The organism is Oceanobacillus sp. NCCP-135 (assembly GCF_059698015.1).
Genome location: NZ_BAAKSZ010000001.1, coordinates 288,357 through 346,027, shown reverse-complemented (window position 1 = coordinate 346,027; position 57,671 = coordinate 288,357). Strand labels below are relative to the sequence as shown.

Genomic DNA, 57,671 nt, shown 5'->3' with positions numbered 1-57,671 from the left:
TTAAGTGCGTCAGAAACACAGGCATTTATTGATGAGTTACGGTCTGTGAGGAAAGCACAATAAATATGTTGCAAAATAGAGGATAAAATACTTTTTTCTCAATTTTGCATGAGCTTTTAACTTAAAAATTCCTCTTAACACAGACTGAACTAGGCTCTTATTAAAAAATATTTATTTCTAAATAACTCAACTTTCGCAGCGTAAAATGAACACATAAGTCTTGAAGGAATAAGGAAGGCTGAAAATACACTACTCGAGTTGACTTTGGTTTAACGGTTCGTATTTGCTATAAGATGTGTAACAAGTTAGAAGGCAGAAATGTGCTATAATGCCGCTGCGGAAATACATGTCGCTTTCCGTGGGCGGCTTGATGAGCCTCCTCGAGCTAACGCTCTGTGGGGTCTCATCAAGGCCTCTGCTCCCACAGGAGTCTCCATGTATTTCCTCCGCTGATTTTTAATTTTTTCTTTTGTATTCACTGTAATGCAATGCTTAACAATCAATGTTGCACTGTACCAGCATTTGATTGGAGCGGAGGGCAGTTGACTCCTGCGGGAAAAGCACGAGTCTGAAGACCCCGCAGGAAGTGGTTTTCTTCCGAGGAGGCTGAGGCCGTGCCCGCGGAAAGCAACTGCCCGCTGCGGAAATCAAATGCGGCAGTAATTGCACATTTTATACTTGTGTGTACAACGATCTTTTATGTTTATCAAGGTTGTCAAGCCAACAATTAGAAACATTTTGGGTTGATCAAAGTTAACTGTTTGAGCTAATTTTATTAGTGCGAAAGTTGAGTAAAGAATAATTATTTCCTGCTTTGATTCATTTTTGCAATATCTAAAAGCATTGAACAATAAGGAGAACAACATGATTCTTACATGATATTTGTGGAATTGACAGCAAATGCTTTAGGCTAATCATTCATACTAGAATAAAAAGGCTGCAATCGAAGCACAGCCTTTTTATTATGTTCATTTAATCATTAAACGTATCCAATGCTTGCTTTGCAGCTCGTTGTTCTGCTTCCTTCTTTGTTCGACCTACTCCAATACCTTTTGTATCATCTTTAATAATCACATGGGCTACAAATTCCTTATCGTGAGAAGGTCCTTTTTCTTCTACAATTTTATACTCAACCGTTTGATCTTTATATTGTTGAACTAATTCCTGCAGTTGACTTTTATAATCCATCGCATGAGAAAAAGCACCTGTTGTTATTTTCGGAAAAACTTGCTGTTCTAGAAACTGGAGAGCCGTATCATAGCCTTGATCTAAATATAATGCTCCAAGAAATGCTTCAAAAACATCTGCCAAAAGTGCCGGCCGATCACGTCCCCCTGTTAGTTCTTCACCTTTTCCCAGTAGAATATGATCTCCAAAATTAAGATCCTGGGCAAAATTAACCAGTGAAGGCTCACAAACGATGGAAGCACGCAATTTAGTCATTTCTCCTTCAGGCATTGTAGTGTTTTTTCGATATAAATATTGAGAAACGCCCAATTCCAATACGGCATCACCTAGAAATTCCAATCGTTCATTATCCGAAAATACTTCTTTTCGATGCTCATTCACATAGGATGAATGTGTAAACGCCTGTTTTAATAGTGTATAGTTGTTAAATTTAATATCAAGCTGATTTTCCAATTGTGTCACATTCATGCACAATGCCACCTCTACTTCAAAGTATATATGGAAAGCCTCGCTGGATGCGAGACTTTTTTTTTACACTATTCCTGAGTACTGTTTATGTAATTAACAGCATCACCAACAGTATTTATTTTTTCTGCTTCTTCATCAGCAATTTCCATATCAAATTCATCCTCAAGCTCCATAACAAGCTCAACAACGTCTAGGGAATCAGCTTCAAGATCATCTTTAAAAGATGCTTCCATAGTAACTTTCGATTCCTCTACATCAAGACGTTCAACGATAATAGCTTTCACACGATCAAACACATCTGCCATCATACCTCACCTCCCTTCAAGTAGTATAGAGGATTCCTATTAAAAATCCTATTAAAAAGCAATCGCATTCACTTTTCTGTCTAGTATCGCATGAGCTAGCGACTACTGTCATAGGCAATAGACACTCCGAGCGTGGACTTACAGGATGTAGGTCAGTTCGACGTTGCCACAAGACGTGGCAGTCTTAGTCGAACTTCCTTAATCATGAGCTATACAGTCTCTTACCTATGCCCTACGTCGCTGGACAAACCCGCCATACTTTTTTACTACATTACCATTCCACCATCGATGTGAATGGTTTGACCTGTTATGTAATTTGCATCTTCTGAAGCGAGGAAGCGTACTACTTTTGCTACATCCTCGGCTTCACCTAGTTTAGCCAGTGGAATTAATTCAAGTATGCCTTTTCTTTGTTCATCAGTTAATTGATCTGTCATATCTGTTGAAATAAAGCCAGGTGCTACAGCGTTAACCAGAATATTTCGTGACGCCAACTCTTTTGCTGTCGATTTGGTTAATCCAATCACTCCTGCTTTTGCTGCAACATAATTTGCCTGTCCTGGATTGCCACTAACTCCAACAATAGATGCCACATTTACGATTCTTCCCGACTTCTGCTTCATCATTTGTCTTGTAACAGCTTTTGTACAGACAAAAACACCTTTTAGATTTGTGTTAATAACCTGATCAAATTCCTCTTCTTTCATCCGCATTAACAGGTTGTCCCGTGTTACACCAGCATTGTTTACAAGGATATCCAGACTGCCAAACCTGCTGATTACTTGCTTCACCATTTCCTTTACATTCGACTCATTGGCAACGTCTGCCTGTACTTTAAACGCCTTTACACCCAGTTGTTCAATCTCCTCAACAACCATTTGTGCCTTGTTTTCATTTCCAGCATAATTAACCACTACATTCACACCTTGCTTTGCTAACTCCAATGCAATTGATCGTCCGATTCCACGTGATGCACCTGTTACCAAAGCATTTTTACCTTTTAACATTAGGAGTCCTCCTTAAACCATGAAATAAATTCATTCATTGAGTCTTTATCCTGAACCGCAAACGTCTCTACATTACGATCAATTTTTTTCAATAAGCCTGATAATACTTTTCCATTTCCTACTTCCACAAAAGCATCAACACCTTCATCAATCATATGTCGAATTGATTGTTCAAATCGAACCGGTGAATATAATTGTTTAAGCAGTAGGTCTTTGATCTCCTCACTTTCACTTACTGGCAAAGCGGAGACATTTGCATAGACTGGGATACTCGCATTTTTAATATCAACTTTATTTAGATATTCAGCAAATTGCTCATTTGCGGATTTCATTAATCTGGAATGAAATGGGCCACTAACATTTAGTGGTAGAACACGTTTAGCACCATGCTCTTTTAATAAAGATGCGGCCTGTTCAATTCCTTCAACAGAACCAGAAATAACAATTTGACCTGGACAATTTAAATTAGCAATATCAACAATTTTACCTGATACCTCTTGCAATGCTTTATCTATTTCTTCCTCACTTAAACCTAAAACAGCTGCCATTGTACCCTGACCTTTAGGAAATGCTTCTTCCATTAATTTTCCGCGAGTTGCAACTAGTGGTAATGCTTTATCCAAAGATATGGACCCTGCTGCAACCAACGCACTATATTCACCAAGACTATGTCCTACCGTCATTATTGGCTGAATTTCTTCTTTTAAAAGTAATGTTTGTATTGCTATGCTTGAAAGTAATAATGCAGGCTGTGCGTTTTCGGTTTCTGTTAACTCTTCTTTTGGTCCCTCAAACATGATCTTGGTTATATCTTTATTCAAGGCTAAATTCGCCTCTTGAAAAAGCTCTTTAATATCTGAATAATTATCATAAAATTCCTTACCCATACCAACAGCTTGAGAGCCTTGCCCTGGAAACATAAAGGCTACTTTTTTCATCTTCGTTCACTCCTTTTCAAATTGAATCGATTCAACTGTAGCTTTGATTGTATCTGTTACGTTATGTTCAACCATATGACAAGCTTGTTTAATTGCATTATAAACAGCCCTTCGATTGGAGGAACCATGTGCTTTGATCACAGGGGCAGCCAGTCCAAATAAACCCGCCCCTCCATATTCAGAGTAGTCTAATTTACCCTTCAAACCCTTTAAATCATTTTTCACCATTCCTGCTGCAAACTTCGTTTTCATTGAGGCCATAAATGTTTCTTTTAGCATCGAAAACATTGTCATTGCCGTTCCTTCGATAGTTTTTAATGCAATATTTCCACTAAAACCATCTGTAACTACAACGTCAGCTACACCACTTAGAATATTGCGTGCTTCTACATTCCCAATAAAATTAATTGGCGCCTTTTTCATTTGCAAAAATGCCTTTTTCGTAAGATCATTTCCTTTACCATCTTCTGTACCAACATTCAGTAATCCCACCGTAGGATTTTTGATGGATCGAACCTTTTCTACATAAATGGATCCCATAACCCCGTATTGAACTAAATGATTCGGTTTTGCATCCACATTTGCGCCAACATCCAAAAATAAAAAGCCGTTACCGTCTATTGTTGGCAGTGTAGGGCTTAGTGCGGGACGGTCGATTCCTGGAATTCTTCCAATAACAAATAATCCGGCACCCATTAATGCCCCCGTATTTCCAGCTGAGATACAAGCATCTGCCTTGTTATCTTTTACTTCCTGTGCCATTAACACAAGTGATGCATTCTTTTTACGGCGCACAGCACGGACGGGTTCATCATCACTGGTAATTACCACATCTGTATGGATAATATCAATATTACTTTCATCCGTTAAATATTCTTTTATTTTAGTTTCATCACCAATTAATGTAATATGTAAATTTTCTATTTGGGAAATAGCATCCATTGCACCAAGCACAATTTCTTTTGGCGCATGATCGCCTCCCATGGCATCTATTGCTAATCTCATGTGATTTTTCCACCTTTATTTTCGTTTGATTGGTACATATGAAATAATCCTGTAAAGACAAGCTCATTCTCTACAAAACTATCCACCTCTACAACCGTCAGACCTTTATCATTTTTTCCCTTAACAGATGCTTTTGCAACAACACGTTCCCCTTCAATTACCTGTCTTGTAAACTTAAGCTCTGTTTTCGCTGTTAAGGCGAGCTCATCATTGATAACTGCTACAGCTAGTGAATTCGCTTGGGCAAACAAATGATGACCACGAGCTATTTTATTTCTGGAAAAAACTAAATCTGAACTAATATCTAGAATCGAAATGGCACGAACATCCAATTCCAAATCGATCACTTCACCAATCACTTCCTCCAAAGGCAATGCTTTCACTGTTTCAATCCATTGATTATTTGCTACGGTTTTAATTCGCTCACGCAACTCAGGAATAGAAAGCTCCAGCCGGTCAAGACGAATGGTCTGGATGCTGACAGAAAAATTTTTCGCAAGTTCTTCATCGGTTATAAAGGGGGTTTGTTCAATCGTATCTTTTAATAAACGTTGACGTTCTACTTTTGTTCGTTTCATCTAGGCACCATCCACACGATTAAATCCAATATTTTAAAGGGTTGTTCATTTTATGACTTGGTACTAATAGTAATATATAATACCACCTTTATTTATGCAAGTGATCTTTTTAATCGAGTTTGTCTGTTAAGTTGATGTCATTTTTCAGCTGCTTTTGCAATTGATAAAATTCTGGATCCACTTTCAGCAGATTGGATTCAATTATTTCCTGTGCATCTTTACGTGCTGTTTCCAGCGCTCTATAATCATGGACCATATCAGCGACTTTAAATTCAGGCACACCACTTTGTTTTTTACCAAAAAAGTCTCCCGGCCCCCGCAATTTTAAATCCTGCTCAGACAACTCAAAGCCATTCGCTGTTTCAGTCATAATCCGCATTCTTTCTTTCCCTATATCACTCTTAGGATCAGCTATTAGAATACAATAGCTCTGTTTGTCTCCTCTTCCAACCCTTCCTCTTAATTGATGGAGCTGTGACAGACCAAACCGTTCTGCATCATAAATCACCATAATGGTTGCATTTGGTACGTTTACACCTACCTCTACTACTGTTGTTGACACGAGAACTTGAATTTCATTTGCTGCAAATTGCTCCATCACATTTTCCTTATCACCTGCTGGAAGTTTTCCATGCATCAATCCAACCTTAACGTCTGGTGGATAATATTCCTGTAGTTGATGAAATAAATCCACCGCATTTTGTATATCAAGCTTATCAGACTCTTCAATAAGTGGACAGATAATATATGCTTGTTCACCTAATTCAATTTGCTTTTCAATAAAATCGAGGACACGCTCAAACGTATTTTCTCTGGTCCAATACGTCTCTATCTCTTTTCTCCCCACTGGCATCTCATTAATTACAGATACATCCATATCTCCAAATGCAGTAATTGCCAATGTTCGAGGAATTGGTGTAGCTGTCATAAACAAGACATCTGGTTGAAGACCTTTATTCCTTAATGTTCGACGCTGCTCAACTCCAAATCGGTGCTGCTCATCAACAATGACAATGCCTAAATCATTAAAAAAGACATCATCCTGGATTAATGCATGTGTTCCTATAACAATATCAACCTCATTTTTTTCAATTGCAAAAACCATTTCTTTTCTCTTTTTACCTTTAACTGATCCAGTTAATAACACAATATTTGCTTGATCACCAAAGGTTTCCGTTAATGATTGATAATGCTGTTCCGCTAAAATTTCAGTCGGTACCATCAAGGCACCTTGCTTACCTGCAGTAATCGAAGCATACAAACAAATGGCAGCAACTGCTGTTTTTCCAGAACCTACATCACCTTGCAGAAGTCTATTCATTCTAAAAGGGGATTTCATATCTGATAAAATCTGATTCAATGATTTTTCCTGGGCATTTGTTAACGGGAATGGAAATAGATGGATAAACTTCTTTATTTTGGCCGGATCAAAGTGTTGAGCATTACCTTCAGTAGCTTCACGTTTTATTTTTCTAATTAACTGCATCTTAAGCTGGAATAATAAAAATTCTTCATATGTAAATCTTCTCCGTGCATGCTTTAATTCCATTCTACTTGCCGGAAAGTGCATATTTTTCAAAGCATTTATTCGATTAGGTATTTTATATGCTGTTAAATACCTTTTTGGCAACACTTCAATTATTTCACCTGCATAATCTTTTATTGTATTTTGTATCACTTTCTTTAGTTTAAAATTAGTTATATCACCTTTAACGGAGTACATGGGTTGAAGCTGTGCCTGATCTTCCGCTTGTCCCATAACATAATTGCTAACTGTAATCTGAAGGCGGTTTACATCCCACTTACCAGTTAATGTAATAATATCTCCAGGATTAATATGTTTTTTGGCAAAAGCACGATTAAACATCACTGCTTTTACTGCAACGTTTTCTACTTCTACAGTAAATGAGAGTCTTGACTTTTTCTTGCTATAAAAAGCGAGGGAAGGTTCATGTATAACCCTTCCCTCAATGGTTACTTTATCTTCATGAATTAATTCGCTTAGTGGCTTAATTTCAAATACTTCATACCGATATGGGAAATAATTCAACAAGTCGTCTACCGTAAAAATATTTAATGATGCTAAATCCTCGGCAAATTTCTCCCCTATGCCCTTTATTGTTGTTACAGGGTCGCTTAGCATGTTACATCACACTTTCTTTATACTGACATACCAAATATTTTTTCTTTCAATAGCCTTCCAGTAGGTGTATCCGCAAGACCACCTTCTCCAGTTTCCCGAAGTGTGGAAGGCATTTGTTTACCAATTCGGTACATTGCCCCAATCACTTCATCACATGGAATTCTGCTGGTAACACCAGCTAAAGCCAAATCGGCTGAAACAATCGCTAAGGAAGAACCAGCTGCATTTCGTTTCACACAGGGGACTTCAACTAGTCCTGCCACTGGATCACAAACTAGACCAAGCATGTTTTTCAATGTCATCGCAAACGCATCTGCCGATTGTTGCGGCGTGCCTCCCGCCATTTCTACGATTGCTGCTGAGGCCATCGCACCTGCTGAACCAACTTCTGCTTGACAGCCACCTGCAGCACCGGAAATAAAAGCATTATTTGCAACAACGAAACCAAATGCACCTGAAGTAAATAAATAACGAAGCATTTGTTCACGGGTTGGGTTTAATTGATTTTTAACGGAGAATAAAGTTCCAGGTACAACGCCTGCACTACCTGCAGTTGGTGTTGCACAAATTGTACCCATTGCTGCATTAACCTCATTAGTCCCCATTGCTTTACTTACTGCATCGAGTAGTAAATTACCTGATAATGGTGTCTTTTCTTTCATATAGTTTTGAATTAACACAGCATCTCCACCAGTTAATCCCGTTACAGATTGTACCCCTTTCAATGCATCCTCAATGGCATCTTCCATAACCTGTAGATTTTTTTCCATTTCAGCAAATACTTGTTCACGAGATTTATTTTTAACGTCCATTTCCTGACGAATCATTACTTCGGATAGTAATAGATTATCTTCTTCTGCCAGTTTCACTAACTCAGCCACTGTTCTAAACATGTAAAAATTCCTCTCTTTCTCATTGGGTTAGTTACTAATTTTTGAGATTTGAATGATGTGATCAGCGTTTTCCAATTCTTTTAAAATATTATCTTCCACATTTTGATCAACTTCCATTACCATTAATGCTTCTTTTCCAATATCTTTTCGATTTACTTCCATATGACCGATATTAATTTCGTATTTTGCTAAAATTTTTGTAACAGAAGCAATTGCCCCGTATCGGTCATTATGCATAATTAATATAGCTGGATGATTACCTGATAACCGTAGTACAAATCCGTTTAATTCGGTAATTTCTACTTTTCCTCCACCAATTGAAATTCCAACTAATTCAATAGAGTCCATATCGTTTCCAATAACAAGACGTGCTGTATTTGGATGATCAACCGCAGCACTGTCTTCGATAAATTCAATTTGTAGATTTCTTTCCTTAGCAATCTCCAGTGCCTTGCTCATTCTTGGATCATCTGTCTCAAACCCCAAAAGTCCTCCAGCTAAGGCAAAATCAGTTCCATGCCCTTTATAAGTCTTAGCAAATGATTCATACAAATAAATTTTTGCCCATTTCGGCTCTTCACCAAAGAGATTTCGGGCAGCCTTACCAATTCGTGCTGCACCTGCTGTATGTGAACTGGATGGTCCAATCATAACAGGACCAATAATATCAAAAACTGAATTATATTTCATACAAATTCACCGCCTATTTCCGTATAAGTTTTATCCCTATTGTAAATTATAACAAAAACTACTATAATAAGCACTTGTGGATTATACACGCAGTAAGTGTTTAAAATTTACGATAGTGAATGATTAACACTTTTTATAATCGGGTGGGAGAGGGACAGCAACAACCATGAGGAGATCAAATGCCTTATAACAAAAAACAACCAAACCTTAAATACAGCAACTGGCGAACAGAAGTCATTGCTGGATTAATTGGTTATCTTACTACAGTGTACATTGTAGCAGTCAATGGGGCTATCCTTAGTGAAGCTGGCATTTCATTGGAAAGTGGTATGATTGCTACTATTTTGGCAAGCTTTTTGGGTACACTGCTGATGGGGATTTTTGGCAGGCTTCCATTACTTCTGGTTCCTGGTATGGGAATCAATGCTCTTTTTGCTTATTCCATTGTGGAAGGTACTCAGTTAACTTTTCAGGAAGGCCTTGCAGTGGTGTTAATTGCTGCAGTAATTTTTTTAATTACAGCATTTAGCAAATTGGGAATTGTATTAAGAGATTCAGTACCAGATTCACTAAAACACGCAATCAGTGTTGGATTGGGATTTTTCCTGATTTTAATCGGCTTGGAAAAAAGCGGTTTGGTTATAAGTGGAAATAATACAATTATTGCGATTGGTGACTTTACTTCACCAACTTTTATTGTCAGCTTATTAACATTATTCATTGCGATATTTTTATTTATGAGAAATATCCCTGCCAACTTTCTCATTACAATGATCAGTGGGACTATTCTTGCCTTCCTTTTTGGCGTAATGGAAACTGGTAAAAATGCTGTAGATATTAGCTTTAATGAAGTAATATTCATCCCTTCATTTACGGCGATTAATGAGTTATCATTTTGGCTGGCAATCTTTCCACTTGCGATGATTCTTATATTTGAAAACATGGGTTTATTACATGGACAGCTTCACATGCTTAAAAAAAATAAAAGCTATAGTAAAGCTTATCAGATTACAGCATTTTCAACACTTACCTGTGCCTTTTTTGGTACCTCACCGACTGTTTCTGCCGCTGAAAACGCTGCTATTATCACATCTAATGGTAAAACAGGAAAAGCAGCTGTAACAGCTAGTATATTATTTTTGGCGACCCTTTTTATTATTCCATGGATTTCAATGATCCCAAATTCAGCAATCAGCCCGATATTAATTATTGTAGGGGTGCTCATGGCTCAAAGTATTCGCAACATCCCGATTGATGATTTATCAGAATCATTACCCGCATTGTTAATTGTTGTAATGATTCCATTCACTTACAGTATAGCAGATGGAATGGCATTTGGATTTATTGCATACCCAATCGTAAAAATCGCTCTAGGTAAATTTAAAGAATTACCAATCCCCTTAGTCATTATTTCATCGCTATTCTTATTTGACTTTGTGATGAAGGTCGTTGGAGTATAACAAAATTCGCTTTCTGAAATCAGGAAGCGAATTTTGTTACTGCTTAGGAAATTATAAAATTTAAATGCTGTGGATAACTTAGTTGCCGGAACAGCCACGTCCAGCTCCAGCGCCTTTGTTACTGTGCAATCATAATTATGCCTTCTTTTAAATCAATTACTCTACAGATAATATATAAGAATAAATAGGCTGGTTCCCTTTATGAACTTCAATCTCAATCTCTTCGTAAGTTTCTTCAATGTGCTTCACTAGTTCTTCAACTTCCTTATCCTCAGCATCCTCACCCTGTAATACAGTGAGAATTTCATCGTCTTCTGTGATCATTTCATTTAATAATAATTTTACCGCTTCTGTTTTATCCTGATGGGTTGCTTTTATTTTCCCATCAGCAATTCCCATAAAGTTACCATTTTCAATTGTTATTCCATCAATCTGAGTATCTCGAACAGCATATGTAACCTGTCCTGTTTTTACTTTTTTTCTTGCTTCATCCATTGTCTCTTTATTCATTGTAATATCAGCCTCTGGATGAAACGCAAGCATAGCACTTATCCCCTGTGGAATCGTTTTTGTTGGTACTACCTGAACATTTTCTTCTGCCAATTCTGCTGCCTGATCTGCAGCCATTACAATGTTTTTATTGTTTGGTAAAATTAACACATTTTTAGCGTTCGCCAACTTAATCGCATCTGTAATGTCCTGCGTACTCGGGTTCATTGTTTGTCCACCTTCAATTACTACAGAAGCGCCAAGACTTTCGAGAAGTGTTGTTAAACCGCTTCCCATCGCAACAGTAACGATCGCATATTCTGCTTTTTCTATAGGAAGTGCTTTTTTATTTTTATTCCCTACAATAGCAGTGTGCTGTTCTCGCATATTTTCTATTTTCATATTAATTAAGCTGCCGTAACGTTGTCCCAATGTCATACATGTACCTGGATATTCAGCATGGACATGAACCTTAACCATTTCATCATCAGAAACTACTAGCAATGAATCGCCATGTTTACTTAGTTCATTTCGAAATTCTTCTTCATTAAATGGATTCTCAGCAAGTTTCCCATCTTCAAACTTGACCATGAATTCTGTGCAATAGCCAAATTCAATTTCTGAAGTATCCATGAAATCCTGAATAACCTTATGATGCTCAGCGTTTACCATATCTTCCATATCAATATCGGGCGAGACCTCTTTAGGTAATTCTTCACCTTTGAGTGCTGCCAGGAAGCCTTCATAAATAGTCACAAGACCTTGTCCACCAGAATCAACAACACCTACTTCTTTTAATACGGGTAATAAATCAGGTGTACGTTTTAATGAAGCTTTTGCTTCTTCTAATACATTCTCCATTAAAGCGATTACATCATTTTCTGTTTTCGCTTCTCGCACTGCGTGTTTTGCAGCATCTTTTGCTACTGTTAAAATTGTACCTTCCACCGGCTTCATTACTGCTTTATAAGCTGTGGTTACACCAATATCAAAGGCTGTAGCCAGATCATTTGTTGTTACCGTTTGTTTTTTCTCCAGCCCTCTTGCAAAACCACGAAAAATCTGGGACAAAATAACACCGGAGTTTCCTCTCGCTCCCATTAATAAACCTTTTGCAAAGGCATTAGCTACTTCAGAGACATTAGTTGTGTTAAGCTTCTTAACTTCACCAGCTCCGGAAGTCATGGATAAATTCATATTAGTTCCAGTATCGCCATCTGGTACTGGAAAAACATTTAGTGTATCTATTTTTTTGGCATTGTTCGATAAATGATGGGCTCCAGAGAGTACCATTTGTGCAAAAGTAATGCCATCCAACTTTTGTAACGCCACTTTACTTCCTCCTCTTATAACAAAAACAAATTATTACATCTTAAAAATTTCATAAAAAAAACAAATAAGCAAAGTTTAATCCTTTGCTACCCGAACGCCTTGAATATATATATTTACTGAGTCAATTGCCAATCCAAGAGATTGATTTAATGTGTATTTAACCTGCGATTGTACATTATGTGCTACTTCAGAAATCCTCGTTCCATAGCTGACAATAATATACATATCTATATGCAAATGATTCTCTTCTTGCCGGACAACAATTCCTTTAGAAAAATTTTCTTTACGCAGTATTTCTGCAAGACCATCTTTAATTTGACTTTTGGATGCCATTCCAACAATACCGTAACATTCTATTGCTGCACCGCCTGCGATTGTGGCAATAACTTCATTTGTAATTGTTACCTGACCATCATTTGTATTAAGTTCAATGGACATAATAATCCTCCTTAAATACCTACTCTAATAAGCATATTTTACTACATACGGACCGATTTTAAAAGTAGAGTTTACATTTATGTATAAAAATACCCCTTTATACAATGGGCGATTCATTTTAATCTGTCAAGTGATTTTTCTCAATATCCTTATGACAACAAATTAACGTAAAAGATTAATTGCATTCTTTGGCTACTTGTGATAAATTAAGTAAGTATTAAATGACACATGTTAGAGTAGGAGGGATTACCATGGCTAGAAAATGTGTTGTTACTGGACGTCAAACTCGCAGTGGAAACCTACGTTCTCACGCTATGAATTCCAACAAGCGTAATTGGAAGGCTAATGTACAAAAAGTACGTATAATGGTAGATGGAAAACCTAAACGTGTTTATGTCTCTGCACGCGCCTTGAAATCAGGTAAAGTTGAGCGTGTATAAACCTAAAGAATAAAGTACAGATTAACATTAGTTATTGACCAAAAAGGCCTCCATTGTATACATACAATGGAGGCCTTTTTACATTTCAGTACTTAAAAAAACAAGCTTCTGCCAATTTATTGACAAAAGCCAAGTTAGGTTATTTATCCTTTTTAAACGTACCGATTACAATCCTTACAAATCCGCCGATAAATCTTGGGAGCTTAATAGTATAAAATTTCATGAGTTCGCCCTCCTCTAAATACAAACAAAGCCTACCTTTGAATCGTATCACGACTCTTTATTAATAATAGTATGCCTTCTTTATATGAAAAAGTACCACTTTTTGAAAGAAGCTTGTTTGATATACAGAGTGTAGAGCCCCATGAAATGTTTTGATTTACTAATGGATAGTAAAAGTCTGATAATGTTATCCCTCTTACCTCTTTTGTAAAAGGGATGAATGAAATATATGGATAGTTTTCAGAATATGTAACAGTGTGCTTACCCGGTGTTGTTAATTCCAATTGATTTAAATTATCGACAATTATCCCTCTAACCCCTTTCTTTTCTATCAGACTTAGAAGTTGGATATTAATTAATTCATGATCCAGCCGCCCACCTGTAACGCCAAATAAATAAATTTCGTCCGGATTTAATTCAAAAGCCGTTAATAATGCAATCTCAAGATCTGTTTTATCTTTTTTAGAAGGAAATTCCTTAAAAACATTAGCGTATTGCTGAATAATTACTTTTTCTTTCTCATCAATTGAATCAAAATCGCCTACAGCATATTCCATTGGAATTTTATTTGTTACTAATGTTAATGCACCTCGATCTGCACCAATCCAAATATCTATCTTGTTTTTATATGCTCGGAAATCCGGATGACGTTCCATCGGTCCATTACCTACAATTGCAACTGACAGCATATAATTTATTTCTCCTCTGCTGCATTTAAAATATTTCTAATTGCAAGATGTCTATCTTCTTTATTAAAAATAGCACTTCCTGCTACTAACACATCAGCTCCCGCATCCGTACATAGTTTTGCAGTATCCGTATTTACACCGCCATCCACTTCAATTTCAAAAGTAAGATGCTGATCATTCCTCCATTTAGCTACTTGCACTATCTTATTCAATGTACTCTTAATAAATGATTGACCACCAAATCCCGGATTAACGGTCATGATCAGTACCATGTCTACATCTGGCAATATAGGCAGAAGTACTTCAGCTGGAGTTGCAGGGTTAATTACTACTCCAGCTTTTACACCATTATCTTTAATTAGTTGGATGGTCCGGTGCAAATGTGGACACACTTCCTGGTGTACTGTTATAATTGTTGCTCCCGCACTCGCAAACATAGGTATATACACATCAGGGTTCTCAATCATTAAATGAACATCTAAAGGAAGTTTAGTTACTGGCTTTATTGCCTCTACGATTAAAGGGCCAATTGTAATATTGGGAACAAAATGCCCATCCATTACATCAACATGAATGTAATCGGCTCCACCTTTTTCTACATCTTCTATTTCTTTACCTAGTTTTGCAAAATCTGCTGACAATATCGATGGTGCTATTTTTATCATCATTAATACCTCGGCTTTCTTGATTGAATTTCTTCAAAAAAACTTAAATAATGCTCATATCTGTATGCAGCTATTTCTCCTTCTTCCACGGCTTGTTTTACAGCACATTTTGGCTCTTTATAGTGCATACAGCCTCGAAACTTGCAAAAGTCTTTACGTTCTCTCATCTCAGGAAAATAATCTGTTAAGTGCTCCAATTCCAATTCACTGAAATCCAACGCACTGAACCCTGGAGTATCAGCTACCAAGCCTCCCCCTATCTGCACGAGCTCCACATGCCTTGTGGTATGTCTACCCCTCCCAAGACTTTCAGAAATCTCTGCTGTCTTCAGCAGCAGTGAGGGATTCAAAGCATTTAATAGGGATGACTTACCTACACCAGACTGACCAGCAATGACGGTTACTTTATCTTGGAAATAATGTTCTAATGTAGATAAGCTGTGCGGTTTCTTTGCTGTAAGCAATTCCACTTTATAACCTACTTTTTCGTAATCTCTTTTAAAATTCTCTATTTCCACATGATTCAGATCATCTATCGCATCCATTTTTGTAATAAAGATTACTGGTTTAATATCCTTAGCTTCTATCAAAACGAGAAAGCGATCGAGCAATACAGAACTGAATCCAGGCTTGGTGGCAGAACTCACAATAATTGCTTGATCAATATTTGCTATTGGTGGACGAACAAGTTCGTTTTCTCTCGATTTTATTTCCATGATATAACCTTTATTGGCTTCGTTCATATCGAAGGAAACAAAATCACCTACCAAAGGCGATATTTTCTTATTGCGAAAAACACCTCTGCCTCTGCATTGGTATACCTGTTCATCTGATTTAACATAGTAAAATCCACTCAATGCTTTTATTATTCTGCCTTCTGCCATTTATTCACCCTCTTCATAGGAAACTGTTTCCTCTGTAATAACATCATCATCAAGCATAACTCTGTATTGCGCAACTTCATCCGGAGCTATTGTTAATGTGATCGTATATTCCGTGTCTTCTGTGATTGTATCCTCTTTAAATACATCTGAAATATCAGGATTATTCGCATCCTTCACATAGATTCTTACAGTTTGTTCAATTGGCGTTTCCCCTTCCTGTTCACCCTCATTTCCCTGCGTTTCATGGTTATAAGATACAGTAAAAGTAATCGAATGTGTACGTGGCGGTTTTACTTGTGGTCCAGTTGATAAATATACATTAACTGTAGAACCTTCTTCTAAATCCGTACCAGCTGACGGTTCCTGATTGATAACTTCTCCCTCAGCAACACTGTCTGAATTTTCTCTAATAGGGTTCATTTTTAAATTTTTACTTTCCAAATAATCTTTTGCTTCCTGCTCTGTCATTCCTTTGAGGTTGTTTAGACTGATCAATTCCGGCCCTAGACTTACTTCAAAGATAACCTTTGTTTCACTTGGTACAACCTCTATATCAGGAGACGGTTGAATCTGACCTATTATTTCCCCTTGGGGTCGATCCGAGTATTTCTCAATCGGAATTATCTCACTGTATCCCGCTTCATTCAAAATTCGCTCCACCTGGTCAAAATCTCTGCCAACATAATCTTTAAATTCTTCTTTTTCTTTCCCTTGACTCACAAATACATTTACGGTTGACTCTTCTTTTCTTGTACTCCCTGCCTTTGGATCTGTCCTTACAACTTTTCCTTCTTCGATTTCATCAGAATAGGTTAATTCTCTTTCCACCTTTAGATTAATGCTTTCCAATTCTGCCTTGGCTTCTTCATAATCCATTTCAACTACATCTGGAATTTTAACATCTTTTGGCTGCAATAATTCAGGTATAAATAATGCAGCAATCCCTGAAGCGAGCAGCATAAATAATACAACAATTATAATGATCCATTTTTTCTTACGTTTTTTATCTTTTTTCGGCTTTTTCTTTTTGTTTTTTTTGGAAGATTTTTTTACTTTTTCTTGTTCTGCAATGTTTTTTGTGTTTTCATTTGTCTGATGTATGATCGTGTCTTGGTTCTCATTTGGCTGCAGCTGATTATCTGTAATAATTGGTATTGCTTTCGTTTCTTCCCCTGCTTCGATCGGTGGAGTAAAAACTTCTTCATCCAATTTACTTGGATGTAAAGCCATCTCTAATGCGTCATTTAAATCATATACTGTTTCAAACCGATGAAAAGGATCTTTGGCAGTTGCCTTTAGAACAATATTTTCAACACTTTGCGGTACATCCTGATTATACCTTCTTACAGATGGTGTATCATTTTGTAAATGCTTTAAAGCGATCGAAACTGGAGATTGTCCAGAGAATGGCAGACGACCTGTCAGCAGTTCAAAAAGCACAATACCGATTGAATAGATATCAGATTTTTTTGTAGCCATTCCACCTCTTGCCTGTTCTGGTGATAAATAATGAACAGAACCCAAAATTGAATTTGTTTGAGTTAATGAGGTTGCACTTAATGCTATCGCTATACCAAAATCTGTTACTTTAGCTTGTCCATATGTATCAATTAATATATTCTGTGGCTTAATATCCCGGTGTACAATATCATTGGCATGTGCATGTGCTATAGCATCCGTAATTTGTTTCATAATATCAAGCGCTTCCTGAACGTCAAGAGGGCTATAACGCTGGATGTATTCTTTGAGCGTCATACCATCGACATATTCCATTACCATGTATAATATATTATCTTCATCGCCTACATCATAAATATTTACAATATTAGGATGAGATAAACTAGATGCTGATTGCGCTTCCCTGTCGAAGCGAGCAATAAACTCTTCATCATCGGAAAAATCCAATCTCAATACTTTTATGGCTACATCACGATCTAATATGGTATCATTTGCTAAATACACATTGGCCATGCCACCCCCGCCAATGGTTGCTTTTATTTCATAGCGGTCATTTAACATATAACCATTTAACATGAGCTTTCACCCTCTTTCGGTAAAGGATCATGTTGGATAATAATAAGTGAAATATTATCTTCACCACCCCGGTTATTAGCTAATTCGATCATTTTTTCTCCAATCACCTTACTATCATCTGATGATTGGAGTAGTTCAAGCAATTCGTTATCCAAAACCTTATCCGAAAGCCCATCTGTACATAATAGAATCTTATCTCCAAAGTCAAGACCGAGCGACTGGATATCAGCATCTATATGTTCTTCAGTCCCCAATGCCTTCAATACTACATTTTTTCTAGGATGTCTTATGGCATCATCTTTGGAAATCTGACCAGACTGAACGAGTGCATTTACAAGTGAATGATCTTCGGTGATTTGATTGAATCCGTTGTCATTCAATATATAACAACGACTATCCCCAATGTGTGCTACTGTAATAATATCCTCAAAGCAAATTGCTGTAACAATCGTCGTTCCCATACCAAAACATTCTTTATTTTTTTGTGCATGTTGGTATACTTTTCCATTTATTTCCATTACTATTTTTGTTAACCAGTCTTCTGCCTCATCGGGAGAATTTAGTTTTTTGCAATTTGTCCATTTTTCTTTTAACAAAGTGATTACCATTTGACTGGCCACATCTCCAGCTTGATGACCACCCATTCCATCAGCAATAACAGCCATAAATTGTCCGCTGGAATTATAAAATATCCCGCCAGCATCCTCATTATGACTTCTCACTTGCCCAGTATCTGTTAAAAATTGTCCCTTCATCATATCCCCCCTTTTATAAAAGCTAGCAACCTGATATTAGTATTAGATTTACTCTAGTTAAAGTATTGCACATTTTTCATTAGAAAAGAACAAGATTTTTCATTTTTTTCTTTTTAGTCTCGTTAGAAAAAACCCATCCGTTCCATAATTTTGCGGGAATAATTGTAACCCTGCTTCCGTTATGCCCTCAGAACCCTCCAAGTGCTCTGGTAATTCTTCAAAAAAATTCGGGTCAATCTCGTAGTACTCATTTCTTTTCAAAAAGTTTTTAACAACACGTTCATTTTCCTCCGGATCTACTGTACAAGTACTATAGATTAATAATCCATCCTTTTTCAATAAAGGGGCAACACTTTCCAAAATATCTAGCTGTATAGTGGCAAGCCTTTGAATATCTGATTCCTGTTTATGATATTTGATTTCTGGTTTTCCCCTAATTACACCTAAACCGGAACACGGTGCATCGACTAAAATTCTATCAAAGCTTTCATTCACATGCATAGTCTGCAATATTCTCGCATCAGCTGTGTCTGCAATAATTATGGATAGGTCGAGTTCCGAAGCTTTTTTCTCAATTAATTTTACTTTCTTATAATGGAGATCATATGCATTAATCGTACCTTTATTTTGCATTTTTTCAGCAATATGGGTTGCTTTTCCTCCAGGAGCGCTACATGCATCCAATACATGCATATTTGGTTTAGGATCAAGCATTTCAGCTACAAGCATGGAGCTTTGATCCTGAATGGTTATATAACCATTTTCAAAGAGATTAGTTTTTAATATATTTCCTTTATTAACAATAATTCCCTGCTTAGAAAAAAGAGAAGGTCTTGTTTCAAAGCCTTGTTCATTTAAAATCTGCATTGCTTCCTCACGATTGATCTTTAAAGGCTGAACACGAATAGTCATTAACTTCCTATTCTGATTTTCTTCACACATTTCTTTTGTGGTTTCAAGTCCATAGGCTGCAATCCAACGATCAACCAGCCACAGTGGATGGCTGGTTTCTACTGCAAGCCGTTTAGAATCACTTTTGATTGCTTGCGTATTTGGTACTCCACTGCGTTGCACATTTCTTAATACACCATTTACGAATGAAGCTAACCCTTTATGCCCTCTTTTTTTTGCTATTTCCACAGCTTCGTGAATAATTGCATGATCTGGTACTTTATCCAAAAATTCCATTTGATAGATAGACATTCTTAGAAGCATTCTCACCCAATCGGCCATCTTTTTCTTTTGCGTGACAAAGCTGTCAATATAATAGTCCAATGTTAATTTACGTTGAATCGTTCCATAAACTACCTCTGTTAGTAAGCCCTCGTCTTTCGGATTTATTTTCTGCCTTTTCATTTCATGATCAAGTATTAAATGGCTATAACCATTATCCTTTTCTATTCGGAGTAATACGTCCAATATTGTATTTCTTAATTGATAATTGTTCATATCATTCACCCATCACTGTACCAACTTTTATTCGATCAGTAGATCCTTTTAAATATTCTTCAACAGTCATTCTTTTTTTACCTGCAGGTTGGATTTCTGTTACACGGATCCCTTTGTGATTCCCACAAACTACGATAAATCCTTTATGATCCTTGTGGACAATTTCTCCAGAAGTAGCATCATATTCTGTATTATCTGGTTCACCCCACCAGAGTTTCATGATTTTTTCTTCATATGTAGTAAAGGCAACTGGCCATGGATGCAAACCGCGGATGTGATTATAAATTTCCTCGTTACTTTTTGACCACTCGATTTTCTCTTGTTCTCTTTTAATATTTGTTGCAAAAGTTGCTTTGGTATCATCTTGTTTAGTTGGAGTGATCTTATTCTCAAATAATAATGGCAATGTTTGAATTAAAATATTCGCACCTGCTTCTGATAGCTTATCATGCATCGTTCCAACATGATCTTCTTTCTCAATTGGAATGACTACTTGTGTAAGCATATCTCCAGCATCCAATTTTTCAACCATATACATGATCGTTATACCTGTTTCTTTTTTTCCCTGCATAATTGCATAATGAATTGGAGCACCACCGCGTAATTCTGGAAGTAATGAGGCATGAACATTTATGCAACCAAATTTAGGGGGAGTTAGTAATTCATTGGGAAGCAACTGCCCATATGCTGCTGTAACAATTAAATCTGGTTCATACGTTAAGATTTCTTCATAATCATCTTTTAACTTTTCCGGTTGAAAAACAGGAATTCCATGTTTTTCTGCTTCAACTTTTACTGGTGGAGGTGTAATCATACGTTTCCTCCCTTTTGGACGATCCGGTTGTGAAACAACAAGCACAACTTCATATTCCGAGTTTACTAATGCTTGTAGAATAGGAACTGAAAAATCAGGAGTTCCCATAAAAACAATTCGTTTCATATCATTAACCTACTTTCTTAAGATACTTTCGTATATACTGTTGCTTTTAATCTTCTCAAAAATGCGGCGTAGTTACTGTTTGTTATAAGTCGGTAAGATCCGTGAACGAGAAGGCTCACCAGCCGCCCTAATATCTACATAATGTGTTTTCGGAGCGCTGGATTAGTACCCATTTTCTAATGTAAGGTGAAAAAATCACGCTAAAGTTACGTTGCATTTTATATCTTTTGTGACAATAAGAGCAAATCCTTTTAGCAAACAGTCTTCTATACTACATAAGATGGTATGGTTGCATATCTACTGAGATTAATAAATCCTCTTTACGAGATTCTTCTGCGAATAGATCTAGTATTTTATTTATATAGTGACGTAATTGTGGTTCATTTCTGTATTTTATCATGCATTGGTAACGATATCTATCTTTGATACGTGGGATTGGGGAAGGTGTTGGTCCCAAAACGACTGTATCCGTTTGTACATTTTTCATTAGCAGTTGAACAATCTTCTGGGTGGTCTGAACTGCTTTTACTTTATTTTGATGCGAAACTGTTAATAGAGCAAGAAAAACATATGGAGGATATTGGAATGTTTTTCTTGTCGTCATTTCTTTCCGATAAAATTGATTAAAGTCATATTTACTTGCAAGTTCAATACTGTAATGATCTGGTGTATATGTTTGTACAATTACTTCCCCTGTTAATTCGTGTCTACCTGCACGTCCACTTACCTGTGTCAGTAATTGGAATGTCTTTTCAGAGGAACGAAAATCTGGTAAATGAAGCATGGAGTCCGCTGTTAATACACCGACTAATGTAACATTTTCAAAATCCAGCCCTTTTGCGATCATTTGTGTTCCCAGTAGGATATCTGCCTGCTTTTCAGCAAATTGATGAAGCAATTTCTCATGAGAGCCTTTCCTGCGCGTTGTATCCACATCCATTCGAATAACTCTTGCCTCGGGAATTATTTTTGTTAATGCTTCTTCTACACGTTGTGTGCCAGTGCCAAAATAGCGAATTAGATCACTTGTACATTCTGGGCAACTCATTGGCATTGGTTCCTCATAGGAGCAATAATGGCATTTTAATTGATTGTTATTTTTATGATAAGTAAGTGCAATGTCACAATGCGGGCATTCTTTCACATGACCACAGTCTCGACACATTACAAATGTCGAATAACCGCGTCTGTTCAATAGTAAAACAATTTGTTCACCCTTTTCGATACATTGTTCCATACGTTCTTTTAAACTGCGGGAAAACATGGTACGGTTACCTGCATGCAATTCATTTCTCATATCGACAATTTCAACTTCCGGCATGGCTTTTTCATTTGTCCTCTTGCTGAGTGTTGCCAGCCTGTAGACACCTTTTTGTGCTCTTGCATAGGATTCAAGTGTCGGAGTGGCACTTCCCAAAATCACTGGACATTGATGTGTTTCTCCACGATGAATTGCAACATCACGAGCATGGTAACGCGGTTGGTCTTCCTGCTTATAGGTCGTTTCGTGTTCTTCATCAATGATAATGATGCCAATGTTTTCAAACGGTGCATAAATTGCAGATCTCGCTCCAACAACAACCTGTACCTCTTTTCGCTGGATTCGTCGCCATTCATCATATTTTTCCCCTGCAGACAGTGCACTATGCATTACTGCAACATTAGATCCGAATCTTCCTTTGAATCGTTTCACCATTTGAGGAGTGAGTGAAATTTCAGGAACAAGTACAATTGCTTCCTTCCCTTTAGCAATTACATCCTGGATTGCCTGTAAATAAATCTCAGTCTTTCCACTTCCAGTTACTCCGTGTAAAAGAAATACATCATGCTGACGTTTATCGATGTTCTCTTTTATTGGTCTGATGGCAAATTCCTGCTCTTTCGTTAACTCCATAGCAGTCGTTTTGGAAAAGGTATCATCATTATAAGGTTGGCGATATACTTCAACCTGATAAGATTCAAGAAGTGCTTTATCTGTTAATTTTTTTATAGTATTAGTAGTAGTTTGCAGCTTGTGAAGTAGTAACTTTTTATCAATTGACTCCGGATTTTCAAGAAAATATTGTAGTAGCTGTTTTTGTTTCTTTGCATTTTTGGATAAATCTTGAAATGCTTCCCCTAATAAATGGAGATCACGAGCAGGCTTAATCATCGTGACATATTTTTTTGTGATTTTTGATTTCACTAAATAATCAATTGAAATATCTCCATCCTGGACTGTTTTTTGTAGTTGATAATAACTGATTCCTGATCCTTCAAATTCTTCGTAAGCTATTACATCTCTTCCAACAAAAAGCTCCTCCAAATTCGTTGGCAATTTCGAATCGGTCATTCGTACTAATTCTTTTTTATACTGCGCTTTTAATACTTGGGGCAGCATCGCTTGAAATGCTGTTATATAAAAACTAACGGTTTCATTCGCTATCCACTTACCCAGGTTCAGCAATTCCGGAGTTAGTACCGGAGTTAAATCCAAAACATCGACGATCTCTTTTAATTTATCAAAATCTGATTCCGATGATCGAGCCACAACAAACCCCATTATTTTCCTTGGACCAAACGGAACAATAACCCTCATACCAATGGACAAAATATCCTGGAATTTTTCTGGGATAAGATAATCAAACGTTTGATTAATAGAACTAACAGGCACATCGACAATGACTTTTGCTATATTCACCGAGATTCATCCTTTATTTCACGATCAATTAATTTCCATATCCTTTCAGCAACTTCTTTTTTTGTAGCTAATGTAATTTCATCAGCCTGTCGATTTTTATTAACAAATGTTACGATGTTTGTATCTCCTCCAAAACCTGCTCCTGCAACTGTTACATTATTAATAGCAATGGCATCTAAATTCTTTTCTTCAAGCTTTTTTAACCCATATTCCAAAGGGTTGGTTGTTTCTGCTGCAAATCCAACTAAATATTGGTGATTTTTTACTTCCCCAAGTGATTGCAAAATATCTTTGGTGCGAACCATTTCGATATTCCAATCACCAGCCTGTTTCTTCATTTTCTGATCATAAACCTGCTTTGGACGATAATCAGCAACTGCAGCAGCTTTAATAACTATATCACTTGATGGAAAATAGTGATGCATTGCTTCATACATTTCCTCAGCTGAAGTAATATTAATTCTGTTAATTAAATGATTAGATATTTCGAGATCAGTTGGACCGGTTACAAGCGTAACCTCAGCGCCATTATCAGCCGCCGCTTCCGCTAGGGCAAATCCCATTTTACCTGATGACCGATTGGTAAAAAAACGAACGGGGTCAATTTGTTCATGGGTTGGTCCTGCCGAAATCAGCACTTTTTTGCCTGCTAAAATCTTATCTGCAGACTGATGATTTTCAATTGCTTTGATAATACTTTCCGGCTCTTCCAGACGTCCTTTTCCAACATAACCGCATGCTAAATAACCATCACCTGGTTCGATAAAGTTATATCCCCATTTTTCCAGTTGCTTCATATTGTTAATTACAGCAGGATGTGCATACATATGCACATTCATTGCTGGAGCAATATAAATGTCTGCCCGTGTGGCTAGTAATGTTGTTGAAAGCATATCATCAGCTATACCGTTTGCTATTTTACCAATTATATTAGCAGTAGCTGGGGCAATCAGCGCTATATCTGCCCAATCAGCGAGGTCAATATGGGCAATGGTTTTTGGATCCTTTTCATCAAAAGTATCGATGTAAACAGAGTTTCTAGATAATGCCTGAAATGTTAAAGGGGAAACAAATTCTGTAGCACTAGCTGTCATCATCACTTTTATATTTGCCCCAGCTTGCGTTAATTTACTTGTCAGGGCACATGCTTTATATGCTGCAATTCCACCTGAAACACCTAATAGAATATTCTTTTTGTTAACCATTTATGAAACCCCCCTCAATTTATTCTCTAGTTTATTTATATCATAAATACGTAACAACATCTTGTGAAAAGGATTTCTTGTGGACATTAAAAAGCCCTCGCAAGTATAAAGAGAGCGAGGGTGAACTTATTATTTTATTATTCTCCTACTAGAGTTAACTTGTCCTGCTGTATTTCTTCCAAAGCCATCCCAACATATTTATTAGATTTTGGGTTTTCTATCAATGTTTTTTTTGTTTCGCTTAGTTGTCTTGCCCGTCTCGCTGAGAGAGTCACAAGTATATACTTTGAACTGATTTTCTCCTGAAGTTCATCAATTGATGGTTCTAACATCATTACTTTTCATCCTCCAATAACTTTTTATATTGTTTTTCAATACGTTCCCTTTTAAGATGCTCACTTTGAATAATCGATTGGATTTTAGCCACTGCATGCTCTACTTGATCATTTACAACTACATAATCATAAGCATCCATCATTTCAATCTCTTTTCTCGCTTCTTTTAGCCGGTTTATTACTAACTCAGAAGACTCTGTTCCCCGATTAACAATTCTATTCTTCAATTCTTCCAGGCTTGGCGGAAAAAGAAAAATAAATACACCGTTAGGAAAATTTTCTTTAACCTGCAGTGCTCCCTGTACTTCTATTTCCAAGAAAACATCATGACCTGCTGCCAATGATTCCTCAACATATGCTCTAGGAGTCCCATAATAATTATTAACATATCGAGCATATTCTAGTAGTTGATTCCTCTGTATTAGGTTCTCAAATTCTTTCCTTGATTTATAGAAGTAATCCACTCCATCTGTTTCCCCAGGGCGTTTTTCCCTTGTTGTCATGGATATAGAATATTTCAAATCTGTTGCTTGATCAAATAGTTCTTTTCTTACAGTTCCTTTTCCAACACCAGATGGCCCTGAAAGAATAAATAAAATTCCTTTTTCATCAATCAAAACATTTCCTCCTATTTATTTCACCTATTCATCAGTAATCTCTTCATGACTCAACACTCGCTGCCCAACGGTTTCAGGTTGTACAGCAGATAAAACAATGTGATCACTATCTGTAATAATTACAGCTCTTGTACGTCTACCATATGTTGCATCAACCAGTTTATTATTATCTCGAGCAATGGTAATAATTCGTTTAATTGGTGCTGATTCTGGTGATACGATCGAGATTACTCGATTAGCAGAAACAACATTACCAAACCCTATATTAATTAATTGTAAACCCACAGTGAATCCCCCTCAATTGTTATTTCTATTATAAGTACAAACCATTACAAAACTCAAATGTTATTCAATATTTTGCAGTTGTTCTTTAATTTTTTCAATTTCGCTCTTTAATAATACCGTACTTTCACTAATTTCAGGGTCTGTTGACTTGGAGCCAATCGTATTTGCTTCCCGGTACATTTCCTGAACTATAAAATCCAATTTCCGACCAATCGCTCCACTCCTGTTTATTGTCTCCATAAAATGATCTACATGACTTAATAAACGAGTTATCTCCTCCGTAATATCCCCTTTCTCAGCTAAAAGCACAATTTCCTGGTATAGACGTGCATGATCAATGGAAACGGAATCTGTTAACTGTTCTTCGACACGTTTTTGAATTCGTTCACGATATTCCTCAATTACATTAGTACGTCTGTTTTGTAATAAGGAGACCATATGCTCAATCGAATGAATTCTCTCTTTTAAGTCCTTGAGCAAAAAGGTGCCTTCCTCTTTCCGCATCTCTAGTACTTGGATACAAGCCTGTTCTGTACTAATAAGAATAGACTCTTTTAAATCATCTTCCTGTTGTTCTGTCTCCTGTACTGTAATCATATCAGGGAGTGCAGTAAGTATTGTTGCAGGAAGCTCTCCTGATAAATGGTAACGATCCTTAGCGGTATTTACTTGACTAATAAATTGATCCATTAACTTCCAATCCGTTTTCAATATCTTTTGAATAAATCCATCCCCTTCTATTCCGATATAAACTTCTATCCTGCCTCGTTCGAAATGAGATTGGATTATTTTTTTAATCTTATCCTCCAAAAATAGGAATGAATGGGGGATTTTCGCTGTAAAGTCCAAATATCGATGATTAACACTCCTTATTTCTACTGTAATTGTAGTATTACCAATATTTCCGATACTTCTCCCATACCCCGTCATACTTGCACCCAAAACAATCACATCCAATATAATTAATCGTTATTAAATTAAGACTTTTTTGTAGGGATTGTTGCTTTAATTAATCTTCGTAGTCGATATAAAATGCAACGTAATTTTTAGTTTATATCCAAAGACATGTGCTGTTGCTGCCGTCTGAGATCGCTTCGGGCGGATACTTTTTCGGAACGATGGATTAAACCTATTCCCATCGATTTTACTTTCGCAATTTATATCGTTTGTAACAAATACAACATTTCTTTTTCTTTTATAATCAGTTTTAAATTATAATGAAACTCTATTATATCAATGATTCACCAAAATATAAAACCCGAAACAGGAAATTTCCTTTATTTTGGGTTTAAATCTTCTATTATTTTTTAGTAAATCCAAATAGTACCGTTGGCAATGCGCTTAACACAAGGATTAGCATCCAATCTCTCAAATCTAAAAACGTTGTGTGGAAAATCGGCTGCAAAGGTTCCCAATAAATAACAACTAATAATAGAAGTAAAGAAGATAATACGGCTAATACCAGATACATATTTTCAAATGGATTTCTCGAAAACACTGAATTTTCGCTACGACAATCAAATACATGTATTAATTGTGCCATTACTAATGTAGTGAATGCCATCGTTTGACCATAAACTAAATTTCCAGGAGTGTTTTGATAGGATACCATAAAGGCAATCAGTGTTACTACCCCTATCAAAAATCCTCTGCTAACTATCTTATATCCCAATCCCCTAGCAAAAATACCTTCTTTCGGATTTCTTGGACTTCTCTTCATCACATCGTTTTCTGGTTTATCCAGTCCAAGTGCCATTGCCGGTAGACCATCTGTAACAAGGTTAACCCATAATATTTGTACAGGTACTAACGGTAAAGGAAGTGCTAAAAGCATTGCAAATAGCATAACTAATATTTCTCCGACATTGGACGCTAACAAATATCTGATAAATTTTCGGATATTCTCATATATATTTCTTCCCTCTTGAATCGCTGATTTAATTGTTGCAAAGTTATCATCCAATAATATCAAGGAAGAGGCTTCCTTCGTTACATCCGTTCCACTCATACCCATACTAATACCGATATCACTTGCCTTGATTGCCGGCGCATCATTAACCCCATCTCCTGTCATTGCAACAATATGCCCCTTTTGTTGAAATGCTTTAACGATTTTCAGTTTATGTTCGGGAGTAACTCTTGCAAATACATACGTATCCTCAATAACATCCTCCAGTTCATTTAAGGACATTTGGTTTAATTGATAGCCTTCCAAAACCAGTCCATTTTCTGGAATCAAGTTAAGATTATCTGCAATCGCCCTTGCCGTTTTTACATGATCACCTGTTATCATTACTGTTTTAATTCCCGCTTGTCTACATTCTTTAATTGCAGATTTCACTTCTTTTCTTGGTGGATCGATCATTCCATACAATCCAATAAAGGTTAAATCTTTCTCTAAAAATGTGGAATCAAGCGAATCATTTTTAGAAATTGGTTTCATTCCGATTGCTATTGTTCTTAGTGATTTTCCCGCCATATTATTAATTGCTTGATTTATATTCTCTTTTTCTTTTTCTTTCAATAGCTTTCTTCCACTCTTATCAAGTTGAAAGGAAGATCTTGGAAGAAGTACTTCTGGAGCCCCTTTAGTTATTAAAAAACGCATTTCATTTTCATCTTCTAAAATGACACTCATTCTTTTTCGATCAGAATCAAAAGGGATTTCCTTAATTACCTTATATTTTTCACCATTCATTGTTGTTAAACCTATTTTTCTTGCAGCAACTAATAGTGCACCATCAGTTGGATCCCCATCAATAAAATATTTCCCCTTTTTTATATTTAAACTGGCATTATTACATAGCATTCCATATAAAAGCATCGATTCCAGATTTGGAAAGTTAGTGTCTACTTTATTCTTATTTAAAAAATAATCCCCGCGTATATCATATCCATCACCTGTCACATATATATGCTCGCCATTTAAATAGAGTTCTTTAACAGTCATTTGATTTTCTGTCATTGTCCCCGTTTTATCTGAACAAATAACAGAAGCACACCCCAATGTTTCCACAGCTGATAATTTTCGTACAATTGCCTTTTTCCTTATCATTCTTTGAACACCTAGGGAGAGAGCAACGGTAACAATTGCAGGCAGTCCTTCCGGGATAGCTGCCACTGCTAATGAGACCCCCGCTAGAAACATATTATATACTGGATGTCCTTGCATGACACCAAGCATAACTACTAACGCTGTTAAAACCAAAGCAACTGCAATTAAGATTTTCCCAAGTTCCGCCAGTTTTCGTTCCAGTGGAGTAATTGCTTTTTTTGTACTGATCATCAACGAAGCAATTTGCCCTATGACCGTATTCATACCAGTTCCTACTACAATACCAATACCTGATCCCCTTGTAACCAATGTTCCCTTAAAGCCCATATTAATTTGATCCTGGGCATCGAGACTATCTGTAACAATTGCAGTTGCATGCTTCATTACCGGAAGAGATTCCCCTGTAAGAGCCGATTCCTCTGTTTCCATCCCACTTGATTTCACAATTCGAATATCTGCCGGGACACGATCTCCGCTTGTTATTTTTACAATATCTCCAACAACAACATCTTTGGAAGAAATTTTCATCCATTTTTCTTCCCGTAACACATTTGCCATTGGTGCTGATAGCTCTTTCAATTTTTCTAGTGACTTTTCTGCCTTTTGTTCCTGAAAGAATCCTATAAATCCATTTACCAATACGATAACCATTATTGCAATCGCATCAATAAATTCCCCGAGCAAACCGGCAATAAGTGTTGCTGCAAGTAAAACTAAAACCATAAAATCCTGAAATTGTTTTAGAAAGATTAACCATTTTGATGTTCCTTTTTGTTCACTCAACACATTAGATCCATATTGTTTACGACGTTGTTCAACTTGTTTAGAAGTAAGTCCTCTATTCGTTGTTACATGCAACTTTTGCTCAACACGTTCTACATCTAATTGATACCATCTCATACTGCATTCCTCCAAATTGGCTGAAGTCTACTTTTCCCTTTTATATTCTTAATGAAATCTATGCAGACTTGTCCAAAAAAATGCTATAATTATAGCATGAGGTGATGATATGCCATTTGATGGTATTGTTACACGAGCTGTAACAGAAGAATTAAAAAATGAATTAGTTCCAGGAAAAATTACAAAAATTCATCAACCAACCCTTACAGAGCTTGTTTTTACGATTCGAAGCCAAGGAAAAAATCATACATTATTATTTTCAATTCATCCAACTTATGCACGATTTCACATTACAGATGATACGTATAAAAACCCTCAGGAACCACCTATGTTTTGTATGGTTCTTAGAAAGTATTTAACAGGAGCGATCATGGAAGAAATTGAGCAATACGGGATGGAAAGAATCATAACGTTTACCATTAAAGCTAGAAATGAAATTGGGGATATGACACAGAAGACCTTAGTCGTAGAACTAATGGGAAAACATAGCAATGTCATGCTGATCGATCAGGAAAAAGGCCATATTATAGATAGTTTGAAACATGTGTCAATAACGCAAAACCGGCACAGAACAATTCTTCCCGGACAGGATTATAAGCTTCCTCCAATGCAGAATAAATTAAATCCTTTACAAATTGAGAAAGAAGCTTTCATAAAAAGACTAGACTTCAATCGTGGTAAATTAGAGACACAAATCGTAGAGATACTTGTAGGGTTTTCTCCGTTTATCGCAAAAGAAATTAAATATCGAGCAAATTTAGGATCATGGAAGGTATATCAGGAAAGTTTTAGTGAGATCCAACAACAAATAATTAATAATCAATTTACACCAATAATTTACCGAAATAAGAAAGAAGACTTTCATGTACTTCCAATTACATCCTTTGAGGGAGAAAAAACATTTTTTACATCTACAAATAAAATGCTGGATCAATTTTATTCGGGTAAAGCAGAACGTGATCGCGTAAAGCAGCAGGCGAAAGATCTATATCGATTTATTAAAAATGAGAAAAAGAAGAATGAACGGAAAAAGAAGAAACATTTACAGACAATTAAAAAAGCAGAAGGTGCAGAACACTATCAAAAATTAGGAGAACTGTTAACCGCTCATATGCATCTGGTGAAGCAGGGGGATACTAATATCTCCGTGGTTGATTATTATGACCCTAAACAAAGTGAAATGACCATTGATTTAAACCCGAGTAAAACAGCAAGTGAAAACGCACAAAACTTTTACAAAATCTATCAGAAATTAAAAACGTCGAAAAAAGTTATTGAAAAGGAAATCTTTAAAACAAATGAAGAAATTTCCTATTTAGAACAATTATTACAACAAATAGATGTTGCCAGTGTCGCTGATATTGAAGAGATTCGCGAAGAACTTCGGGAGGAAGGTTATCTTAAAAAGCAAACAAAACAAAAGAAAAAACATAAGAACAAACCAACCAAACCAGTACCGGAAGAATATGTTGCAACAGACGGAACAGCAATTCTTGTGGGTAAAAACAATAAACAAAATGAATATGTAACTACAAAACTTGCACATCGTGATGATATATGGCTTCACACGAAGGATATCCCTGGTTCACATGTTATTATCCGGTCCATAGATCCCAGTGAGGAAACATTATTAGAAGCAGCTCATATTGCAGCATATTTTAGTAAATCTCAGAGCTCTTCATCTGTTCCTGTAGATTACACAAAAATAAGGTATGTTAAAAAACCTAATGGAGCAAAGCCTGGATATGTCACTTATGATAATCAGAAAACGCTTTTCGTGACACCAAGCAAACAATTAGTTGATAAATTAAAAGGAAAAAAATAGGACGACCCCAATGGGATCGTCCTTTTTGTTATTGAACATTTGGATTTAATGTTACTTCAATATTACCCCTAGTTGCCTTTGAATAGGGACAAAATTGATGCGCATCTTCAGCAAGCTCTTCTGCCTCTTCAGGGCTAACCCCCTCAATAGATATATTTAATGTAACTCCAATCTTAAATCCGTTATCTTCTGGATCTTTCATAAAATCAACTTCTGCTGTAGTTTCAGAACTAATTTTCTTTTTTTGTTCTTTAGCAACATGATTCAATGCTCCATCGTAGCAAGCCGCGTAGCCTGCAGCAAATAACTGCTCGGGATTGGAGCCTTTATCCTTTTTATTGTTGGCTGGATTTACCAATTGTAAATCAATGCATCCATCATCTGATTTCACATGCCCGTCCCGTCCATTTTTAGCGGTTGCACTTGATGTAAAAATCACTTCACTCATTATTACACTCCTTATAAATAGATTCTATTATTTATATTCCACCAAATTAGAAATGGTAAACGATTAAAGAAAAGTTTGCTTTATTAAGGTATTAATAAATTGATCCACTTGAGGAAGTTTTCTTACTCCTTCCTGAAAGCAAACCCAAGTATCTCTTGTAACTAGCTCTTCATCCAATTTTAATGGAATGTGAGGATATTCTTCCATCATGGTATCAGAAACACTTTCAGGAAGTACCGCCATCCCTATTCCTTGTTTCATAAATTGTTTGCATGTTTCAATTTGGTCAACAGTAATTGTCTTTAACGGCTTTATTTCATCTTGATGAAAATACAGCCAGTTATCTACTAGTTCATGCATACTATCATCACTGCTGAATGAAATTAATGGACGCTCTTTTAATTTACCAGTTGGAAATGGCTCTGTATCAAAAATATATAAAGGATCATCGAACAGACGCAGACAAGTACTTTCTTTCAGCTTATCACCGCGAATAATACATACATGGTAATTTTTGTGATTCCGTTTAATATCTTCACTTATCCCTGTTACCAGATCTATAGCTACTTGGGGAAATATATTAGTGAATTCTCCCAAAATTGCTGGTAAGAAACGTTGACTAATCAGAGAGGAACAGGCAATAGATAATGTACCCTGAACTTCTTTACTCGACTCCGCAATTCTATTTTTAATTGATTGTTCTCTCTCGATAACAGTCTTTGCATGGTCCAAGATCATTTCACCACTTGGGGTCAATCTTAGCCGTTTAGGGGTTCGGATAAAAATTTCCTGACCAAAGTATTCTTCTATATATTTCAGACGTTGAGTTACTGCTGGCTGTGAAATAAGAATTGCTTTAGCGGTACCTCGAATTGTGCCAACTTCATTTAATTTTAATAATAATGCATAATCATCAATTTTCATTTTAATTTCTCCTATTTATAAGTATTAGTTATTACCTTTGATTATATAATAGTATTTTACTTATTGCATTAGGCAACATATGATAAACATAAGGAAAAATTACTTGGAGGTGTATTAGGTTGAAAGAAAAAGATGCTGTTCTTGAAGTATTCTCAAAAAGTAGAGACAAATATGTTACGAGTAGTACCCATTCGAAGGGAAGCGATCTGCCCATGTTAGCAAAGTGGCTGAACCCTCATACAAATATGACAGTTCTAGATATTGCAACGGGTGGTGGTCATGTAGCAAAACAACTCTCCCCTTCTGTAAAAAGAGTAATTGCCACAGATATTACGAAAGAAATGCTTGAAAACACAGCAGCCCATTTAACAAACTTAACTAATATTGACTATGTGGTTGCAGATGCTGAAAACCTGCCTTTTCTGGATAATTCCTTCGATATAGTAACATGCAGAATTGCAGCACATCACTTCCCTCATCCCGAAAAGTTTATCAGTGAGGTACAACGTGTTTTAAATCGTGATGGTAAATTTCTGTTCATAGACAATGTGGTCTCCGAAAATCTATCATATGATGAGTTTATTAACACACTGGAGAAAATGCGTGATTACAGCCATGTCCGTTCTTTGAAGATTTCAGAATGGAAACAGCTTCTCAACCATTATAATTTATCTATTTCTAGCCACCAAAATAGGAAAAAAACACTACCATATGATGAGTGGATAAATCGTACGCTGGACAATGAAGATGACAGGAAAAAAGTCAGCAGGTTTATTTTGAATGCAACAAAAGACTTACAGGAATACTATCAAATTGAAATTACCGGTGAAACTATTCACTGCTTTACCATTGATGAGTGGATGGTATTATGTCAAAAGAAATGACCTTCACTGAGGTCATTTCTTTTAAGGTTTTTTTCATAAACTTTGGACCTGTACTTCGTTCGCCCCACCAAAATACTGGCCAGCGCACTGCTCGCCCCATCGAAACCATTTGTTGCTTTTTTAACTTTTGTATTTTCTATAAAAGACGACTTAACTACTATTTGCCATATACACCGTTCGGGATCGCTCCGGGCGGATGCTTTTTAGCGGACACGGCCTGCCTCGGGCTAACAGGATGTTAGTCATGAAAGCGTTGCGACAGGACGTCGCATTTTTAGCCTTCCATCCCATAACTACTCTGCTCAGATCTTCGGACACGTGCTGGGACGGGCAATGTACAATCCCAATCAATACGAACAGCCTAAGTTAAAGTTTATTGCGCCACAACAATAATTCATTTTTCTCTTCCGTCGTTATTTTACCATCTTCAACTAATGCTTCTACTAATGGATCAAATCCTGTAATGGTTTGAAATGGAAATTTTGCTGCTGAAAATTCCCGAATCGATTTTTGTAATCCATAGGTGAAAATTGCTAGAACACCGAGTACTTTTCCACCTTGTTTTTGCACTGCTTTAGCTGCGTCAATGGATGACCCTCCTGTAGAAATGAGATCTTCTATTACAAGAACCTTCGCACCTTTTTCGAATTCTCCTTCCATCTGGTTTCCTTTACCATGTTCTTTTGGTTTTGAACGAACATATACCATTGGCAAATTAAGTGTATCAGCCAGCCATGCTGCATGTGGGATTCCAGCAGTGGCACAGCCTGCAATCACTTCCGGATTTTCATTCATTTTATTGATAATCTCTACAAATGCATCTGTTATTTTTCTGCGAATTGCTGGATATGACATGGTTAGCCTATTATCACAATAAATTGGTGATTTTATTCCAGATGTCCATGTAAAGTAGTTATCTGGATTTATTTGAACTGCTTTAATTTCTAATAAGTCTCTTGCCAGCTCACGATGTAATTCCATCTGCTTCCCACTCCTTCACTGCTTGCTTATACGCTTTGTATGGATTTACTGCTTCGGTTATACTTCTTCCTATCACCAGAAAGTCTGCTCCGTTTTCCCTAGCAAATCCAGGTGTAGCTACTCGTTTCTGATCATCAGTTGTAGAATCCCGCAGTCTGATCCCTGGTGTAACAGTAGAGAATGCTGCACCGCAATTTTTCTTGATTTTCAATGCTTCATGGACAGAACAAACAACTCCATCTGCTCCACTCTCTTTAGCCAATTTCGCAAAATGAACCGTATTAGTATCCAGATCTCCTGGTAATAATAGTTCATCATGCATTGTTTCGTTATCCATAGAGGTTAGTAATGTTACTGCAATTAATTTCGTCTGGTAGCCCCCAGATCCGTTCATCAATCCTTCTTTTGCGCGCATGATCATTTCAGTTCCACCAAGTGCATGAACATTAATCATGTCCACTTCCAGCTTAGCAAGATTCTTCATTGCCTTCATTACTGTTGTCGGAATATCATGTAACTTTAAATCAAGAAAAATTGGATGATTCCTTTCTTTTAATCTTTCAATAACGTTTGTTCCTTCACGGTAAAATAACTCCATTCCCACTTTTACTGGGATGCCATTGAGATCATTGGAATCAAGGAATAGTTTTGCTTCACTCCAGGTTGGGAAATCCAATGCCAAATAGATAGACTTGCTCATACCGCTATCCCCTTTCCGATTGCTTCCTTTACAGAATTAAATCCATATTTATTTAATACACCTGGTAATTGCTCAATAATTTCCGGACATACTAGCGGATTTTGAAAGTTTGCGGTGCCAACAGCTACAGCACTCGCACCTGCTAATAGAAATTCCAATACATCGTCCGCATGACTGATTCCCCCCATACCAATAATCGGAATCGAGACATGCTGTTTGACTTCATAAATCATTCGAATCGCAACTGGCTTAATTGCAGGACCTGATAAACCACCTGTCTTATTCGCTAACAACGGTCGCTTAGTCGGCAAATGGATTTGCATTCCTGTTAAGGTGTTAATCATGGATAATCCATCCGCTCCAGCAGTTTCCACGGCTTTGGCCATTGAGACTATATCAGCAACATTTGGTGAAAGCTTTACATAAACAGGCAGATTACTGGCTTTTTTAACTTTTTCTGTTACTTTTGCTGCCATGTTCGGATCTGTCCCAAACTGAATTCCTCCTTCTTTTACATTGGGACAGGAAATATTCAATTCAAGTGCATAAACCTTCTCTGTTTGCTTAAATGTTTCCGCTACAAACTCGTATTCTTCTATCGTGCTACCAGCTACATTAGCAATTATTGGACTGTCATAGTTTGCGAGGAATGAAACCTCTGTTTCAATTATCTTTTCCACACCTGGATTTTGCAGACCAATTGCATTCAACATTCCAGAGGCTGTTTCAGCTACACGTGGAGTGTTATTGCCAAATCGCTCACTCCCCGTTGCAGCTTTCATAATAACTGCACCTAGTTTACTTAAATCATAAAATTCACTATACTCACGACCAAAGCCGAAACATCCAGAAGCAGGCATGACTGGATTTTTTAATTTTAATCCAGGTAAATCCACAGCTAAATTCACCATATACTTACCTCCTGACTTGAAAAGACTGGACCATCTTTGCAGATCTTTTTATATCCGTCTGACGTCTCTGTTGGGATTACACAGGCGAAACAAGCACCTACCCCACATCCCATCCGCTCTTCCAATGAAATATAGCCTTGTTTATGTTCAAGTTTTTCTGTTATTGCTTTAAGCATCGGAGAAGGCCCACAGGAGTAATAGCAGTCGAACTCTTCAACTCTATCTAGAACATTTGTAACAAATCCTTTATCCCCGTAAGAACCATCATTTGTAACAATAAACACCTCCCCAAGTGCTTGAAACTTTTGCTCATAAAATACACTTTCAGCTTGTTGAAATCCAAGAACAGATATAACGTTCCTTCCTTCTTCAGCCAATGTTTTACCAAGGTAGTAAAGTGGTGGTACACCAATACCGCCACCTATTAATAACACCGTTTGTGCATCTTTATTTTCGATCTTGAATCCATTTCCGTTTGGACCAAGCACATTAAATGTCATACCAGTTTGATAGAGTGATAACTGTTTTGTACCGGAACCAATCACTTTAAATAGAATCGTTACCGTCTCCTCTAATTTATCTACATCCGCAATGGATATCGGTCTTCTTAATGTGTACCCCTCGACATTCACATGAAGAAATTGCCCTGGTATTACTACCTGGCTAACATACCTGTTTTTAAGCACCATCTCAATTGTATCTAAGGCTATGGATTTCACTGATTTAATCAGCATTTCTTCTTTTTTCATCATAAAACAACGACCTCTTTGTTTGTCATTGGTTTTGCACTAAAAGTAGTTGAATCAATAACATTTAAGATGGCATTTGCTGTATCCAGATTGGTTAAGCAAGCAATCCCATGTTCGACTGTTTCCCTGCGGATTTTAAATCCATCTGATCTTGGTTTCTTTCCAGAATTAAGTGTATTTATCACAAACTGCACATGTCCATTTTCAATAACTGACAGTACGTTGGGCTCAGAAGATCCTATTTTAGCTACCTCTGTTACTGGTATTCCTGATTTTTCTACAAATGCAGCGGTTCCTTTTGTTGCATACAGCTGAAAGCCGAGCTGGTGAAAACGATCGGCGATTTCCAATACTTCCTCTTTATCCTTATCAGCTACCGTTAAAAGGACGGCACCTTCTTGAGGGATTGACAGACCTGAGGCAATCAATCCTTTATACAGTGCCTTTTCCAAAGTTTTGTCATGGCCAATTGCTTCACCTGTTGATTTCATTTCAGGACCAAGAATGGTATCGACACTACGCAATTTTTCAAATGAAAATACGGGAACTTTCACGGATACTTGATCATCTTCTGGTAAGATTCCGGTTCGATAGCCTAAATCAGCCAACTTTGTACCTAGAATACTTTTGGTAGCAATATTCGCCATCGTTACACCAGTTATCTTACTAAGAAATGGAATCGTTCTGCTGGCACGCGGATTTACCTCCAGAACATAAACGTTATCCTTACGAATTATAAACTGAATGTTAATCAATCCTTTCACATGCAAGGCATTTGCAATACGTTCTGCTGCATCCATACATTTCTGCTTCACAGTATCACTAATTCGTTGTGGTGGATAAACTGCAATCGAATCTCCTGAGTGTACTCCGGAACGCTCAATATGTTCCATAATACCTGGTACAATTGTTGTTTCTCCATCACTGATCGCATCAACTTCCACTTCGATTCCTGTAATATACTTGTCAATAAGAATCGGATGTTCATGATTAATGTTATTCGATTTTGCCAAGTATGCCTGTAATTCTTCATCATCATATACAATTTCCATTCTACTACCACCAATCACGTAGGATGGTCGCACCAATACCGGATAGCCAATATCGTTTGCCACTTCGATTGCTTGATCTAGCTTAAGGACAGCCTTTCCTTTGGGACGTAATAAGTTTAGTTCCTCTAGCAGTATTTCAAATTTATCACGATCCTCTGCACGATCGATTGCTTCCAGATCTGTCCCTAAAATGGTTACTCCTCTTCTTTCAAGTCCTGCAGCTAAATTAATTGCTGTTTGTCCACCAAATTGGACGATTATCCCTTCAGGCTGCTCCAATTCTACAACGTGCATAACATCTTCCAACGTCAATGGTTCAAAATAAAGCTTGTCAGATATACTGAAGTCCGTTGAAACGGTTTCTGGATTATTGTTCATTATAATTGCCTCATAACCCATTTCCTTAATTGCCAATACCGAATGAACTGTTGCGTAGTCAAATTCAATCCCTTGACCAATTCGAATTGGTCCTGAACCTAACACTAGAATTTTTTTACGATCAGATTTTATTGATTCATTTTCGTCTTCATACGTACTATAAAAGTAAGGCGTTGCTGATTCGAATTCAGCAGCACATGTGTCAACCATTTTATAAACAGGTGTGACTTGTTCTATTCGTCTTTGCTCATATATTTCGTCAACAGAAACATTCCATAATCGTGCTATTTGTGTATCAGGAAAACCAGCTTTTTTAGCTTTAACCAGTAATTCCTTTGAAAATTTATTACTGATCAATTCATTTTCTAATTTAATAAGCTTTTCCAATTTAACTAAGAAAAAGCGGTCAATTTTTGTAAGGTTGAATATTTGCTCTGTGGACATTCCCCTTCGCAGTACTTCAGCCAGTACAAAAATTCTTTCATCATCTGCTTTCTTCAAGCGTAATTCCAATTCTTCATTCGGTGCTTCTTTTAAATTATTTAGCCAAAGATCTTCTGTCCCAATATCAAGTGAGCGAATCCCTTTTAATAGCGACTCTTCAAAACTTCGCCCGATAGCCATGATCTCACCAGTTGCTTTCATTTGTGTTCCCAGTTTGCGATCACCAGTAACGAACTTATCAAAAGGAAACCGTGGGATTTTTGTAACAACATAATCAAGTGCAGGTTCAAACAATGCATAGGTGGTTTTCGTTATTGGATTGATGATTTCATCCAAAGTTAAACCAACTGCTATTTTAGCTGCCATTTTTGCTATTGGATAACCCGTTGCTTTAGATGCCAATGCTGAAGATCTGCTCACTCTTGGATTAACTTCGATAATATAATAATGAAAGCTATTAGGATCTAGTGCAAGCTGAACATTACAGCCACCCTCAATTTCAAGTGCACGAATTATTTTTAAAGAAACATTTCGAAGCATTTGATATTCTCGATCACTCAATGTCTGAGATGGTGCTACAACAATCGAATCACCAGTATGAATTCCTACTGGATCAACATTTTCCATATTGCATACAACAATCGCCTGATCCTTTTTATCACGCATTACCTCATATTCTATTTCTTTATAGCCAGCAATATTTTTTTCAATTAAACACTGGTTCACCGGCGATAATGACAAGCCATTTGCCGTAATGTTTTTCAAGTCTTCTATATTGTTACACATTCCACCACCCGTACCACCAAGTGTATATGCGGGACGAACAATTAATGGAAAACCAATTTCTGCTGCAAAGTCACATGCTTCTTCTACAGCTGTAACAATCCGACTATCAGGAACGGGCTCGTTTAATTCATTCATCAGTTCTCTAAATTTTTTTCGATCCTCAGCCTTTTGTATTGCATCTAAAGAAGTTCCAAGCAAATTCACATTATATTCCGCTAAAATACCTGTTTCCTCAAGTGCAACCGCTAAGTTTAATCCGGTTTGTCCCCCAAGTGTCGGAAGTAGTGCATCAGGTTGCTCTTTTCGAATAATCTTAGTCAAAAATTCAACGGTTAACGGTTCCATATAGACCTTATCCGCAACCGTATGATCCGTCATTATTGTAGCAGGATTGGAGTTAGCTAATATTACGATATATCCTTCTTCTTTCAACGCTTGACAGGCTTGAGTTCCTGAATAATCAAATTCCGCTGCCTGACCGATAACAATAGGACCCGAACCAATAACGAGTATTTTTTCGATTTCAATATTTTTAGGCATAAGCTTCCTCCTTTTGTTCTAATTGATTATTTTTGATCATCTGAATAAATTCATCAAACAGGTGATTTGTATCTTCAGGTCCTGGTGAACTTTCCGGATGGTATTGTACCGAGAAAGCAGGGTGCTTTTTATGTTTTATACCTTCGACCGAATTGTCATTCAATGCGATTTGAGTTAATTCCAGATCCGTATTAGCCAGTGATTCTTCTCTAACTGCATAGCTGTGATTTTGCGTTGTAATGTATGTTCTGGCTGTTCTGATATCTTTTACGGGATGATTCGCCCCCCTATGACCGAACTTCATTTTCTCTGTATCTGCCCCGCATGCCAATGCCAGCAATTGATGTCCCAGGCAAATCCCGAATACAGGAATTTTACCAAGAACCGCTTTAATCATTTCGATTGCTTCCGGTACATATTTTGGATCTCCAGGACCATTCGTCAGCATAATTCCATCAGGCTTCAACCTTAAAATATTCGCTTCACTGTAATTATGTGGGACAACTGTTACATGACAATTTCGCTTCGTTAATTCCCTGAGGATACCATGCTTCATTCCAAAATCAACTAAAACAATCCGCATCCCGCGTCCTGGTACAACATATGGCTTTACAGTTGAAACTAATTTAACTTGATCTGTTTGCAAAGTGAAACGCTGAAACTTCTCGAATAGTTCAGCAAAGGACTCATCTATATTTGCAATCAACGCTTTCATTGTTCCATACTTTCGAATGATTTTAGTTAGTTTTCTTGTATCAATCCCTGATATACCCGGAATGTTATTTGCTTTTAAATAACTGTCAAGGCTTTCCTCATTTCGAAAATTTGAAGGGAAATCAGCAGCCTCTTTTACAATAAACCCCTGAATAAATGGTGTTACTGTTTCAAAGTCATCTCTATTTATCCCATAATTACCTACCAGCGGATATGTCATTATAACGATTTGTCCACAATAAGATGGATCTGTAATTACCTCCTGATAGCCTGTCATTCCCGTGTTAAAAACCACTTCACCTGTTACTATTTGTTCACTTCCAAATCCTTCACCAATAAAAACCGTTCCATCCTCAAGGATCAATTGTCTTTTAGCCATCGATATCCTCCTCGTATACTATTCTGCCTTCTACGATTGTTAAGACAGGTAATCCAGTAATTTTCCAGTTATGAAAAGGTGTATTTTTTCCTTTTGAAAGAAACCCTTCTTTATCAATTACTGATTTTTTATCTAAATTTACCAATGTAATATCAGCTATTGCCTTTTCCTCCAATCTACCATATGGAAGATTAAATACTTTGGCAGGCTTGATTGTCATCCATTCAACTAATTGATGAAGATTTATTTTATTTTTCAGCACAAGATTCGTATAAAGCAGTGTAAACGCTGTTTCCAATCCAACGATTCCAAAAGGAGCTTTTAGAAAACCTGCTGCTTTTTCGTTATCAGCATGTGGCGCATGGTCTGTTGCAATAAAATCAATCGTACCATCCAGCAAGCCTTCCAATAATGCAGCCTGATCCTCTTTTGATCTTAATGGCGGATTCATTTTTAAATTGGCATCATCGACTGTGATATCTTCTTCATTCAAAAGCAGGTGATGTGGTGTAACTTCTGCTGTAACGTGAATTCCTGCTTTCTTTGCGTCATGAATAACACGAACAGATTCCTTTGTACTTACATGACATACATGATAATGACATCCTGCTGCTTCAGCTAATAACACATCACGAGCAATTTGTACCGATTCACTTAATGAAGGGATACCTGGTAGCTCCAATGCTTTGCTTACCTTTCCTTCATGAACAACACCACCATAAACAATTGAGTTATCTTCACAATGAGCGACTATTGGTTTGCCGCAAGCTGCTGCTTCCTTCATCGCACACAACATTTGATCAGCAGTCTGAATACCTACACCATCATCTGTAAATGCAAATACTTCCATGTCTGCAAGTTCAGTGATGTTTGTCAGTTGTTTCCCCTTTAATCCCTTTGTTATTGCAGCATATGGCAGGACACGAACAACTGCATCCTGATTTATTTTTTCTAAAAGCTGATTAACAACAGAATCATTATCTGGAACAGGATTTGTATTAGGCATTGTACATACAGTTGTAAATCCTCCACGTGCTGCAGCATTTGTGCCTGATTTAATCGTTTCCTTATGTTCTCCACCAGGTTCTCGCAAGTGAATATGAACATCTATGAATCCTGGCAAAAGCAGGTTACCTCCGCAATTAAAAACCTTATCTGCTGCTTGAGAAATATTTGTGCTAATTTTTTCTATTTTATTATCGTTTATTAGTACCTCACAATCTTCCATTTTATTAGTTGGCAATAAACGTTTTGCATTCTTTAATATAATCTTCATTCCATATCCCCCAATCCGCTAATATTTTTGTAATTATTGCCATTCGTATAAAAACACCATTTGACATTTGTTTGAAAATTCGTGAGCGATCACATTCTACTAAAGCTGAATCTATTTCTACTCCTCTGTTGACAGGAGCAGGGTGAAGAATTATAGCATGTCGCTTCATTTGTTTTTCACGGACTTTCGTTAAACCGTAATTTTCTAAGTACTTCGTTGTTTCTTCTACTTGTACATGCCTTTCATGCTGAACCCGGAGTAGCATAGCAACATCACAAAATTTAATTGCTTCATCAATAGAGATATGAGGTAAATCCAACGAATTATCTTCAAATCCAGGTGCTGCACTTATAAATACATTTGCACCTAATTTTTTTAGTGCATAAGCATTGGAATGGGCAACCCGACTATGCTTTACATCTCCAATAATCACTACATCCAACCCTTGAAAACTTCCATATTCCTGATAAATAGTTAGTAAATCCAGTAAACATTGTGTAGGATGCTCTTCTTTGCCTGCACCTGCATTGATTATAGGTATGGTTATTGTTGAATTTAGTTCTTCCATCCAAACATCTGATCGATGACGAACTATAAGCAAATCTGCTCCAATTGCCTCAAACGTTTTTGCGGTATCGTATAAGGACTCACCTTTTTTAGTGCTGGAGGTTTCCGCATGAAAGTCCAATACTTCAAGTCCAAGTTTTTTCTCAGCAACAACAAAACTCGTTTTTGTTCTCGTACTCGGTTCAAAAAAAAGATTTGCTGCAAACAATTGCTGATTGATTTGATAATTTGTATTTCGATAGGATTCAGCAGCTTTCAATATCGAAAATACTTCTTCCACAGAAAGTTGATTTACAGAATTAAAATGTCGCATAAAACCCCCGCCTTCTTATTGGTATCCTGCTTTAAGAATATAAAAAAACTCCTTGCAAAAGGTTGCAAGGAGGTATACGTGTAGTATTTTACCCACGTCTATCCGATGGCAACCTTGAAAATCTCTCTGGATTTAATTAAAGGTTAAATTATTCACTTTTCGTATATGGATACCCGATCCACTTCATCAATTTCAGATAATTGAACTACAATTATTTCTTTTTCAGATGTCGGTATATTTTTCCCAACATAATCGGCACGAATCGGCAGTTCCCGATGACCTCGATCCACCAGGACTCCCAATTGAATTTGTGATGGCCTACCAATATCCATAACTGCATCCATTGCTGCCCTTACCGTCCTCCCTGTATAAAGCACATCATCTAACAAAATTACTTTTTTACCGGTTGGATCGACAGCAATATTGGTCGCTTTTAACTCAGGGTCATCATGCGTTGAGACTTTTTCTAAATCATCACGATATAATGTAATATCTAATTCCCCAATTGGAACTTCTATTTCTTCAATTTGCCTTATTTTATCCTGTAATCTTTTGGTTATTGGAACACCCCTAGTTTTTATTCCAACCAATACGAGATCTTTTCCACCTTTATTTTTTTCAACAATTTCATGCGCAATTCTTGTTAGTGCTCGATTGATTGCGGGTTGGTCAAGTATTTCAGTTTTTTTCTTCATAACTACACCCCTACATAATTAAAAACCCTATTCTCCATAAGGTGAATAGGGTTTGGATACACGCAATACGTATACATACATTCCGACCCCTTTCAGCCTCACAGGACTAAATTAAAGGTTCATTGATTTATCAAATTTATTATTTCAAATTTGACTTGAAATGTCAATACATTTTATTAATGTATGAAAGTACTTCATTAAAATATTCCGGAACCTCTGCTTCAAATTCCATCCATTTATTAGTTGTTGGATGTGTAAAACCAAGAATTTTTGCATGCAAGGCCTGCCCTTTTATATCCATCGTTTTGCGTGGACCATATTTTTGATCGCCGATAAGTGGATGTCCAATATATTTCATGTGAACTCTGATTTGGTGCGTTCTACCTGTCTCTAACTGACATTCCACATACGTGTAATCAGGATAGCTTTTCAACACTTTGAAATGGGTTACAGCAGGTTTTCCTTCATCAACAATCCCCATTTTTTGTCGATTATTTGGGTCGCGTCCAATGGGCGCATCAATCATACCCGTTTCATGGGTTATCTCACCATGGACCAAAGCTACGTATTTACGCTTGATTTCCTTTGCTGATAATTGCTCAGCCAATTGAACATGTACCTGATCCTTCTTGGCAACCAGTAATAACCCACTCGTATCCTTATCAATTCGATGCACAATCCCTGGACGTTCTGCTCCATTTACTCCCGAAAGTTCTTTACAATGGTAAAGCAGTGCATTAACAAGTGTGCCCTGTCTGTGGCCTGCTGACGGATGAACAACCATTCCCTTTAGCTTATTTACAATTAGTAAATCACTATCTTCGTAAAGAATAGATAATGGTATATTTTCTGGTTTAATATTTAATGGTATATTTTCTGGAATTGACCATTTTATTTGATCTCCCATTCGACATTTATAATTTGCTTTCACTTGTGCTTCATTCACATTAACAAGCTGCTGCATAATCCATGACTGAATCTGGGAACGGGTTTGTACCGGATTCAGTTCAACTAATAATTTATCCAGCCGTGTTTTTTCCTGTTCTTCTGTTACAATATGATAAAATGAAGTCATTTTTTAGCTTTTCCTTTCTTTGCTTCATCGATAATCGTTGCAATAATAATTAAAAATACTCCAACCACCAATGCAGAATCTGCTATATTAAATATAGGAAAATCGTAATTAAAAATGATAAAATCAAAAAAATCAACAACTTCTTTACGGAAGAGGCGATCAATAAAGTTACCAATAGCTCCACCTAAAATAAAGCTTAAGGATATTGCCAATAGCCTACTATTCTTGGCATATTTTTGCATGTAATAAATAATCCCGATAACTACAATTACTGTAATGATATAGAAGAAAACCATCTGTCCTTCTAAAATACCCCATGCCGCACCAGTATTTCTGTGTGAAGTCAAATAAAAGAAATTTTCAATCATCGGAATTTGTTCTTTAAGCTCCATGTTTTTTACAACGGTCCATTTTGTCAGCTGATCAATTGCAATAATTACCAGTGCAACTATGTAGTACAAATACATCATTTTTCCCCCGATTTCATATCTAATTCTTATTAATCATAAACGTAAATGAAAAGATTTTCAATTTATACATTAGATAATCTAGTTAATTGACATGCATTTATTATATATGCCTCTGGTGAACTTACACGGATATTCTATATTTTCGTTATAATAAAAAATACTCCTCAATTTGATTTTATTAAAAGTCAAAATAATAATTACGAAACCCTATAATTAAACGATTTATTTTAATGTCACACATTATATAGGGCAAAAAGAAAAGGATAGATGAACAGGAGTTATACCTGCTAACATCTATCCTTTTTGTACAACATATGACCTCATTTACAACAACAACATCAAAGATTACTCAACAACAAAATTTATAAGTTTCTTCTACAATAGCACCTGTTATCCCAACAATTAAATTTAAGATGGCATTTTAACGATAGAGTATATCCTTTAGGGTTTCACCATCGTAATAACGGTCAATTTTAAATCCATCCTCAGTCTCTACAATATTCATTTGACCTTCTATGTTTACTTTATCTACCTCATTTCCTTCTGAATCAGTAAATACCAAAGTAAATGAATGATTATAATCTTGCGATTCACTTTCTGATTGGTCTTGTTCACTTTTTTCAAGTTTAATGTTTTCTAAAGAAATAGTATTATCATTTTTGCTCGCTACCTCTTGTGGTATTAAAAAAAACCTTTTGTCTGCTAGGTCCTTAAATTCCTTTTCTGTAAAATAAGTTGAAAATTTATTCTGATGATCAATGAGTTGTTCCTCGTTCATTTCGTCCAAATCAACATTTGAATCTTCAACATTATAGAATTCTTTTAGAAACTTTTCTCCGATCTCTACAGATGTGTCTTCTTTGTTTTCGCAAGCACTAATCAAGAATAAAACAGAGACGGAACAACACAGTAAAACAAACAATTTTCGCATAAAAACATCCTTTCCCTGGAAAACATAGCTGGATTTTGTTCCTAATCGTACTTGTTTATTTAATTAAAAATTACTACCAAATTAATAAAATCTATAACCAGGTAGAGAGTAGTTTGATGTGCTTTTAACATTACTTGTTGGAGTTACATATGAAACATGTCCACCTATCCCAATAACTGGTGTGGGGTCAGTTGCGTATTTACCTAATGGACTACCTGGTGGTCTACCCGTTACTACAATAGTGGAACCACAGTTACATTTATACATAGTGCCAAGTGTTATTGCATTTTTACCAGTTTCTTTATACTTTACTGTAGCTGTCGATTTTGCGTACATTCTATGAACTCCATACAAAGCACATGGTCCAACTTCAGTTGGATTAATTTCACCCTCATGTTCGTGCTCATGAGCATGTGCTGTGTTTACGAAATTAGGCATTAAAAAAAATGAACCGAAGACAAATGAGACAACTACCAGTAATTTAACAATTCTGTTATCTATCGTTTTCACATAACTTTCCCCCTTTTTTAAGTAACTGATAACCTGAATTCCCGCCAAGTTATACCTAGGTTGGAATATTAATCCTTAGGCACTTATAAAGGTTCATTTGAATTTTGATCATTTCAACAATGTAGTGCTTGCACCACGGCTGTTACTGGTGAATTCATAAAAGTAAGCCACACCATTCCTCTTGTTTATTAAATAAACAAAAGGCATGCGCATAACTCCCATACCTTGGTATAATTATACCAAGGTATGGGTTAAATACTTTTGATAAATTAGATCAAATCTCTGGTATCAAAGGGTTTACGCAAAATCCTTAGTATAATTTATTCGGGAATGCAGGTGATAAATTAAAATTAGATAGTGCCCAGGAATAGAACGTTTTCAGACAATTAACAATAGTATATCATAATAAATTTTTGATTACAATGCTATATTCTGGATATTAATTCATTAATATTAGAGGTCCGTTTTAACGCAGTGACTTTTTCGTTACTACTATACAAAATCGCTATGTTAAAATGGAGTTCTTGCAAGAAATTTAAAAGTTAAAAACCATAGGGGAAAGTTTTTACCATTTCCTGATTCAAAAAAACAACTATAGATCTAAGGTGTGTGATAATCCAAAATATACCTAGTTGTGGCTGTCCATCATTATTGCCAATAGTTTGTTGCTTTTTAGCAAACGGGCAGGATTGTTGGAGAAAAACTAATGTTTATTCTTCTAAAATCCTGTAAAGTTGAATAAGAGGTAATACAAGTAAATCATTACCTACTTAAACATTTCAAAATGTTTTGCTACCCATTTTGAATTATTTTCTGCGATATACTTCTCCGCATTAATCAAGCGGTGTACGAGTTCCTTTTTTGATAACTTCATATATTTCCTATGTGCATTTTCCAAGTTGCGATTGGGTTTAATCTTCCGAAAGTCTCTTTCATCTATATCAGTATTGAAGTTTGATTTCACATTTTCGCTATTAACTTTCTGCTTATACGTTAGACTATGTTCCTTGTAATATTCATATAACTTTTCATTAGGACTCATAAAATAATAACATACCATTTTAAAATTTAAGGCTTGACATTTGGATGAATTGTGTAATTCCACTTTGGTGTATGAGTAGTGTTGTACTTAATATTGATACGTTTCATTTCCTCATCACTCACTTTCCTGCCTAGTTCATAGTGTTTTTCATCTAATGCACTTTGGATTTGCAGACCTGTTTTAGTAGTGGTTGATCCAATTAAATTCACTACTACCTCATGTGATGTTAGTGGTCGACCTCTCCAATTCATACTGATTTCCGAAAACATCCGGTGTTCAATTTTATTCCACTTACTTGTTCCAGGAGGGAAATGACATACTAAAATAGGCATACCAATTTCATCGCTTAATTGCTGTATTTCGACTTTCCACCTTCTGGAACGGGAACTATTGCTTCCACCACCATCTGCAGTAATCAAAAGTTTAGTTGCTTCTGGATACGTTAGCGACCCCATTCGATACCACCGTTGTCTAATGCTTTCAACAGCAAATTCTGCTGTATCATGGTCTGTGCCTACATTGACCCATCCCTCATTTTGCCGTATATCATAGACACCATATGGGATCGCCTTGCCCTTTTCTTTATCGGGAAAATCATGGTCGTTTACATCAATTGGTTGTCCTTTCTTTTGATACTCTTTCCCGTTGTTTTTATAATTGCCTATCAACTCTTTCTTTTTTGTATCCACAGAGATGATAGGATTTCCCTCTTCTTGAAATTCCGTGACTGTTTGATTGATATGTTGAAATTGCACGTCGCGATCCGGGTGATCGGCCCCTGCTCCCAATCGTTTATTGTTTGATTGCAGGCTATAGTTATTTTTGGCAAGCAGCTGTGATACGGTCATTCCACTGACTGGATAGCCCATATCTGTCAACGCTCCTGCAAGGTGATCCAAACTTTTGGTGGTCCACAATAACGGTGACTCTGGGTCGCCTTGCGTACTGTCCGCAAATAACTTCAACAATTCTTTCTCTATTTCGGGATAGATTTCCGTGATTGGTTTTCGACCACCACCGTGTCGGCGGATTCGTTCATCATCCAAGGAAGCAATGCCATTCAACTGCTCGACCCCAAGTTTTAGCGTATCTGGCGAGACACCTGTAAGTTCATAGATAACCTTTTGGCCTCCGAATCCTAGTGTTTTAACCATAGCCGCAGCTATTAGTCTCCTAGTTTTTTCGTCAATGTGGCCAGCCAATTCATTGAAAATAGTTTTATATCTGATTCGATCCTGATCAGTAAAATTAGTCATTTTTTTCATAAAGATACACTCATTTCTTTTTATATTATCCCAATGTAGTGGGCTCTTTCTCAAATAGAATGATAAAAAGGAAACATAAACGGTCTTTACGCAGGGGAGGCAGCCGAGCTAGTATTGAACTGATCAACGTCTATACTGTTCTAAAAGCAGGGGAACTTACGGATGAATATCACCGTCTTTGAGAAAGAGCCATGTAGTGTATCATCTGCATAAAAGTATGTCCGGGTTTTTCTGATTTAGGAGCTTTATATTTTAAGATCCCTAAGTTATCCACAGCATTTAAATTTTATAATTTCCTAAGCAGAAAAAAAGTACACCACTCAAAAATAGTGATGTACCTTTAGTAATATAATGTGCAACATTAAAGACAAATCGTTGATTTTAAGGACTTCATATACCATCACCTGTCTTTAATTTTACAAAGTATGAGGAGTAATTTATTAAAATTTATGCTCCGTAATGTTCTTTTACAACATCTGCACATCGTGTACACAGTTCAGGATGATCATTATCTTCTCCGACCGTATTGGATGCCATCCAGCACCGTTCACATTTTTCACCAGGATGCTTTTCCACTGCCACATCGACATACTTATATTCTTTGGAATCTGCATTGCTGTCACTAACTACAGCTTCAGATACAATTAAATATTGATGCAGATGTTCCATTGAAGTTAATACTTCTTTTGTTTGCATATCTTTTGGAACGACTACTATTTTAGCTTCCAATGATTTTCCAATTACTTTTTCATTTCTTGCTTCTTCCAATGCTTTATATACATCATTACGAATAGTCATAAAGTGATCCCATTTTACTACATCTAAATCCACTATTTTTCTTGGCTCAGGTATATCTGTCAACTGTACACTTTCTTCTTCCACTCCTGGGATATACTCCCATACTTCATCCATTGTATGTGGAATAATTGGTGTCAGTAATTTAACCAGGGTTGTTATTGTTTCATAATAACCTGTTTGAATACTGCGGCGGCGTTTATGATCTTTAGCCTCAATATATAATATATCTTTTGCAAAATCCAGATAAAACGAGCTTAAATCAACCGCACAGAAATTATGGATCTGATGAAAAATCGGTGAATACTCGAATTTCTCATAATTTTCACGTACATCGCTTACTAATTGCTGCAGCCGATGAAGCATATAACGATCCACTTCTTCTAATTCTGCCTCAGGAACTCGGTCTGTTTTCGGATCAAAATCAGCAAGGTTTGCAAGCATAAAGCGGAATGTATTACGGATTTTACGGTACGCTTCGGATGTCTGTTTTAAAATATCATTGGAAATACGTACATCTGCCTGATAGTCAACAGACGATACCCATAATCGTAAAATGTCTGCACCCAATTGCTTTTGCACCTTAGCAGGAACCATAACATTCCCCAGAGATTTACTCATTTTACGACCATTACCATCTAATACAAAGCCATGACTGATAATATTTTTATATGGTGCTTTACCTGTTACAGCAACAGCGGTAGATAAAGATGAATTAAACCAACCTCGATATTGGTCACTACCTTCCAGATAGAGATCTGCCGGGCGCTTATGATCCTCTCTTCCGAGTAATACTGCTTCATGTGATGAACCTGAATCAAACCAAACATCCATAATATCCGTTTCTTTTGTGAATTTTCCATTTGGACTATGTTCACTAATAAAGCCTTCAGGTAAGAGATCTTTAGCTTCCAATTCAAACCAAATGTTTGAACCATGCTCACTGAATAATTTAGATACATGTTCAATTGTCTCGTCGGTAATGATAGGTGTATTATCTTCACCATAAAAAACAGGAATCGGTACACCCCATGCACGTTGACGTGAAATACACCAATCTTCACGATCACGAACCATATTATAAAGTCGGGTTTCCCCCCATGATGGATGCCAATTAATACGCTTGATTTCATTTAAAATATCTTGGCGGAAATCCTTAATGGATGCAAACCATTGGGATGTCGCTCGGAATATCGTTGGCTTTTTCGTACGCCAATCATGAGGATAAGAGTGTGTTATAAATGTAAGTTTTAACAATGCTCCGACTTCTTCCAATTTCGCAGTGATTGCTTTGTTTGCTTCATCATAAAATAAGCCTTCAAATCCAGGAGCTTCATTCGTGAAATAACCTTTATCATCTACCGGGGAAAATGCGTCAATACCATAAGACCTAGCAACAATAAAATCATCTTCCCCATGACCAGGAGCTGTATGAACACATCCTGTCCCTGCATCTGTAGTTACATGTTCTCCAAGGATTATTAATGAATCACGATCATAAAACGGATGTTTCGTAATAATTTTTTCTGCTTCTTGACCTTTAAAGGTTTTTACAACTTGTGGGTTCTCCCATGCTAATTCTTCTGTAATAAACTCAAGTAATGCATTTGCTATTATATATCTTTCATCATTGACTTCAACGACAACATATTTTAAATCTGGATGCAAACTAATTGCCAAGTTAGCCGGAATTGTCCATGGAGTTGTTGTCCAAATAATAAATTTTTCTCCACCCTCAAGCAATCCTTTTCCGTCAGTAACTTTAAATGATACATAAATGGAAGGGGAACGTTTGTCTTGATATTCAATCTCAGCTTCTGCTAAAGCAGATTCAGATGAGGGTGACCAGTAAACAGGCTTTAAGCCTTTATAAATATACCCTTTTTTAGCCATCTCCCCAAACACCCGAATTTGCGCAGCTTCATAATCCTTCGTTAAAGTTATATATGGATTATCCCAATCCCCACGTACACCCAACTGTTTGAATTGTGTACGCTGACTATCGACTTGATCTAAAGCATATTCAGCACACAGTTTTCTAAATTCAGCAATGCTCATTTCCTTGCGCTTTACTTTTTTATTTTTTGTCAATGCTGTTTCGATCGGTAGTCCATGTGTATCCCATCCCGGAATATATGGTGCATGATAACCTGTCATAGATTTATAGCGAGTAATAAAGTCTTTGAGGATTTTATTAAGCGCATGCCCAATGTGCAAATCTCCATTCGCAAATGGAGGGCCATCATGCAAAATAAACAACGGTCTTCCTTTTGTTCTATTCTGAACCTTTTCATATAACTTTATTTCTTCCCAATGCTCTTGTCTTTTTGGCTCCTTATTAGGCAAATTTCCCCGCATCGGAAATTCTGTTTTTGGCATTAATAATGTATCCTTATAATCCATTTTAAGCTTCCTCCTTTTTAAATAGAAAAAGTCTTCTGCATCCCAAAAGGGACGAGAAGACTCGCGGTACCACCCTTATAAATTTAAAAAAATCATTTTAAATTCACTCGAAATTCGTAACGTGAATGAAACGTCCATTACTACTGAAATTCATAATGGATACTCCAGAGTGATTTTCTAAAAACAGTTCTGTATCAGGCTTTCACCATCCCTGACTCGCTAACCAGCTCATTGCTCTTATACTGTCTCTGTCAACGTATTTACAACATGTATTTAACTGTATATGTATGAATTATATGTAAAATTACAGATTACGTCAAGATCTATGATTTATTCTCAATAAGTTCACTTTCCTCGCCCAGCTCTTCATTGAATAAATCTTCCCAATCATCTGTACCAATCATATCCAGCTGTGCTTCTACAAGCATCTTCAAACGAGTGCGAAATACTTTTGCCTGTTTTTTTAATTCTTCTACATCCATGGAAATTCGGCGTGATTTACTTAATGCTTCATTTATGATTCGATCAGCATTTTTCTCTGCTTCTTTTATAATTAATTTGGATTCCTTTGTTGCATTACCTTTTAATTCTTCCGCAGTTTCCTGAGCAATAAGGATTGATTTATTTAAAGTTTCTTCAATGTTGGTAAAGTGACCCAGTTTTTCATCCAGTTGATTTACCTTTTCTTTTAATTCCTTCTTTTCTCTTATTACTATTTCATAATCTTTAATAACCTGATCTAAAAATTCATTTACTTCATCTTCATCATAACCGCGAAAACTTCGGGTAAACTCTTTATTATGAATATCTAATGGTGTTAATGGCACATCGGCCACCTCCTTAGGGGATAGTATAAGATTGCTTATCGTTTAGAAATACAAAGTTACATTAGATGTTTATATTCGACAAAAACCTATTAATTCCTGCAAGATACCTGAATAATTTATTTTAAAATCGCAGCAGTTATCTTCCATTTATCTTTTTTCGTGCGGCCATTTATTTTAACGAGCTTACTTCTGCCTTTTCCTTTGACCGATAATAAATCTTTCTCCTGAACTAAAAATTTGCCATCTTCTATTACCTTATAATTCACTTTTACAAGTAATTTACTGATATATTCAGCCGATTCTTTTCTGGAAATATGATAAATTTCTTTTAACACTACGTCTAACCTAAGTGAAGAGACAGTTTTATCCACTTCCAACCAGTTTGCTGTATTCTCTTTTTTCGTTGAAAGGGGTTTTTCCTCCAGTTTAATAGTAGCTTTATTTATTGAAGTTAAATTTGCTTTAACGTATGAAGCTATTTCATCGGCCATTATTATTTGGACTAATCCATCACGTACGAATATATCTCCTAGTTTCTTACGCTTAATACCGATAGATAAAAACGCACCCATCACATCTCGATGTTCCAAGGTGATAAACTTATCCTGATAAGTTGCCTGCATCAATGTCATCTGATGAGTTTCCTCCGTTACTTCTTCATAGAAAGGAGCAATAACCATGCGACATCTTTCAGCATGATTGCCGCCACCATTAGTATACAGATTCAATTCATCGTTCTCCTGTCCAATCAGCATTGCTATAATTTGCTGTTCTCTTGGATCAAGAAAGTCAGTTAGCTTATACTGATAGGTACGTTCCACCTGCTCTTTCCAAGCTAGAACTTGATCGATAAATGGTTGTTCTTCTTTTCTAAAATGTTGGTAAATATCCATCATGTCATTCCTTTAAAATGGGAGCATTTTAAACAATTCATTGAGACCGGATCTCGCTAAAATCAAAACGAAAATTGCAACAATCGGCGATAAATCAATCATTCCAAGTGGTGGAATAAACTTTCGAAATTGTTCTAAATAAGGCTCACAAATTTTAGCTAAAAAGAGACCAAATGAAGATTCACGGGCCCCAGGAAACCATGACATAAAAATATATACAATTATTGCATAGCTATATATTAGTAAGGCATTGTATAGTACTACATGTAAAAGATCCATTATTAACTACCATCCTTTTTGAAATTCATCTTCCTCGACAAATGCCTCGGATATTGTTCCAGAAACATCAACATTATCAGGTGCACATAGAAATGTTTCAGCACCCAATTTCTGAATATCGCCATTAACAGCATAAACAGTACCGCTAAGGAAATCAACAATTCTCTTTGCTTGATGATTATCTACCCGTTGCAAATTAATAACGACAGCTCTTCTATTTACTATATTATCTGCTATTTCCTGTGCTTCATTATATGTTCTTGGTTCACAAAGAACAACTTTAGATGTCGGCTGCTGCATCGTTGTTAAATTAACAACATTTTTATTTTTTTGTTCCGCGTTTATTTTGTTACCTGGTACTGTTTCCTCTTCAACATATTCATATTCATACTCGTCATCCATCGTAAAATAATTTTTGATTTTATTTTTAATACTCATTTTTTCACTCCTCGATAATATTATGATCCAACTAAACGTGAGCCTAATCGAATGTGAGTTGCTCCTTCTTCAATTGCTATTTCATAATCATTGCTCATCCCCATGGATAAGTATTCACAAGGAGCATGAGGTAGTTTTTTCTTCGTGATGGAATCTCTCAAATCAGCCAATTTTCTAAAAACCTCTCGTAAACGTTCATCATCTTCAATATGTGGTGCCATTGTCATTAAACCGACGATATGTACTTTTTCATATTTCGCTACTTCTTCTATAAAATCAAACACTTGATTATACTCGAGCCCATGCTTCGATTCTTCACCACTCACATTGACCTGTACAAAACAGTCAACTTCCGAAGCAGCACGTTTATCAATTTCTTTCGCAAGTGATATACGATCCAATGAATGAAGCGCATCAACTTTATTGATAACGTCTTTAACTTTTCGTGTTTGTAATGTTCCAATGAAATGCCATTTCACCTTATCTTCAAAGTGATTAAACTTTTCAAGGAATCCTTCCAAACGATTTTCGCCAAGGTTCTTAATCCCTGCATTAATTGTTTCTTCTGTTCGTTCTATTGTAACATATTTCGTTACACCAACCACTGTAATTTCATCTGGATTTCGCTGGCTTTTTTCACAAGCCTGTCCAATAGTTTTTCGAATTTGTTCAAGATTTGCTGCTACATCCATTATAACCATTACTCCTCCCTAGTATAATCATGTTGAAAAGCCCAGGAATCCTAACATCCTACCCGTTTTCCCATTGTCTCTTCGATGTGAAAAAAATAAATCTTTATCATTGAATGTGCAATAATTTGTTATATCTATATTATGACGTAATACACCACATTGTAAAAGGATTTCTACATTTAATTGCTTTAAATCTAATAAATAGCGATTATTCTCTTTAGGAATAACTGTCTTTGCTCTATCTTTAGAATCAATATATTTAATTATATTTTCACCAACTTCATAGAAAGGTTGTGAAATACTAGGTCCAATAACCACATTTAAATTAGTTTTATTTACCCCTAATGCTTGTAGCTCTCGAACCACTTTTTCAGTTATTCTGAAAATAGTACCCTTCCATCCAGCATGTGCAATACCAATATATTCGGTTTTAGGATCAAAAAAATATAATGGAACGCAGTCAGCAAAAAAAGCTGTACATAGGATTCCTTTATCATTCGTAATTAAACCATCTGTTCCTTTTATTGAACTTTTATACGTAATAGCTCCTTTTCCTCTATCATCAAGATTGATGTGCTTTACAGTTGTATCATGCACCTGTTCCCCAGATACCCAATTACTCAACGGAATATTTAATTCTCTTGCCAGTATTTCCCTGTTCGTAATTACATCCCGTTGATCATCCTGTACATGTAATCCTGTGTTGAATGTATTAAATGGGGGAGTACTCACACCCCCATTTCTAGTTGTAAATCCAGCTTTCAATTTAGGATTCATTTTCTGCCATTTTTCTATATGTAAAATGACCTCGTTACTTTGTGTAAATGGTTCACTCATTAAAGATACCTCCAAAAAGGATATTTGTACCATTTTATCATATTATGTTTTTATTATAAATTAGTGCCATTAGAGAATGCTTTTGAGTATAATGTTGGATTTTTAACCTCATTTACAAGAATTACATCAGATCCGATTCTTACAATTTGATCCCAGTGGATAATCAGCTCATCCGGTTTACCGAAAAATCCACCAGTTTTTTCTTTTAAAATAATTACAATTGCAATAATCTTGCCACTGTCTGTATCGATCTCTAAATCAGAAATATGTCCTAAACGCCTGCCGTCATCAATAATTATCACTTCTTTCACTTGTAATTCTGAAAGTTTGATCATTTTATTCACCCCACCTTACTTTAAATATATGCATGCCCCTAAGATATTTTCATAGAAATCAAAAAAACAAAAGGAAATGATTTATAGAAACCTTTTCCTTTTGTTTATATAAATTAATTTTATCTTGTTAACCTCTTAGGTACTGGGCAAGCCCGCTTTACTTTTCTCTGTCTAGTATTGCGTGGGCTAGCGACTACTGTCATATGCAATTGACTCTACGAGTA

55 protein-coding genes and 1 other annotated feature (1 of these 56 only partly in view) are annotated in these 57,671 nt (G+C 36.4%); of the genes, 5 read left to right on the top strand and 50 right to left on the bottom strand.

What is annotated here, in order from left to right; genetic code table 11:
* A protein-coding gene (locus tag AC6HVZ_RS01620; protein ID WP_497556376.1) for a DUF1128 domain-containing protein crosses the window boundary here: on the top strand, positions 1-63 show its final stretch. Its footprint begins 165 nt before the window's first position; only the last 63 of its 228 coding nucleotides appear in the window; its start codon lies beyond the left edge, outside the window; it ends in the stop codon at positions 61-63.
* 909 nt (positions 64-972) lie between these two features.
* Here the strand turns inward: AC6HVZ_RS01620 and rnc are convergent.
* The 9 genes from rnc to sdaAB all read right to left on the bottom strand — a co-directional run bounded on the left by rnc (position 973) and on the right by sdaAB (position 9,215).
* Positions 973-1,656, bottom strand: coding sequence for a ribonuclease III (gene rnc, locus AC6HVZ_RS01615; RefSeq protein ID WP_497556375.1), 684 nt, complete (start codon positions 1,654-1,656; stop codon positions 973-975).
* A 68-nt stretch (positions 1,657-1,724) separates the two neighbouring features.
* On the bottom strand, positions 1,725-1,961 hold the full coding sequence (acpP, locus tag AC6HVZ_RS01610) for an acyl carrier protein (protein ID WP_497556374.1): 237 nt from the start codon (positions 1,959-1,961) through the stop codon (positions 1,725-1,727).
* Between the two features lie 266 nt (positions 1,962-2,227).
* Positions 2,228-2,968 (bottom strand): 3-oxoacyl-[acyl-carrier-protein] reductase, encoded by a 741-nt coding sequence (gene fabG / locus AC6HVZ_RS01605; protein ID WP_497556373.1) that lies wholly within the window; start codon positions 2,966-2,968, stop codon positions 2,228-2,230.
* Entirely contained in the window at positions 2,968-3,906 is a 939-nt protein-coding gene (gene fabD / locus AC6HVZ_RS01600) for an ACP S-malonyltransferase (RefSeq protein ID WP_497556372.1), read from the bottom strand. The genes fabG and fabD overlap by 1 nt, the downstream gene beginning before the upstream one ends.
* A gap of 6 nt (positions 3,907-3,912) precedes the next feature.
* Positions 3,913-4,911, bottom strand: coding sequence for a phosphate acyltransferase PlsX (gene plsX / locus AC6HVZ_RS01595; RefSeq protein ID WP_497556371.1), 999 nt, complete (start codon positions 4,909-4,911; stop codon positions 3,913-3,915).
* Positions 4,908-5,489 carry a transcription factor FapR gene (gene fapR, locus AC6HVZ_RS01590; RefSeq protein WP_497556370.1) on the bottom strand — a complete coding sequence of 194 codons (582 nt, stop codon included), beginning with the start codon at positions 5,487-5,489 and terminating at the stop codon, positions 4,908-4,910. Before fapR ends, plsX begins: the two co-directional genes overlap by 4 nt.
* 109 nt (positions 5,490-5,598) lie before the next feature.
* Positions 5,599-7,632, bottom strand: a complete 2,034-nt coding sequence (gene recG, locus AC6HVZ_RS01585; protein WP_497556369.1) for an ATP-dependent DNA helicase RecG — start codon at positions 7,630-7,632, stop codon at positions 5,599-5,601.
* A gap of 17 nt (positions 7,633-7,649) precedes the next feature.
* A complete protein-coding gene (sdaAA, locus tag AC6HVZ_RS01580) occupies positions 7,650-8,525 on the bottom strand; it encodes an L-serine ammonia-lyase, iron-sulfur-dependent, subunit alpha (RefSeq protein WP_497556368.1) in 876 nt (291 codons plus the stop codon).
* Positions 8,526-8,552: 27 nt separating this feature from the next.
* Entirely contained in the window at positions 8,553-9,215 is a 663-nt protein-coding gene (gene sdaAB / locus AC6HVZ_RS01575) for an L-serine ammonia-lyase, iron-sulfur-dependent subunit beta (RefSeq protein ID WP_497556367.1), read from the bottom strand.
* A 179-nt stretch (positions 9,216-9,394) separates the two neighbouring features.
* Between sdaAB and AC6HVZ_RS01570 the strand changes: the two genes are divergently transcribed.
* Positions 9,395-10,675, top strand: coding sequence for an NCS2 family permease (locus tag AC6HVZ_RS01570; RefSeq protein WP_497556366.1), 1,281 nt, complete (start codon positions 9,395-9,397; stop codon positions 10,673-10,675).
* A 156-nt stretch (positions 10,676-10,831) separates the two neighbouring features.
* Here the strand turns inward: AC6HVZ_RS01570 and AC6HVZ_RS01565 are convergent, their stop codons facing one another.
* Both AC6HVZ_RS01565 and AC6HVZ_RS01560 read right to left on the bottom strand, forming a co-directional pair.
* Positions 10,832-12,496 carry a DAK2 domain-containing protein gene (locus tag AC6HVZ_RS01565; protein WP_497556365.1) on the bottom strand — a complete coding sequence of 555 codons (1,665 nt, stop codon included), beginning with the start codon at positions 12,494-12,496 and terminating at the stop codon, positions 10,832-10,834.
* Between the two features lie 75 nt (positions 12,497-12,571).
* Positions 12,572-12,934, bottom strand: coding sequence for an Asp23/Gls24 family envelope stress response protein (locus AC6HVZ_RS01560; RefSeq protein ID WP_497556364.1), 363 nt, complete (start codon positions 12,932-12,934; stop codon positions 12,572-12,574).
* Between the two features lie 251 nt (positions 12,935-13,185).
* Here AC6HVZ_RS01560 and rpmB point away from each other — a divergent pair, with 251 nt between their 5' ends.
* Positions 13,186-13,374, top strand: coding sequence for a 50S ribosomal protein L28 (rpmB, locus tag AC6HVZ_RS01555; protein ID WP_497556363.1), 189 nt, complete (start codon positions 13,186-13,188; stop codon positions 13,372-13,374).
* Between the two features lie 139 nt (positions 13,375-13,513).
* Here rpmB and spoVM read toward each other — a convergent pair whose 3' ends face one another.
* The 15 genes from spoVM to AC6HVZ_RS01480 form a co-directional block, all read right to left on the bottom strand.
* Positions 13,514-13,597 (bottom strand): stage V sporulation protein SpoVM, encoded by an 84-nt coding sequence (gene spoVM / locus AC6HVZ_RS01550; protein ID WP_094883957.1) that lies wholly within the window; start codon positions 13,595-13,597, stop codon positions 13,514-13,516.
* A gap of 31 nt (positions 13,598-13,628) precedes the next feature.
* On the bottom strand, positions 13,629-14,285 hold the full coding sequence (locus tag AC6HVZ_RS01545; protein WP_497556362.1) for a thiamine diphosphokinase: 657 nt from the start codon (positions 14,283-14,285) through the stop codon (positions 13,629-13,631).
* A gap of 5 nt (positions 14,286-14,290) precedes the next feature.
* Positions 14,291-14,950 (bottom strand): ribulose-phosphate 3-epimerase, encoded by a 660-nt coding sequence (gene rpe / locus AC6HVZ_RS01540; protein ID WP_497556361.1) that lies wholly within the window; start codon positions 14,948-14,950, stop codon positions 14,291-14,293.
* A gap of 2 nt (positions 14,951-14,952) precedes the next feature.
* Complete coding sequence (gene rsgA, locus AC6HVZ_RS01535) at positions 14,953-15,834, bottom strand: ribosome small subunit-dependent GTPase A (protein WP_497556360.1); 882 nt, start codon at positions 15,832-15,834, stop codon at positions 14,953-14,955.
* Entirely contained in the window at positions 15,835-17,868 is a 2,034-nt protein-coding gene (gene pknB, locus AC6HVZ_RS01530; protein ID WP_497556359.1) for a Stk1 family PASTA domain-containing Ser/Thr kinase, read from the bottom strand.
* Positions 17,862-18,623, bottom strand: coding sequence for a Stp1/IreP family PP2C-type Ser/Thr phosphatase (locus AC6HVZ_RS01525; protein WP_497556358.1), 762 nt, complete (start codon positions 18,621-18,623; stop codon positions 17,862-17,864). The genes pknB and AC6HVZ_RS01525 overlap by 7 nt, the downstream gene beginning before the upstream one ends.
* Before the next feature lie 99 nt (positions 18,624-18,722).
* Positions 18,723-20,072 (bottom strand): 16S rRNA (cytosine(967)-C(5))-methyltransferase RsmB, encoded by a 1,350-nt coding sequence (rsmB, locus tag AC6HVZ_RS01520; protein WP_497556357.1) that lies wholly within the window; start codon positions 20,070-20,072, stop codon positions 18,723-18,725.
* A 1-nt stretch (position 20,073) separates the two neighbouring features.
* Positions 20,074-21,012: a methionyl-tRNA formyltransferase gene (gene fmt / locus AC6HVZ_RS01515; RefSeq protein WP_497556356.1), complete on the bottom strand. Its 939-nt coding sequence runs from the start codon at positions 21,010-21,012 to the stop codon at positions 20,074-20,076.
* Between the two features lie 271 nt (positions 21,013-21,283).
* Positions 21,284-23,692, bottom strand: coding sequence for a primosomal protein N' (gene priA / locus AC6HVZ_RS01510; protein WP_497556355.1), 2,409 nt, complete (start codon positions 23,690-23,692; stop codon positions 21,284-21,286).
* Positions 23,689-24,897, bottom strand: a complete 1,209-nt coding sequence (gene coaBC / locus AC6HVZ_RS01505; RefSeq protein ID WP_497556354.1) for a bifunctional phosphopantothenoylcysteine decarboxylase/phosphopantothenate--cysteine ligase CoaBC — start codon at positions 24,895-24,897, stop codon at positions 23,689-23,691. Before coaBC ends, priA begins: the two co-directional genes overlap by 4 nt.
* Before the next feature lie 137 nt (positions 24,898-25,034).
* Positions 25,035-25,232, bottom strand: a complete 198-nt coding sequence (rpoZ, locus tag AC6HVZ_RS01500; protein ID WP_497556353.1) for a DNA-directed RNA polymerase subunit omega — start codon at positions 25,230-25,232, stop codon at positions 25,035-25,037.
* Positions 25,232-25,849, bottom strand: coding sequence for a guanylate kinase (gene gmk / locus AC6HVZ_RS01495; RefSeq protein WP_497556352.1), 618 nt, complete (start codon positions 25,847-25,849; stop codon positions 25,232-25,234). The genes rpoZ and gmk overlap by 1 nt, the downstream gene beginning before the upstream one ends.
* A 24-nt stretch (positions 25,850-25,873) precedes the next feature.
* Positions 25,874-26,134 carry an extracellular matrix/biofilm regulator RemA gene (remA, locus tag AC6HVZ_RS01490; RefSeq protein WP_497556351.1) on the bottom strand — a complete coding sequence of 87 codons (261 nt, stop codon included), beginning with the start codon at positions 26,132-26,134 and terminating at the stop codon, positions 25,874-25,876.
* Between the two features lie 60 nt (positions 26,135-26,194).
* Positions 26,195-27,085, bottom strand: a complete 891-nt coding sequence (locus tag AC6HVZ_RS01485) for a YicC/YloC family endoribonuclease (RefSeq protein WP_497556394.1) — start codon at positions 27,083-27,085, stop codon at positions 26,195-26,197.
* 349 nt (positions 27,086-27,434) lie between these two features.
* Complete coding sequence (locus tag AC6HVZ_RS01480; RefSeq protein WP_497556350.1) at positions 27,435-30,089, bottom strand: calcium-translocating P-type ATPase, SERCA-type; 2,655 nt, start codon at positions 30,087-30,089, stop codon at positions 27,435-27,437.
* Between the two features lie 109 nt (positions 30,090-30,198).
* Between AC6HVZ_RS01480 and AC6HVZ_RS01475 the strand changes: the two genes are divergently transcribed.
* The gene (locus tag AC6HVZ_RS01475) at positions 30,199-31,914 is read left to right on the top strand and encodes an Rqc2 family fibronectin-binding protein (protein ID WP_497556349.1); all 1,716 of its coding nucleotides are present in this window, start codon (positions 30,199-30,201) and stop codon (positions 31,912-31,914) included.
* Positions 31,915-31,942: 28 nt separating this feature from the next.
* Here the strand turns inward: AC6HVZ_RS01475 and AC6HVZ_RS01470 are convergent, their stop codons facing one another.
* Both AC6HVZ_RS01470 and AC6HVZ_RS01465 read right to left on the bottom strand, forming a co-directional pair.
* The gene (locus AC6HVZ_RS01470) at positions 31,943-32,362 is read right to left on the bottom strand and encodes an organic hydroperoxide resistance protein (protein WP_497556348.1); all 420 of its coding nucleotides are present in this window, start codon (positions 32,360-32,362) and stop codon (positions 31,943-31,945) included.
* A gap of 63 nt (positions 32,363-32,425) precedes the next feature.
* Positions 32,426-33,286 carry a LysR family transcriptional regulator gene (locus AC6HVZ_RS01465; protein ID WP_497556347.1) on the bottom strand — a complete coding sequence of 287 codons (861 nt, stop codon included), beginning with the start codon at positions 33,284-33,286 and terminating at the stop codon, positions 32,426-32,428.
* Between the two features lie 119 nt (positions 33,287-33,405).
* Between AC6HVZ_RS01465 and AC6HVZ_RS01460 the strand changes: the two genes are divergently transcribed.
* Positions 33,406-34,170, top strand: a complete 765-nt coding sequence (locus tag AC6HVZ_RS01460; RefSeq protein WP_497556346.1) for a class I SAM-dependent methyltransferase — start codon at positions 33,406-33,408, stop codon at positions 34,168-34,170.
* 366 nt (positions 34,171-34,536) lie between these two features.
* On the opposite strand, the gene pyrE is transcribed toward AC6HVZ_RS01460, so the two are convergent.
* The 22 genes from pyrE to AC6HVZ_RS01350 all read right to left on the bottom strand — a co-directional run bounded on the left by pyrE (position 34,537) and on the right by AC6HVZ_RS01350 (position 57,447).
* The gene (pyrE, locus tag AC6HVZ_RS01455) at positions 34,537-35,151 is read right to left on the bottom strand and encodes an orotate phosphoribosyltransferase (protein ID WP_497556345.1); all 615 of its coding nucleotides are present in this window, start codon (positions 35,149-35,151) and stop codon (positions 34,537-34,539) included.
* Positions 35,135-35,851: an orotidine-5'-phosphate decarboxylase gene (pyrF, locus tag AC6HVZ_RS01450; RefSeq protein WP_497556344.1), complete on the bottom strand. Its 717-nt coding sequence runs from the start codon at positions 35,849-35,851 to the stop codon at positions 35,135-35,137. Before pyrF ends, pyrE begins: the two co-directional genes overlap by 17 nt.
* Positions 35,848-36,759, bottom strand: coding sequence for a dihydroorotate dehydrogenase (locus tag AC6HVZ_RS01445; protein ID WP_497556393.1), 912 nt, complete (start codon positions 36,757-36,759; stop codon positions 35,848-35,850). Before AC6HVZ_RS01445 ends, pyrF begins: the two co-directional genes overlap by 4 nt.
* Positions 36,756-37,514, bottom strand: a complete 759-nt coding sequence (locus tag AC6HVZ_RS01440) for a dihydroorotate dehydrogenase electron transfer subunit (protein ID WP_497556343.1) — start codon at positions 37,512-37,514, stop codon at positions 36,756-36,758. The genes AC6HVZ_RS01445 and AC6HVZ_RS01440 overlap by 4 nt, the downstream gene beginning before the upstream one ends.
* The gene (gene carB, locus AC6HVZ_RS01435; RefSeq protein WP_497556342.1) at positions 37,511-40,711 is read right to left on the bottom strand and encodes a carbamoyl-phosphate synthase large subunit; all 3,201 of its coding nucleotides are present in this window, start codon (positions 40,709-40,711) and stop codon (positions 37,511-37,513) included. Before carB ends, AC6HVZ_RS01440 begins: the two co-directional genes overlap by 4 nt.
* Positions 40,704-41,804 carry a carbamoyl phosphate synthase small subunit gene (locus AC6HVZ_RS01430; RefSeq protein WP_497556341.1) on the bottom strand — a complete coding sequence of 367 codons (1,101 nt, stop codon included), beginning with the start codon at positions 41,802-41,804 and terminating at the stop codon, positions 40,704-40,706. Before AC6HVZ_RS01430 ends, carB begins: the two co-directional genes overlap by 8 nt.
* A complete protein-coding gene (pyrC, locus tag AC6HVZ_RS01425) occupies positions 41,797-43,080 on the bottom strand; it encodes a dihydroorotase (RefSeq protein WP_497556340.1) in 1,284 nt (427 codons plus the stop codon). Before pyrC ends, AC6HVZ_RS01430 begins: the two co-directional genes overlap by 8 nt.
* The gene (locus AC6HVZ_RS01420; protein WP_497556339.1) at positions 43,037-43,960 is read right to left on the bottom strand and encodes an aspartate carbamoyltransferase catalytic subunit; all 924 of its coding nucleotides are present in this window, start codon (positions 43,958-43,960) and stop codon (positions 43,037-43,039) included. Before AC6HVZ_RS01420 ends, pyrC begins: the two co-directional genes overlap by 44 nt.
* 152 nt (positions 43,961-44,112) lie before the next feature.
* The gene (pyrR, locus tag AC6HVZ_RS01415; protein ID WP_497556338.1) at positions 44,113-44,655 is read right to left on the bottom strand and encodes a bifunctional pyr operon transcriptional regulator/uracil phosphoribosyltransferase PyrR; all 543 of its coding nucleotides are present in this window, start codon (positions 44,653-44,655) and stop codon (positions 44,113-44,115) included.
* 163 nt (positions 44,656-44,818) lie between these two features.
* Positions 44,819-45,730, bottom strand: a complete 912-nt coding sequence (locus AC6HVZ_RS01410) for an RluA family pseudouridine synthase (RefSeq protein WP_497556337.1) — start codon at positions 45,728-45,730, stop codon at positions 44,819-44,821.
* On the bottom strand, positions 45,727-46,197 hold the full coding sequence (gene lspA / locus AC6HVZ_RS01405; protein ID WP_497556336.1) for a signal peptidase II: 471 nt from the start codon (positions 46,195-46,197) through the stop codon (positions 45,727-45,729). The genes AC6HVZ_RS01410 and lspA overlap by 4 nt, the downstream gene beginning before the upstream one ends.
* 424 nt (positions 46,198-46,621) lie before the next feature.
* Positions 46,622-47,131, bottom strand: coding sequence for a hypothetical protein (locus tag AC6HVZ_RS01400; protein ID WP_497556335.1), 510 nt, complete (start codon positions 47,129-47,131; stop codon positions 46,622-46,624).
* Positions 47,132-47,212: 81 nt separating this feature from the next.
* Positions 47,213-47,641: a hypothetical protein gene (locus AC6HVZ_RS01395; RefSeq protein WP_497556334.1), complete on the bottom strand. Its 429-nt coding sequence runs from the start codon at positions 47,639-47,641 to the stop codon at positions 47,213-47,215.
* Positions 47,642-48,709: 1,068 nt separating this feature from the next.
* Complete coding sequence (locus AC6HVZ_RS01390) at positions 48,710-49,939, bottom strand: ISAzo13 family transposase (RefSeq protein ID WP_497556392.1); 1,230 nt, start codon at positions 49,937-49,939, stop codon at positions 48,710-48,712.
* A 456-nt stretch (positions 49,940-50,395) separates the two neighbouring features.
* Positions 50,396-53,146 carry an isoleucine--tRNA ligase gene (gene ileS, locus AC6HVZ_RS01385; protein ID WP_497556333.1) on the bottom strand — a complete coding sequence of 917 codons (2,751 nt, stop codon included), beginning with the start codon at positions 53,144-53,146 and terminating at the stop codon, positions 50,396-50,398.
* 44 nt (positions 53,147-53,190) lie between these two features.
* Positions 53,191-53,410, bottom strand: a binding site (T-box leader).
* Positions 53,411-53,469: 59 nt separating this feature from the next.
* Positions 53,470-53,973 (bottom strand): DivIVA domain-containing protein, encoded by a 504-nt coding sequence (locus AC6HVZ_RS01380; protein WP_497556332.1) that lies wholly within the window; start codon positions 53,971-53,973, stop codon positions 53,470-53,472.
* Between the two features lie 116 nt (positions 53,974-54,089).
* Positions 54,090-54,866, bottom strand: coding sequence for a YlmH family RNA-binding protein (locus AC6HVZ_RS01375; protein WP_497556331.1), 777 nt, complete (start codon positions 54,864-54,866; stop codon positions 54,090-54,092).
* Between the two features lie 12 nt (positions 54,867-54,878).
* Entirely contained in the window at positions 54,879-55,145 is a 267-nt protein-coding gene (locus AC6HVZ_RS01370; RefSeq protein WP_497556330.1) for a YggT family protein, read from the bottom strand.
* A gap of 6 nt (positions 55,146-55,151) precedes the next feature.
* Entirely contained in the window at positions 55,152-55,583 is a 432-nt protein-coding gene (locus AC6HVZ_RS01365) for a cell division protein SepF (protein WP_497556329.1), read from the bottom strand.
* Between the two features lie 20 nt (positions 55,584-55,603).
* Entirely contained in the window at positions 55,604-56,275 is a 672-nt protein-coding gene (locus AC6HVZ_RS01360) for a YggS family pyridoxal phosphate-dependent enzyme (protein ID WP_497556328.1), read from the bottom strand.
* Positions 56,276-56,302: 27 nt separating this feature from the next.
* Positions 56,303-57,112 carry a peptidoglycan editing factor PgeF gene (gene pgeF, locus AC6HVZ_RS01355; RefSeq protein WP_497556327.1) on the bottom strand — a complete coding sequence of 270 codons (810 nt, stop codon included), beginning with the start codon at positions 57,110-57,112 and terminating at the stop codon, positions 56,303-56,305.
* A gap of 53 nt (positions 57,113-57,165) precedes the next feature.
* Positions 57,166-57,447 (bottom strand): YlmC/YmxH family sporulation protein, encoded by a 282-nt coding sequence (locus AC6HVZ_RS01350; protein WP_497556326.1) that lies wholly within the window; start codon positions 57,445-57,447, stop codon positions 57,166-57,168.
* Positions 57,448-57,671: the final 224 nt, after the last annotated feature.

Coding starts and splice junctions, on each gene's coding strand:
- ileS (WP_497556333.1), bottom strand. CDS start 53,146: ATGGATTATAAGGATACATTATTAATGCCAAAAACAGAATTTCCGATG.
- AC6HVZ_RS01570 (WP_497556366.1), top strand. CDS start 9,395: ATGCCTTATAACAAAAAACAACCAAACCTTAAATACAGCAACTGGCGA.
- AC6HVZ_RS01360 (WP_497556328.1), bottom strand. CDS start 56,275: ATGGATGTAGCAGCAAATCTTGAACAAATTCGAAAAACTATTGGACAG.
- fabD (WP_497556372.1), bottom strand. CDS start 3,906: ATGAAAAAAGTAGCCTTTATGTTTCCAGGGCAAGGCTCTCAAGCTGTT.
- AC6HVZ_RS01400 (WP_497556335.1), bottom strand. CDS start 47,131: ATGCGAAAATTGTTTGTTTTACTGTGTTGTTCCGTCTCTGTTTTATTC.
- fabG (WP_497556373.1), bottom strand. CDS start 2,968: ATGTTAAAAGGTAAAAATGCTTTGGTAACAGGTGCATCACGTGGAATC.
- AC6HVZ_RS01470 (WP_497556348.1), bottom strand. CDS start 32,362: ATGAGTGAAGTGATTTTTACATCAAGTGCAACCGCTAAAAATGGACGG.
- rpe (WP_497556361.1), bottom strand. CDS start 14,950: ATGATAAAAATAGCACCATCGATATTGTCAGCAGATTTTGCAAAACTA.
- AC6HVZ_RS01480 (WP_497556350.1), bottom strand. CDS start 30,089: ATGAGATGGTATCAATTAGATGTAGAACGTGTTGAGCAAAAGTTGCAT.
- AC6HVZ_RS01420 (WP_497556339.1), bottom strand. CDS start 43,960: ATGCGACATTTTAATTCTGTAAATCAACTTTCTGTGGAAGAAGTATTT.
- AC6HVZ_RS01560 (WP_497556364.1), bottom strand. CDS start 12,934: ATGTCCATTGAACTTAATACAAATGATGGTCAGGTAACAATTACAAAT.
- plsX (WP_497556371.1), bottom strand. CDS start 4,911: ATGAGATTAGCAATAGATGCCATGGGAGGCGATCATGCGCCAAAAGAA.
- carB (WP_497556342.1), bottom strand. CDS start 40,711: ATGCCTAAAAATATTGAAATCGAAAAAATACTCGTTATTGGTTCGGGT.
- coaBC (WP_497556354.1), bottom strand. CDS start 24,897: ATGGTTAACAAAAAGAATATTCTATTAGGTGTTTCAGGTGGAATTGCA.
- pgeF (WP_497556327.1), bottom strand. CDS start 57,112: ATGAGTGAACCATTTACACAAAGTAACGAGGTCATTTTACATATAGAA.
- AC6HVZ_RS01545 (WP_497556362.1), bottom strand. CDS start 14,285: ATGCTGTCAGTTGCAATTGTAGGTAATGGACCGATGGAACGTCATCCG.
- rpmB (WP_497556363.1), top strand. CDS start 13,186: ATGGCTAGAAAATGTGTTGTTACTGGACGTCAAACTCGCAGTGGAAAC.
- pyrE (WP_497556345.1), bottom strand. CDS start 35,151: ATGGAATTACATCGTGAGCTGGCAAGAGACTTATTAGAAATTAAAGCA.
- lspA (WP_497556336.1), bottom strand. CDS start 46,197: ATGTATTTGTACTACATAGTTGCACTGGTAATTATTGCAATTGATCAG.
- fmt (WP_497556356.1), bottom strand. CDS start 21,012: ATGAAACGAATTGTTTTTATGGGAACTCCTGATTTTTCAGTTCCTATT.
- acpP (WP_497556374.1), bottom strand. CDS start 1,961: ATGGCAGATGTGTTTGATCGTGTGAAAGCTATTATCGTTGAACGTCTT.
- rsmB (WP_497556357.1), bottom strand. CDS start 20,072: ATGAACAATTATCAATTAAGAAATACAATATTGGACGTATTACTCCGA.
- pyrC (WP_497556340.1), bottom strand. CDS start 43,080: ATGAAGATTATATTAAAGAATGCAAAACGTTTATTGCCAACTAATAAA.
- spoVM (WP_094883957.1), bottom strand. CDS start 13,597: ATGAAATTTTATACTATTAAGCTCCCAAGATTTATCGGCGGATTTGTA.
- sdaAA (WP_497556368.1), bottom strand. CDS start 8,525: ATGTTTAGAACAGTGGCTGAGTTAGTGAAACTGGCAGAAGAAGATAAT.
- AC6HVZ_RS01410 (WP_497556337.1), bottom strand. CDS start 45,730: ATGACTTCATTTTATCATATTGTAACAGAAGAACAGGAAAAAACACGG.
- rnc (WP_497556375.1), bottom strand. CDS start 1,656: ATGAATGTGACACAATTGGAAAATCAGCTTGATATTAAATTTAACAAC.
- sdaAB (WP_497556367.1), bottom strand. CDS start 9,215: ATGAAATATAATTCAGTTTTTGATATTATTGGTCCTGTTATGATTGGA.
- pyrR (WP_497556338.1), bottom strand. CDS start 44,655: ATGAAGAAAAAAACTGAAATACTTGACCAACCCGCAATCAATCGAGCA.
- AC6HVZ_RS01350 (WP_497556326.1), bottom strand. CDS start 57,447: ATGATCAAACTTTCAGAATTACAAGTGAAAGAAGTGATAATTATTGAT.
- AC6HVZ_RS01465 (WP_497556347.1), bottom strand. CDS start 33,286: ATGAAAATTGATGATTATGCATTATTATTAAAATTAAATGAAGTTGGC.
- AC6HVZ_RS01375 (WP_497556331.1), bottom strand. CDS start 54,866: ATGGATATTTACCAACATTTTAGAAAAGAAGAACAACCATTTATCGAT.
- pyrF (WP_497556344.1), bottom strand. CDS start 35,851: ATGAGCAAGTCTATCTATTTGGCATTGGATTTCCCAACCTGGAGTGAA.
- recG (WP_497556369.1), bottom strand. CDS start 7,632: ATGCTAAGCGACCCTGTAACAACAATAAAGGGCATAGGGGAGAAATTT.
- AC6HVZ_RS01390 (WP_497556392.1), bottom strand. CDS start 49,939: ATGACTAATTTTACTGATCAGGATCGAATCAGATATAAAACTATTTTC.
- AC6HVZ_RS01430 (WP_497556341.1), bottom strand. CDS start 41,804: ATGGCTAAAAGACAATTGATCCTTGAGGATGGAACGGTTTTTATTGGT.
- AC6HVZ_RS01370 (WP_497556330.1), bottom strand. CDS start 55,145: ATGGATCTTTTACATGTAGTACTATACAATGCCTTACTAATATATAGC.
- AC6HVZ_RS01525 (WP_497556358.1), bottom strand. CDS start 18,623: ATGAAGGGACAATTTTTAACAGATACTGGGCAAGTGAGAAGTCATAAT.
- AC6HVZ_RS01440 (WP_497556343.1), bottom strand. CDS start 37,514: ATGATGAAAAAAGAAGAAATGCTGATTAAATCAGTGAAATCCATAGCC.
- rsgA (WP_497556360.1), bottom strand. CDS start 15,834: ATGGCAGAAGGCAGAATAATAAAAGCATTGAGTGGATTTTACTATGTT.
- fapR (WP_497556370.1), bottom strand. CDS start 5,489: ATGAAACGAACAAAAGTAGAACGTCAACGTTTATTAAAAGATACGATT.
- AC6HVZ_RS01365 (WP_497556329.1), bottom strand. CDS start 55,583: ATGAGTATTAAAAATAAAATCAAAAATTATTTTACGATGGATGACGAG.
- rpoZ (WP_497556353.1), bottom strand. CDS start 25,232: ATGATGTTAGAACCATCAATTGATGAACTTCAGGAGAAAATCAGTTCA.
- pknB (WP_497556359.1), bottom strand. CDS start 17,868: ATGTTAAATGGTTATATGTTAAATGACCGCTATGAAATAAAAGCAACC.
- AC6HVZ_RS01475 (WP_497556349.1), top strand. CDS start 30,199: ATGCCATTTGATGGTATTGTTACACGAGCTGTAACAGAAGAATTAAAA.